Annotated in this window: 37 protein-coding genes; 20 read left to right on the top strand and 17 right to left on the bottom strand. The window is 44.0% G+C overall.

The window, feature by feature from the left end:
- Positions 1–139 precede the first annotated feature (139 nt).
- From rplT to ACED45_RS10040, 5 genes are all read right to left on the bottom strand, one after another.
- Positions 140–493, bottom strand: a complete 354-nt coding sequence (rplT, locus tag ACED45_RS10060; protein ID WP_004733517.1) for a 50S ribosomal protein L20 — start codon at positions 491–493, stop codon at positions 140–142.
- Positions 494–535: 42 nt separating this feature from the next.
- Positions 536–730, bottom strand: coding sequence for a 50S ribosomal protein L35 (rpmI, locus tag ACED45_RS10055; protein WP_004738430.1), 195 nt, complete (start codon positions 728–730; stop codon positions 536–538).
- Positions 731–834: 104 nt separating this feature from the next.
- Positions 835–1,386 carry a translation initiation factor IF-3 gene (infC, locus tag ACED45_RS10050; RefSeq protein ID WP_076654893.1) on the bottom strand — a complete coding sequence of 184 codons (552 nt, stop codon included), beginning with the start codon at positions 1,384–1,386 and terminating at the stop codon, positions 835–837.
- Between the two features lie 2 nt (positions 1,387–1,388).
- A complete protein-coding gene (thrS, locus tag ACED45_RS10045; protein WP_016768282.1) occupies positions 1,389–3,317 on the bottom strand; it encodes a threonine--tRNA ligase in 1,929 nt (642 codons plus the stop codon).
- A 377-nt stretch (positions 3,318–3,694) separates the two neighbouring features.
- Complete coding sequence (locus tag ACED45_RS10040; protein ID WP_371713913.1) at positions 3,695–4,438, bottom strand: sporulation protein; 744 nt, start codon at positions 4,436–4,438, stop codon at positions 3,695–3,697.
- A 181-nt stretch (positions 4,439–4,619) separates the two neighbouring features.
- Here ACED45_RS10040 and hutC point away from each other — a divergent pair, with 181 nt between their 5' ends.
- From hutC to ACED45_RS10010, 6 genes are all read left to right on the top strand, one after another.
- Positions 4,620–5,333: a histidine utilization repressor gene (gene hutC, locus ACED45_RS10035; RefSeq protein ID WP_371713912.1), complete on the top strand. Its 714-nt coding sequence runs from the start codon at positions 4,620–4,622 to the stop codon at positions 5,331–5,333.
- Between the two features lie 113 nt (positions 5,334–5,446).
- Entirely contained in the window at positions 5,447–6,691 is a 1,245-nt protein-coding gene (gene hutI, locus ACED45_RS10030) for an imidazolonepropionase (protein WP_371713911.1), read from the top strand.
- Entirely contained in the window at positions 6,678–7,703 is a 1,026-nt protein-coding gene (hutG, locus tag ACED45_RS10025) for a formimidoylglutamase (RefSeq protein ID WP_371713910.1), read from the top strand. Before hutI ends, hutG begins: the two co-directional genes overlap by 14 nt.
- A 60-nt stretch (positions 7,704–7,763) precedes the next feature.
- On the top strand, positions 7,764–9,458 hold the full coding sequence (gene hutU / locus ACED45_RS10020; RefSeq protein WP_050635100.1) for a urocanate hydratase: 1,695 nt from the start codon (positions 7,764–7,766) through the stop codon (positions 9,456–9,458).
- Between the two features lie 14 nt (positions 9,459–9,472).
- Positions 9,473–11,005, top strand: a complete 1,533-nt coding sequence (gene hutH / locus ACED45_RS10015; protein WP_123283361.1) for a histidine ammonia-lyase — start codon at positions 9,473–9,475, stop codon at positions 11,003–11,005.
- Between the two features lie 226 nt (positions 11,006–11,231).
- A complete protein-coding gene (locus ACED45_RS10010; RefSeq protein WP_371713909.1) occupies positions 11,232–11,957 on the top strand; it encodes a DUF3581 domain-containing protein in 726 nt (241 codons plus the stop codon).
- 92 nt (positions 11,958–12,049) lie between these two features.
- On the opposite strand, the gene ACED45_RS10005 is transcribed toward ACED45_RS10010, so the two are convergent.
- From ACED45_RS10005 to ydiJ, 4 genes are all read right to left on the bottom strand, one after another.
- The gene (locus ACED45_RS10005) at positions 12,050–13,705 is read right to left on the bottom strand and encodes a S1 family peptidase (RefSeq protein WP_371713908.1); all 1,656 of its coding nucleotides are present in this window, start codon (positions 13,703–13,705) and stop codon (positions 12,050–12,052) included.
- Positions 13,706–14,094: 389 nt separating this feature from the next.
- Positions 14,095–15,738, bottom strand: coding sequence for a trypsin-like serine protease (locus ACED45_RS10000; RefSeq protein ID WP_371713907.1), 1,644 nt, complete (start codon positions 15,736–15,738; stop codon positions 14,095–14,097).
- 152 nt (positions 15,739–15,890) lie between these two features.
- On the bottom strand, positions 15,891–16,352 hold the full coding sequence (locus tag ACED45_RS09995; protein ID WP_371713906.1) for a methyltransferase family protein: 462 nt from the start codon (positions 16,350–16,352) through the stop codon (positions 15,891–15,893).
- Positions 16,353–16,419: 67 nt separating this feature from the next.
- Positions 16,420–19,455, bottom strand: a complete 3,036-nt coding sequence (ydiJ, locus tag ACED45_RS09990) for a D-2-hydroxyglutarate dehydrogenase YdiJ (RefSeq protein WP_371713905.1) — start codon at positions 19,453–19,455, stop codon at positions 16,420–16,422.
- Between the two features lie 222 nt (positions 19,456–19,677).
- Between ydiJ and ACED45_RS09985 the strand changes: the two genes are divergently transcribed.
- The 7 genes from ACED45_RS09985 to ACED45_RS09955 all read left to right on the top strand — a co-directional run bounded on the left by ACED45_RS09985 (position 19,678) and on the right by ACED45_RS09955 (position 25,744).
- Positions 19,678–20,361 carry a DUF3334 family protein gene (locus ACED45_RS09985; protein ID WP_017059770.1) on the top strand — a complete coding sequence of 228 codons (684 nt, stop codon included), beginning with the start codon at positions 19,678–19,680 and terminating at the stop codon, positions 20,359–20,361.
- A gap of 209 nt (positions 20,362–20,570) precedes the next feature.
- Positions 20,571–21,260, top strand: a complete 690-nt coding sequence (locus tag ACED45_RS09980; RefSeq protein ID WP_371713904.1) for a DUF2786 domain-containing protein — start codon at positions 20,571–20,573, stop codon at positions 21,258–21,260.
- A 113-nt stretch (positions 21,261–21,373) separates the two neighbouring features.
- Complete coding sequence (locus tag ACED45_RS09975) at positions 21,374–22,039, top strand: OmpA family protein (protein WP_108020596.1); 666 nt, start codon at positions 21,374–21,376, stop codon at positions 22,037–22,039.
- Between the two features lie 157 nt (positions 22,040–22,196).
- Positions 22,197–23,282 carry a tetratricopeptide repeat protein gene (locus ACED45_RS09970; protein WP_371713903.1) on the top strand — a complete coding sequence of 362 codons (1,086 nt, stop codon included), beginning with the start codon at positions 22,197–22,199 and terminating at the stop codon, positions 23,280–23,282.
- 165 nt (positions 23,283–23,447) lie between these two features.
- Entirely contained in the window at positions 23,448–23,636 is a 189-nt protein-coding gene (locus tag ACED45_RS09965; protein ID WP_004733419.1) for a hypothetical protein, read from the top strand.
- 371 nt (positions 23,637–24,007) lie between these two features.
- The gene (locus ACED45_RS09960; protein WP_017055178.1) at positions 24,008–24,415 is read left to right on the top strand and encodes a SulA-like leucine-rich domain-containing protein; all 408 of its coding nucleotides are present in this window, start codon (positions 24,008–24,010) and stop codon (positions 24,413–24,415) included.
- A gap of 225 nt (positions 24,416–24,640) precedes the next feature.
- Positions 24,641–25,744, top strand: a complete 1,104-nt coding sequence (locus ACED45_RS09955) for a phosphoribosylaminoimidazolesuccinocarboxamide synthase (RefSeq protein WP_017055177.1) — start codon at positions 24,641–24,643, stop codon at positions 25,742–25,744.
- A gap of 148 nt (positions 25,745–25,892) precedes the next feature.
- Here ACED45_RS09955 and ACED45_RS09950 read toward each other — a convergent pair whose 3' ends face one another.
- Both ACED45_RS09950 and ACED45_RS09945 read right to left on the bottom strand, forming a co-directional pair.
- Positions 25,893–26,270, bottom strand: a complete 378-nt coding sequence (locus ACED45_RS09950; RefSeq protein WP_371713902.1) for a transporter — start codon at positions 26,268–26,270, stop codon at positions 25,893–25,895.
- Between the two features lie 203 nt (positions 26,271–26,473).
- Positions 26,474–28,852 carry a helicase-related protein gene (locus ACED45_RS09945; protein WP_371713901.1) on the bottom strand — a complete coding sequence of 793 codons (2,379 nt, stop codon included), beginning with the start codon at positions 28,850–28,852 and terminating at the stop codon, positions 26,474–26,476.
- A gap of 183 nt (positions 28,853–29,035) precedes the next feature.
- On the opposite strand from ACED45_RS09945, the gene ACED45_RS09940 reads away from it, so the two are divergent.
- The 3 genes from ACED45_RS09940 to ACED45_RS09930 all read left to right on the top strand — a co-directional run bounded on the left by ACED45_RS09940 (position 29,036) and on the right by ACED45_RS09930 (position 33,264).
- The gene (locus ACED45_RS09940; RefSeq protein WP_371713900.1) at positions 29,036–30,727 is read left to right on the top strand and encodes an NAD-dependent malic enzyme; all 1,692 of its coding nucleotides are present in this window, start codon (positions 29,036–29,038) and stop codon (positions 30,725–30,727) included.
- A gap of 169 nt (positions 30,728–30,896) precedes the next feature.
- Positions 30,897–31,697: a SanA/YdcF family protein gene (locus ACED45_RS09935; protein WP_017063589.1), complete on the top strand. Its 801-nt coding sequence runs from the start codon at positions 30,897–30,899 to the stop codon at positions 31,695–31,697.
- Positions 31,698–31,893: 196 nt separating this feature from the next.
- Entirely contained in the window at positions 31,894–33,264 is a 1,371-nt protein-coding gene (locus ACED45_RS09930) for an SLC13 family permease (protein ID WP_017059762.1), read from the top strand.
- Between the two features lie 222 nt (positions 33,265–33,486).
- On the opposite strand, the gene ACED45_RS09925 is transcribed toward ACED45_RS09930, so the two are convergent.
- Positions 33,487–33,837, bottom strand: a complete 351-nt coding sequence (locus ACED45_RS09925; protein WP_048663603.1) for a GlpM family protein — start codon at positions 33,835–33,837, stop codon at positions 33,487–33,489.
- Positions 33,838–33,960: 123 nt separating this feature from the next.
- Positions 33,961–35,256 carry a GGDEF domain-containing protein gene (locus tag ACED45_RS09920; protein ID WP_371713899.1) on the bottom strand — a complete coding sequence of 432 codons (1,296 nt, stop codon included), beginning with the start codon at positions 35,254–35,256 and terminating at the stop codon, positions 33,961–33,963.
- A gap of 302 nt (positions 35,257–35,558) precedes the next feature.
- On the opposite strand from ACED45_RS09920, the gene ACED45_RS09915 reads away from it, so the two are divergent.
- Entirely contained in the window at positions 35,559–36,383 is an 825-nt protein-coding gene (locus tag ACED45_RS09915) for a DUF2797 domain-containing protein (protein ID WP_017063586.1), read from the top strand.
- 110 nt (positions 36,384–36,493) lie between these two features.
- Here ACED45_RS09915 and ACED45_RS09910 read toward each other — a convergent pair whose 3' ends face one another.
- Positions 36,494–37,744: a sensor domain-containing diguanylate cyclase gene (locus ACED45_RS09910; RefSeq protein ID WP_048659548.1), complete on the bottom strand. Its 1,251-nt coding sequence runs from the start codon at positions 37,742–37,744 to the stop codon at positions 36,494–36,496.
- 351 nt (positions 37,745–38,095) lie between these two features.
- A complete protein-coding gene (locus tag ACED45_RS09905; RefSeq protein ID WP_102433135.1) occupies positions 38,096–38,980 on the bottom strand; it encodes a LysR family transcriptional regulator in 885 nt (294 codons plus the stop codon).
- A 213-nt stretch (positions 38,981–39,193) separates the two neighbouring features.
- On the opposite strand from ACED45_RS09905, the gene ACED45_RS09900 reads away from it, so the two are divergent.
- On the top strand, positions 39,194–39,865 hold the full coding sequence (locus ACED45_RS09900; protein ID WP_371713898.1) for a type 1 glutamine amidotransferase domain-containing protein: 672 nt from the start codon (positions 39,194–39,196) through the stop codon (positions 39,863–39,865).
- A gap of 181 nt (positions 39,866–40,046) precedes the next feature.
- Here ACED45_RS09900 and ACED45_RS09895 read toward each other — a convergent pair whose 3' ends face one another.
- Positions 40,047–41,282, bottom strand: coding sequence for a cysteine desulfurase-like protein (locus ACED45_RS09895; protein ID WP_371713897.1), 1,236 nt, complete (start codon positions 41,280–41,282; stop codon positions 40,047–40,049).
- Positions 41,266–41,922, bottom strand: a complete 657-nt coding sequence (locus tag ACED45_RS09890; protein WP_371713926.1) for a 2OG-Fe dioxygenase family protein — start codon at positions 41,920–41,922, stop codon at positions 41,266–41,268. Before ACED45_RS09890 ends, ACED45_RS09895 begins: the two co-directional genes overlap by 17 nt.
- Positions 41,923–42,919: 997 nt before the next feature.
- Here ACED45_RS09890 and ACED45_RS09885 point away from each other — a divergent pair.
- The gene (locus tag ACED45_RS09885; RefSeq protein WP_371713896.1) at positions 42,920–44,233 is read left to right on the top strand and encodes an ABC-three component system protein; all 1,314 of its coding nucleotides are present in this window, start codon (positions 42,920–42,922) and stop codon (positions 44,231–44,233) included.
- A partial coding sequence (locus ACED45_RS09880; RefSeq protein WP_371713895.1) for an ABC-three component system middle component 1 occupies positions 44,226–44,908 on the top strand: 683 nt, incomplete at its 3' end. The genes ACED45_RS09885 and ACED45_RS09880, both read left to right, overlap by 8 nt.

Below are 44,908 nucleotides of genomic sequence, written 5' to 3'. Positions count from 1 at the left end.
ATGCGATATGCGATATGCGATATGCGATATGCGATATGCGATATGCGATATGCGAGAGAGTATGGCAAAGCCAAATTACAGGCAATAAAAAAGGAGAACCGAAGTTCTCCTTTTCTTAAACCTTTAAGCTAACTCTAAATTATAGAGATGCTTTCGCTTTTTCAACTAGAACAGCAAATGCTGCTTTGTCGAATACTGCGATGTCAGCAAGAATCTTACGGTCGATCTCGATAGATGCTTTCTTTAGGCCATTGATGAAACGGCTGTAAGATAGACCATTTTGACGAGATGCCGCGTTGATACGTGCAATCCAAAGTTGACGGAATTGACGTTTCTTGTTGCGACGGTCACGGTAAGCGTATTGACCAGCTTTGGTAACTGCTTGGAAAGCTACGCGGTAAACACGTGAACGTGCTCCGTAGTAACCTTTAGCTTGTTTTAGAACTTTCTTATGACGTGCACGAGCTTGTACACCACGTTTTACGCGAGGCATTATGCTTCTCCTAAACTAAACGAATTTATAAACTAAAAAGAATTAAGCGTATGGCATCATACGTAGAACTTGAGCAACTTCACATTTAGGAAGGATCGAGTTCGGACGTAGCTGACGCTTGTTCTTAGTAGTACGCTTAGTCAGGATGTGACGTTTACCAGCGTGCTTAAACTTAATACCACCAGCAGTTTTCTGGAAACGCTTAGCAGCACCTTTGTTGGTTTTCATCTTAGGCATGATGAATAACTCCGCATTGTTGAGTTGTTAATAACATAGTAATTAGGGCGAATAAAACCCCGCAACCTGAGGCTGCAGGGTTCAATTACTTGCAAAGCCGTTAATTACTTCTTTTTAGGGGCCAACACCATGATCATCTGGCGACCTTCAATTCTCGTTGGGAAAGATTCGACTACTGCAAATTCTTCAGTATCCGCTTTCAAACGATTAAGAACGTCAACACCGATTTCTTGGTGAGCCATTTCGCGGCCACGGAAGCGAATTGTTACCTTCACTTTGTTGCCGTCTTCTAGGAAACCAGTCAGGTTGCGTAGTTTTACCTGATAGTCTCCAATATCAGTTCCAGGTCGGAATTTAATTTCCTTGATCTGAACCTGCTTTTGCTTCTTCTTCTGCTCTTTCGCAGCTTTGCTCTTCTCGAAGAGGAACTTACCGTAGTCCATCACACGACAAACTGGCGGCTCGGCGTTAGGGCTGATCTCTACAAGATCCATACCAGCTTCATTTGCAGCTTCCATCGCTTCAGCGATTGATACTACACCAACAGCTTCGCCGTCTGCGCCAGTTAGACGCACTTCACGAACGCCACGAATGTCACCGTTTAAACGGTGCTGGTTTTGTTTGGCCGGTTGTTGGCCACGTCTTCCGCCTTTAATAGCTATTCCTCCAGATTGAGCTTACGGCTTGAAACCTCGGCTTGGATGTATGAAATAAAGTCATCCACTTTAAATTTGCCAAGGTCCTTACCTTTACGTGTACGTACTGCAATTTCGCCGGCTTCCATTTCTTGGTCACCACACACAAGCATGAACGGTACACGTTTCAAAGTATGTTCGCGGATTTTAAAGCCAATCTTCTCATTTCTCAAGTCTGCTTTGACTCTAAATCCACTTTTTTGCAGTTTTTTCGTAATTTCTTGTACATATTCAGACTGTTTGTCTGTAATGCCCATTACAACTGCTTGTTCTGGCGCCAACCACGTTGGGAAGAAGCCAGCGTATTCTTCAATAAGAATACCGATGAAGCGTTCTAGTGAACCTAAAATCGCGCGGTGGATCATAACTGGCGTGTGACGCTCGTTATCTTCACCTACGTAAGTCGCACCTAAACGTTCTGGTAATGCAAAATCGAGCTGCACTGTACCACATTGCCAAGCGCGGTCCAAACAATCATGCAAAGTAAATTCAATCTTAGGTCCGTAGAACGCACCCTCGCCTTCTTGAATCTCGTATGCAATGTCCATTGCCTCTAGCGCTTGCTTAAGGTCAGCCTCTGCACGGTCCCACATTTCGTCTGAACCTACACGCTGTTCTGGACGAGTAGATAGCTTAACAACGATGCTTTCGAAGCCGAAAGTTGTGTAAGTATCGTAAACCATTTCAATACAAGCTTTCACTTCTTGTTGAACTTGGTCTTCAGTACAGAATACGTGAGCATCATCTTGAGTGAAGCCACGAACACGCATAATACCGTGAAGTGCGCCAGACGGCTCGTTACGGTGACATGAGCCGAACTCAGCCATACGTAGCGGTAGATCACGGTAAGATTTCAAACCTTGGTTGAAGATTTGAACGTGACCAGGACAGTTCATTGGCTTGATAGCGTATTCACGGTTCTCAGAAGAAGTTGTGAACATTGCTTCAGCGTACTTATCCCAGTGACCAGAGCGTTCCCAAAGAACACGGTCCATCATTAATGGGCCTTTAACTTCTTGGTAATCGTACTCAGTCAGCTTCTGACGAATAAATACTTCTAGCTCACGGAAGATAGTCCAACCGTTATGGTGCCAGAACACCATGCCTGGTGCTTCTTGCTGCATGTGGAATAGGTCAAGCGCTTTACCGATTTTACGGTGGTCACGTTTAGCCGCTTCTTCTAGGCGCACAAGGTGAGCTTTAAGCGCCTTCTTGTCGTGGAATGCAGTGCCGTAGATACGTTGAAGCATCTTGTTGTCACTGTTACCACGCCAGTATGCACCTGCTACGTTAAGTAGAGTGAAGTGCTGGCAGAAGCTCATGTTAGGCACGTGTGGACCACGACACATATCGATGTATTCTTCGTGATGGTACAGGCCTGGACGATCGTCTTTAGAAACGTTCTCGTCCAAGATTTCAATCTTGTAAGTCTCGCCGCGAGCTTCGAATGCGTCGCGCGCTTCCTGCCAGCTAACTTTCTTCTTAACAACCTGGTACTTGGTCTTCGCTAGCTCTTTCATGCGCTTTTCAATCTTTTCTAGATCTTCTTGCGTTAGAGAGTGCTCAAGGTCGATATCGTAGTAGAAGCCGTTATCGATAGTAGGACCGATCGCCATTTTCGCTTCTGGAAAAAGCTGCTTAACCGCGTGGCCTAAAAGGTGAGCACAAGAGTGACGAACGATCTCAAGGCCATCAACTTCATCTTTAGCTGTGATGATTTCTAGGCTTGCATCGTTTTCGATAAGATCACAAGCATCAACACGCTCGCCATCTACACGACCAGCAATGGTTGCTTTCGCAAGACCAGGACCGATTGATAGGGCAACATCTAGAGTTGATACAGGGTTGTCAAATTGACGCTGACTACCGTCAGGAAGAGTAATAATTGGCATTATTTGTCCTTTACAGTGGTGTTGCACACCAAGCAACACATGAAAATGTTTAATATATGTCTTTCAATCAACTAGTACGTTGATTGGGGATATATGCATAATAAATATACCCACATAGAAGCAAATACAGATGCCACATTTGTGAGTAGCCGAACATTGTAACGAAATAATATGAAATGACAATGTTAGTCCCGTAGCACCACAAAAACTATATGACTGAAATGTCTCTTCTATATAGATCCTTCTAACGCCTTACCCATAGCTCAATCATTAATTCGTTGGCTTTATCTACAATACAAAAAAGCCGAACGTTTAAGTTCGGCTTTAGAAATCATATTGAACCTATTAATAGAAAGACACTACTAACAGAGAGGCAACTACGCACTCATGATTCTTGAAACTGCATTGCGAATATCTGAATCAGCAGCATTAGCAGGTAAGCTAAATGAAATATATTGGTCACCGCGGAAGCTCAGTGAGCGGTCAATTTCGGCTAAGCAGTGAACCATAGAACCATCTACTATGAATGACAGTTCAATCTCTTTGTTATTCATAAAGCCGCCGCTGCGAAACTCAATCTCTTGGTAACAGCCTGAGCGAGAAGCAAAGCTATTGCCTTTTAAGAAGCCCTTCTCTACGTCTGCCTTCACCATTGCCATGCCCGATGCTTCCACACCTTGGATGATTTTAGCGACTGTTGGCAGTGGGTGTACGGAGATAAAGTCACGGTCTTTAGGGTCAATCGCGAAGCCAATATCTAGGTTGGTTTCTACCCAAACATGGCACTGGTTCATTTTTGCGTTCAACGCAGTCACTGGCGTTTCATCATTTAGCTTAAGACGGAATGGCACCAACTTAGTTTCGCCGGGTTGAATCACAAACGGCTCTACGGCTTGAATACGACCGAGTGAAAAGGTTTCGTAACTGGTGCTATCTTCTGTTTCCACTTTAACTTCTGTGTTGAGAACCAAGTTAATCATGTCGATTTGCTGCTCAACATCACCACCAATGATGTGAACGTTGCCAGATAACTCGCCACCTTGGAAAACGTCAATATTATCTAAGACGGTATCGACCTTAGCTGCACCTATGCCTAGCGAGGCCTTTAATTTCTTAAACATATTCTTTCCCTTTATAATTATTTGATTTACGAATAGTTATTGCGTGACAATTTGCGACACTTGCCCCACAGAATCAAGACATTTGCGCTATCTATGTTGAACAAGCTCACATCCTCTGAGGAAATGTTGAAATCGTGAAAAAATCCGTTACTCTATTTGTATAGTCAAATAAGGTTTCATTATGTCGAAAGCGCCGCTCTACCTGCAAATAAAACAGTTCATAGACGATAAGATCAGCAATGGTCATTGGCCGGTTGGCTATCAAATCACCACGGAGCTTGAACTCACAGAGCAGTTCAATGTGAGTAGAATGACGGTGAATAAAGCCATTCGAGATCTTGTGTCTGAAGGCAAGCTAATTCGGAAACCAAGACTGGGCACTTTTGTGTGTGAGCCAGAGGAAAAAGCGCAATCTCCCCTACTTGATATCAACAACATCGCACAAGAGATCAAAGACCGTGGCCAAACTTACACAAGCCAAGTGATCAAACACGATAGTATCAAGGCTGATGAAAGCACCGCTACACGGTTAGGTGTGATGATCAATGCGGAAGTCTTCTATAGTGAAATCATCCACTTCGCCGACAACACACCGATACAGCTAGAAGCTCGCTGGGTAAACTCACAAGTGGCTCCCCAATACTTAAAACAAGATTTTTCAACCTCAACACCGAATGAATACCTTTCCAAAAGTTGCCCGTTGAGTGCGATTGAACACACGGTCGAAGCCATCATTCCAGACTCCAACATCCGCCAAGCACTAAAGCTAACGGAATCAGAACCTTGCCTTCTTTTGAATAGAAGAACATGGAGCAAGGAACGCCTTATCAGCTTTGCATTACTCTACCACCCTGGCTCTAAGTACAAATTAAGCTCTAAGATCGTTTTAGATTAAAGAATATCATCCTGATCTCCGATCACATTTTTGCAACATCAACTTGATTCGGGTCAGTATTTAGCCTATTTATTTGTATATACATTTATTGTTTAGCAAAGATCTAGGTGATTATGAATTTGATCCTCAAAAATGCACGAGTGGTCTCGATGAGCTCGGGAGCAGACGGTTATCAACCTTCTTTCCCGCAAGATATCGTTATCGAGAACGGTAAGATCGTATCCCTGTCACACTCAAGCGATGAGTCACTTCACTGTGAAACGGCGAGTGCTAGCCGCTCTGTTGATCACATCATCTACGACTGCAAAAACAAGCTCGTCACACCTGGGCTGATTGATTGCCACACTCATCTGGTGTTTGCAGGTAATCGTGCCAACGAATTTGAACAACGGTTAAATGGTGTCTCCTACACCGACATCGCAAAGCAAGGCGGTGGTATTTTAGCGACGGTAACGGCGACACGAGCCGCACAAGAAGCCGAACTGGTTGAGAAGGCGCTGCCTAGATTAGACGGCCTGCTAAGAAGTGGTGTCACCAGCGTTGAAGTAAAGTCTGGCTATGGTTTAACGCTTGATGACGAGCTTAAGATGTTACGTGCTGCTAAAGCCTTAGAAAACCACCGTCGTATTAAAATCACCACCACACTCCTTGCAGCACATGCTGTACCACCAGAATATAAAGAACAGCCAGATCGTTACGTTGATCTGGTATGCCAAGAGATCATCCCTAAAGCCGCAGAGCAAGGACTAGCTGACGCAGTTGACGTATTCTGCGAATCGATCGGCTTCAACCTAGAACAAACCGAACGCGTATTTGCAGCGGCCAAAGAACATGGCCTCGCGATTAAAGGCCACACTGAACAACTTTCTAATATGGGTGGTAGTGCGCTTGCAGCTAAATACGGTGCTCTCTCTGTTGATCATGTTGAGTACCTAGATGAAACCGGAGTAAAAGCACTGGCTAAATCAGGAACAGTCGCCACATTATTACCAGGTGCTTGCTACTTTTTGAAAGAGACACAGCAGCCGCCCATTGCCCTACTTCGTGAGCACAACATCCCAATGGCAATCGCGACCGACTTAAACCCCGGCACTTCTCCTTTTGCTGATTTAACACTGATGATGAACATGAGCTGCACCCTATTTGGCACAACCCCAGAAGAAGCATTACGTGGGGTAACTTGCCATGCAGCCGCTGCCATTGGCGAGTCGCAAAACAGAGGCAAAATTGAAGTGGGTTACTCTGCTGATTTGGCTATCTGGAATATCGAGCACCCTGCCGACTTAAGCTATCAAGTTGGTGTTCCTCACCTGCATAAGCGCATTGTTAATGGCGAGGTCTGTCATGACTCAATCTAAATCCAGCTGCACTAATACAGTATCCACCACTCACAACTTTGTGTGGACGGGGCGTAATGACCTTGAAGATGGTGAGCTCGGTACTCGTGTTCATCACATTACCACGCAAGTACAAAGTAATGTTTTAAATGAAGGGCTTACTGACAACGCTGTTGCCTTCGTTGGCTTTGCTAGCGATGCCGGAGTGGCAAGAAATAAAGGACGTGTTGGCGCAAAACAAGCACCTAATTTGATTCGCCAAGCGTTAGCTAATATGGCTTGGCACTGTGATACACGCATTGCTGATCTTGGCGATATCGAATGTAACGATGATCAATTAGAAGTGAGCCAGAAGCAGTGCGCTACTGTGATTGCCAATGCGCTATCCACCAGCAAAGTGATTACCCTTGGCGGTGGTCACGAAGTCGCTTGGGCTTCTTTCCAAGGCCTAGCTGAGCATCTTCACAGAACTCAATCAGATCAAAAACCTAAGATAGGCATCATTAACTTTGATGCTCACTTTGACCTTCGTGAATTTGAAAGCGACATCGCTGACGTCAAGCCAAGCTCAGGCACACCCTTTAATCAGATTAGTGAATACTGCCACACACATCAGTGGCCATTTCATTACGCGTGTCTCGGTGTAAGTGCCGCCAGCAATACCAAAGCGCTTTTCAACAAAGCCGACCAACTTGGTGTGTGGTACGAACATGATCGCGATATCACCCAAGTAAACCAAGTTGCCCAACTGGTTAAGTTGCAAAAATTCATCGCTGAGTGTGATTACCTCTATCTCACTATTGATCTCGATGTCTTCCCAGCGGCGACCGCGCCGGGTGTTAGTGCCCCAGCAGCAAGAGGCGTTAGCTATGAAGCGCTTGCGCCTTTCCTAGAACAGATTTTTAAACACAGTGACAAACTCATCATCTCGGACATTGCGGAATATAACCCAGACTACGACGTCGACGGCCAAACGGCTCGATTGGCGGCTCGTTTGTGTTGGGATATTGCCAGTGCAATGGCCAGTGAATAAGCCAGCTATATAGATAAATACAACTACAACGATATAACGTGAAACAGAAGGAATTTCAAAATGACGGAACACCACAACAGTGACCCTCGTCTCGACACGACTCGCGAAATTCGCGCACCTCATGGCACCACTTTGCGCGCAAAATCTTGGTTAACAGAAGCACCCCTTCGTATGCTAATGAACAACCTAGATCCTGATGTGGCAGAACACCCACATGCACTGGTTGTGTATGGCGGTATTGGTCGCGCTGCGCGTGATTGGAAATGTTACGACAAGATTGTTGAAGTATTAGAGCGTTTAGAAGACGACCAAACATTACTTGTTCAGTCTGGTAAACCTGTAGGCGTGTTCCCGACTCATAAAAACGCACCTCGCGTGTTAATCGCTAACTCGAACCTTGTTCCACACTGGGCAAACTGGGAACATTTCAACGAGCTCGATAAAGAAGGCTTGATGATGTACGGCCAAATGACCGCAGGTAGCTGGATCTACATCGGTTCACAAGGCATCGTTCAAGGTACTTACGAAACCTTTGTCGCTATCGCGAAGAAACACTTCCAAGGCGAAGCAAAAGGCAAATGGGTACTCACCGGTGGCCTTGGCGGCATGGGTGGCGCTCAACCTCTTGCAGCTACCATGGCTGGCTTCTCAATGATTGCGGTTGAATGCGATGAATCACGAATTGATTACCGCCTGCGTACTGGTTATGTAGACAAGAAAGCCACCAGCCTAGATGAAGCAATGGCAATGATTAAAGAGTCTGACACACCTATTTCTGTTGGCCTGCTAGGTAACGCTGCGGATGTTTTCCCTGAGTTAGTAGAGCGAAACATCACACCAGATGTCGTTACTGACCAAACCTCTGCCCATGACCCTCTGAACGGCTATTTGCCACAAGGTTGGACGATGGAGAAAGCCGCACAAGAGCGCACTATTGATGAAGCAAAAGTAGTGAAAGCCGCTAAACAATCGATGGCAATTCAAGTTCAAGCGATGCTAGACCTGCAATACCGTGGCGCTGCGACCGTAGATTACGGTAACAACATTCGCCAAATGGCACTGGAAGAAGGCGTAGAAAACGCGTTTGATTTCCCGGGTTTCGTTCCTGCTTATATTCGTCCACTGTTCTGCGAAGGCATCGGTCCATTCCGTTGGGCAGCCCTTTCTGGCGACCCAGAAGACATCTACAAAACAGACCAAAAAGTAAAAGAACTGATTCCAGATAACCCACATCTACATAATTGGCTAGATATGGCGCGTGAACGCATTCAGTTCCAGGGCCTACCAGCTCGTATTTGTTGGGTTGGCTTGAAAGATCGTGAACGTTTGGGCCAAGCATTCAATGAAATGGTTAAGAATGGCGAACTTAAAGCACCCGTTGTTATCGGTCGTGACCACCTAGATTCAGGTTCAGTTGCGAGCCCGAACCGTGAAACAGAAGGCATGATGGATGGATCAGATGCCGTATCAGATTGGCCTCTATTGAACGCCCTTCTAAATACTGCAGGCGGCGCAACATGGGTTTCTCTGCACCATGGCGGTGGCGTTGGCATGGGCTTCTCGCAACACTCAGGTATGGTGATTTGTTGTGACGGTAGTGAAGATGCATCACAGCGAATTGCTCGCGTACTTCACAATGATCCTGCAACTGGCGTAATGCGTCATGCTGATGCGGGTTACGATATTGCCAAGCAATGTGCCAAAGAGCAAAAACTTGATTTACCTATGCTAAACGAAGAACTTCGTCGCCTTTAATGTCTGGAGATAACATGTTGAATTTATTACTTAAGCCAGGACTACTAGGCCTATCTGAACTGCGTAAAATCAGCCGTAGCCCTGTGAACCTGTCACTCGACCCTGCAGCTATCCCTGATATTGAAGCGAGCATGCACGTTGTCGAGCAAGTGATTGCTGAAGATCGCACTGTGTATGGCATCAACACGGGGTTTGGCTTATTGGCGAATACCAAGATCGCCCCTGAAGATTTAGAAGTACTACAGAAAAGTATCGTGCTTTCTCACGCAGCGGGCATCGGCAAGTTCATGTCTGATGAAACCGTGCGCTTGATGATGGTGTTAAAGATTAATAGCTTGTCTCGCGGTTACTCTGGTATCCGACTCAAGGTGATCAATGCCCTTATCGATCTTGTGAACGCACAGGTTTACCCATGCGTTCCACAAAAAGGATCTGTTGGTGCATCTGGAGATCTTGCTCCCCTCGCCCACATGAGTACGGTACTGCTAGGTGAAGGCCAAGCACGTCACAACGGCAAGATCATCACTGGCCTAGAAGCAATGCAGATCGCAGGCCTTGAGCCAATCACACTTGCTCCTAAAGAAGGTTTAGCGCTGTTAAACGGTACTCAAGCATCGACGGCCTTTGCATTAGAAGGTCTATTCGCAGCGGAAGACTTGTTCGCTTCGGCGACTGTGTGTGGAGCAATGTCTGTTGAAGCAGCACTCGGTAGTCGCCGCCCATTTGACCCTCGTATTCACCGCGTTCGTGGTCATCGTGGACAAATGGATGCAGCGCTTGCTTACCGTCATCTGCTCGATCAAAAGAGTGAGATTGGTGAATCACACACTTGTTGTGAAAAGGTTCAAGACCCTTACTCACTGCGTTGTCAGCCTCAAGTGATGGGTGCTTGCTTACAGCAGATTCGTAATTCAGCTGAAATTTTAAATGTTGAAGCGAACTCGGTATCGGACAACCCGTTAGTTTTCGCTGACGATGGCGACATTATTTCAGGGGGTAACTTCCACGCAGAACCCGTCGCAATGGCTGCCGATAACCTTGCATTAGCAATAGCTGAAATCGGTAGCTTGTCAGAACGAAGAATGGCGCTGCTGATTGATAGCGCGCTAAGCAAACTACCGCCTTTCTTGGTCGATAACGGCGGCGTAAACTCAGGCTTTATGATTGCTCAAGTAACATCAGCAGCATTAGCAAGTGAGAACAAAACCTTAGCGCATCCTGCGTCAATAGACAGTCTTCCGACATCAGCAAACCAAGAAGACCACGTATCAATGGCAACCTTCGCAGCACGTAGACTTAGATACATGGCTGAAAATACCCGTGGGATATTGGCTGTAGAATATTTGGCAGCAGCACAAGGGCTAGACTTCCGCGCTCCGAATCTATCTTCTCCTCGTGTGGAAGAAGCGAAACAGATTTTGCGTGAAAAAGTCAGCTTCTACGACAAAGACAGATATTTTGCACCGGATATTGAACAAGCGAACTTATTGCTAAAATTATCCGTTCATAATCACCTAATGCCAGAAGGCACTTTGTGTAGCTTTTAAAGCAAAAACATTCTGAACAACACTCATTAGAGTGTCATATAAACAAGGGCTATCGATTAGCCCTTGTTGCATTGAGCCAGAGGCCATATCTCTCTTAAAATCGTCACATACCATCCAACGTATTTATCTAATTAACTGATATATAAGCAAAGTTAACTGGATAGACCATTAGAACGAAGTTAGTTAGCTATAATCCACCCCAGATTTGATGACTAATAGCGATACTATGTTTCTGACACCTTACTTTTCTACTGAAGACAATCAATTTCAATTCACTCGTGAACAGGCTAGCCACTTTGCTAAAAAAGTAGCCGCTGACTTCAACCCAATTCACGATGAAGACAACAAACGCTTCTGCGTGCCTGGCGATCTTTTGTTTGCAGTTCTTCTGCAGAAAGAAGGCATCAGCCAAAAAATGCGTTTTGATTTTTCAGGTATGGTTGGTAACGGTATTGCGCTTAGCGTTGACAACAAGTGTGAAAAAGAAAGCTCACTGGTTGACGAGAAAGGCAAAGAGTACCTACACATGTCTTGTGAAGGTGAGAAAAGCCACGATCAAGCATTCATCGAACACGTAGTAACAAACTACGTTAAGTTCTCTGGTATGAACTTCCCACACATCATGGTTCCTCTTATGGAAGAGCAACAGATGATGATCAACTGCCAACGCCCTCTTGTTATTTACGAGAGCATGGAAGTTGAATTTATTCGCCTAGACCTATCTCACCCAGAAGTTGAATTCTCTGGTGCGACTTTTGATGTTGAAGGCAAGCGTGGCATCGTGACACTGAACTTCGATTTCAAAGAGGACGGCGAAGTGGTAGGTAAAGGCGTGAAACGCATGGTAGCAAGTGGCCTTAAGCCATACGACCAAGCTTCTGTCGATGACCTAGTAAACCGCTTCAACGAACGTAAAGAGATGTTTCTAGCTCAGTTCGCAGCTGCCGCTTAAGTAAGCCAACACAGAATTAAAAAGCCCAACTTGAGGTATCAAGCTGGGCTTTTTTCATTCTAACAATAGATATTAATATAAGTCACCGGTATTTACTGAGTACCTTTCCTCTTCAATGACGAAAGTGACTTACGTATCATCGTGCCACCTAACAGCATCGCCAGCCAATACCAACCCATTGAACCACCTGTCTTTTTGATGATTGGGTCTTCAACCAAGCTTAACTCTTTAATCTCATTACTATAAGCAAAGTTCTTAATGGTCACTCTGTCATGCCCTGCGGTCCCCACCTCATCTTTGCTGTACGCAATCATGAAGCTATTGTCTTTAGCTCTCGCCATTGGCAGTTCAACAGTCCCAGATAATTGCCCCGCAAACGCGCCGACTTCAAAGCCGTTAATGTAGATCTCCATATAGTCACGATCTTCTTCAGAAAAGACGGTGAGATCCAAAGACACGGTACCAGCTGGGATACCGTCAACAATGAATGCGGTGGACTGGCTATTACCAATATCCGGTGAAGCTATCGTATCCCCTTCAACATCCCAAGCTTCTGTGCTGTAAACTGCATTCTTAGGTATCGTGACGAGTGAATTCACTGCATCAGAAACCACATTCGCGCCAATAGCATATGCCTTTGATGTCACCACACCGGCTAATGAGTCGGTTGACAGCTTGATACCAAAATCATGATTACCCACTGAATCTATGTTGTAGCTTACAACCACATCACAGCCTTCATTCGGCGATAGCGTCGTACAACTATTGCTCTTTATGATCGCAGTACCATTGTAGGTTATGGGATCGTCTGTGGCGACAGCTAAAGATACGTTGGTTACTTTAATCTCTTGATCAGATTTGTTCGTAAATTCAAACTTGTGTTCAATTGGGCCCAAAGATCGAGCACCAAGCATCGCTTTAGTTTGGTAACTAAAACCTGCCATCTTCTTACCTATCCAGTCAGCAAAGTGGCTTATGTTGGTGTAGACACCGTATGCCCTTGGCTGTGCACAACCTTCTCCCCAACTCACAAGACCTAGCTGTTCGTAGTGACCATTGGTGGACAACATGATTGGACCGCCGCTATCCCCGCTACATGAATCGCGTCCGCCTTCTTTGTAACCGGCACAAAAAGCATCAGAGCCAATATCTGAATATCCGTCTCCTTGACCAAGGTTACATTCTCGCTGACTAACTAACGGAACATTCACTTGATGTAACTGACTCGTGGATGAGTATTGCTCTTCTGATGAATTCTGGTTACCCCAACCTATGACAGTTAACATCTGACCTGTATTCAAGTTATCACGAGCATAACCATCGACCAGGTTAACCGCAGACTCCGTGGGCTTATCATTAAGCTCAATAATAGCGATGTCATTACTCGCAGGCTCTTGAGTATAACTTTCATGCGCATAAATTTGCTCAACAGAATAGCGGTGCTGCTCTACGTCGGGCGAAGAAAGATCAGAGACACCAATGACAACCTCAAAATCTTGGTTGCTACTTGCTTCGATACAGTGCGCTGCGGTAAGCACATATCGCTCACCAATGAAACTTGCGCCGCAGAACTGCCCTTCGTAGGCATCCATGTTTTTTGAAACAAGCGCGACCATGAATGGCCAACTACCTTTTGCCGCTTCGTTACCATTGATAATTTGAGGGGAGATATCTGCCAACACCGGCATTGAAGAGAGGCCAACCGCATAAATACTTAATGGCAGCCATTTTGTTTGGATAACTTTCATTACCTAACCTTTCATTTGTTTTAATAATAACTGACAGGTTATTTGATAAAAAATAAATATAAATGGTAAGCACACCAAAATATGGCTTACCTTGAATAGGTTTCAAACATTAGTGAATAGCTAGCTTATTAACTGCATTAACAAATCAAACCTAGCGCCTAACCTTCTGTTTGTAATCAACATATTCAGCACTGAATAATTGCCTAGTACTCGCTCTTCTGGTTTGATTTGGCACTGATTGAAACCAAGTTAGAAACGGAAATCGGAGTTAGCTATAACCGTGAATTCAGATCAATAAAGCCCAGCTGATTTCATCCAGCTGGGCTTTTCGCGTTTAACTAAAGGTGATAGGTTGGCTATCAGTCTTAAGTTAGCGTCAGTGGTATAGCTTACTGATCACCTTTCATCTTCAGTGGTGAAAATGACTTACGTACAGTCGCACCACCTAAAAGCACAAATAACCAATGCCAAGACAGCGAGCCGCCGCTACCGCCCCCTGAGCTTTTTGCGTTTTGCGTTCCTTCAGACTTAGATATCTTTATCTCGTCTGTATACTTGAAGTTGTTGATTGTCACTCTGTCGTTCCCTGCAGAGCCATACCAATCTTTAACATATCTAATCATAAAGCTGTTATCAGCATCTCTAACTAACGGGAGATTGACTGAGCCAGAAAGCTTACCTGATACTCTGTCGATTTTTTTACCATTGATGTAGATCTCAACAAAATCATACTGCTCTTCCGTCGATGCAGTAAGATCAAACGAAACCGTGCCACTAGGGATGCCCTCAACAACAAAGGTTGTTGATTCACCATTACCAATAGATGGTGAAGCTATAATTCGTCCTTCTACATCCCAAGTTTCAGTATTATAAGCGCCACTGTGAGGTACATCCCCTAAAGCCGACATAGCACTCGTTGTAATGCTTGCCCCTATTACAGAAGCCTTTGAAGTAACAGTACCGACTAATGCGTCAGTTTGAACATCAATGCCAAATTCATGCTCACCAACAGAGTTTATATTGTAATTAACAATAACTTCGCAAACTTGCCATTGAGACATAGCTAAACCCTGGCATCCGTCATGAGCAATGACCATATTCGTAGCAGAAGTAGGAGAAACTTGAGTGACTACAACTGTTTGATCAGATTGGTTATGAAATTTGAATACGTGAGAGTTTTCTCCCAATGATCTTACGCCAAGCATTTCGATTGGACGGTAACTGAAACCCATGGTTTGCTCATCAATCCAATCGTCAAAATGACTGATATTTGTATAGACACCGTAAGCGTCAGGCTGCGCACAACCCTCACCCCAACTTACAATACCCAGTTGTTCATATTTTCCATTGCTCGAAATAACAATTGGACCACCACTGTCTCCTTGACATGAATCATAGCCACCATCGCTGTAACCCGCACAAAAAGCATCATCTCCAATGGAGGAATATCCACGGTAAGGAGCATTATTACATTCGATCTGGTTAACCAAAGGAACATTAACTTGATACAGTTCGCTCTTCGACGAGTACGCATCTTTTGAGGCATTCTGATCACCCCAACCCATTACCGTTAGCATTTGGCCAGCGTTTAAGTTGCCACGAGTATAACCATCAACTAGATTAACCACAGATTCCGCTGGCTTTTCTGCGAGCTCAATAATGGCGATATCATTGCCTGTCGCTGCAGAGTTGTAATATTCATGTACATAAATATTATCAACAGCGTATCTATGTTGTGCGGCTTGAGAGGCAGAAAGGTTTGATACGCCAATCACCACATCTAGATCTTCACGACCATTACCTTCCACACAGTGAGCGGCAGTTAATACATATCGCTCACCAATGAAGCTCGCACCACAAAACTGACCGTCATAAGCGTTCACGTTCCTTGAGACTAGCGCAGCCATAAATGGCCAATTGCCTTGTGTTGCTTCTTTACCGTTGATAATTCGAGCTGAAACATCTGCCAACACCGACGTTGAAGACAGACTCACTGCATAGATACCTAGCGACAACCATTTAGCCTGAACCATTTTTATTACCTAGCCTTTTATATCTTTTAATAATGATGTGCAGGCTATTTTATAAAAACACAATATGAAACATTGGTTATATTTTTTTGTGATGAAGCTCAACTAAATGATAATAGTTCTTATCTAATTACTTGATTGTCTTTGAATCCACATCAGATCCAACGCCTAACCTTTTGTTTGTAATCAACATATTCCGCACCGAACAATTGTTCTAGTGCTCGCTCTTCGGGTTTGATTTGGAACTGAGTCATATACATTACAAATACAAAACTGAGCAAAACACTGAGTAGGTTTTGGAAGAAGTAACCAAAGCAAAATAGCAGGATAAACAACCCTAGATACATTGGGTTTCGCGTGTAGCCAAAAATACCGCTGTCCACAACTGCCGAGGCGGTTTCGACTTTGATCGGATTAACGGTGGTGTTCTGTTTTCGAAATTCCAATATGCCTGATATTCCAATCACACCACTCAATACAATCCCGATACCGAGTACAACCATTCCATAAGGCAGTGGCATTGCTCCTAGGATCAATTGCTGCGCACAAAAGTACGAGGCTATAAATACAATAATGAAAAGTGCAACGGGTGGTACTTTTAACTCAAGAAATCTCATAGCTTTCCTTATTAACAATTCCATTGTTAGTTTAGAAAAAAGCCCAGCAATTGCTGGGCTAAATGTATTAAAGAATTTTTGCGAGCGCTTGTAGTGGGTGGGCAAGCTTCTCACCCTCAAAACGCTTCACTTGGCTTCGACAGGAATAACCCGTCACTAAGCAACGCTCTTTCGGTAAGTCTTGCATCCTTGGCTTCCAACTTAGACCGTATATGTCTTTCGACATTTGCAGCTTATCGACTTCGTGACCGAAAGTACCTGCCATACCACAACAGCCGACAGGAACGCTGGTTAAAGCAGCGCCAAAGTGTTTGAAGATAGCGCCCCACTCTTTTTCAGCGTTTGGCATTTTGGTCTTCTCCGTACAGTGAGCAAACAAGTACCACATTTCTTCGCTTGCAGAACGCGCTTCAAAGTCACCGAGCGACGGCATTAACCATTCATGTACGGTGAGCACATCAAAGTCGCCACGCTTGTCACCTAAAATCTCGACGTATTCATCGCGGTAACAAAGCACCAGTGCAGGATCGACACCCACCAAAGGAATACCAATATCAGCCACCATCGATAAGAAATCAGACGTCGATTTCGCCTCACGAGCGAAACGACTTAAGAAGCCTTTTATGTGCAGCGCTTTCCCATTAGGTTTGAACGGCAGTAGTACCGGTGTTTTGCCAAGCTTCTGAGCCAAGGTAACGAAGTCTTCGACTACCTCTGCATCATAAAAGCTAGTAAACGGGTCTTGAACGATCAACACGTGCTGTTTCTTCTGCTCAGAAGAGAGCCCTTCTAGATACTGTAAATCGAAGAGTTGCAGCTCTTTGCTCGCCAGGCGATTTTTAAGTGTAGGCACCGACATCAGTGGTGCATCAACATAACCAACCGTTTTCGCTGTTGCGGTTTGTATCCACTTTTGACCCAAGGCAGCATTAACAACCTTTGGCGCTTTCGCCATTAGCGGCAGCATGGTTTCAATGTTGGCGACTAAATAGTCTTTTGCAGGGCGTTGGTAGCGTGAGTAATAAATGTTTAAGAATCGAGAACGGAAGCTCGGAACATCAACTTTAATCGGACACTGGCTCGCACACGCTTTACACGCAAGACAACCGTTCATCGCTTCGTGAACTTCATGCGAGAAATCGTATTCATGGCGTTTGTTCATTGTATTACGAACACGTTCCACCATGGTTTTAACCGGAGTATTGTCCTTCAGCGCTTCTTGTTCTAAATCGAGAATATCAACGCCTTGCTCTGTTAACTGGCGTAACCATTCTCTGACTAAGCCTGCGCGGCCTTTTGGTGAATGACGACGGTCAGCCGTAACTTTCATTGAAGGACACATTGGCGAGCTCGTGTCGTAGTTGAAACATAAGCCGTTGCCGTTACATTCCATCGCTTGCTTGAAGCTGTCACGAACTTGTACTTCGATCTGACGGTCGTAGAAACCACGCTTAGTATCGGTGACTTTCACCAATTCAGCGTCACTTTCTAAAGGCGTACAGATCTTGCCAGGGTTCATCTTGTTATGCGGGTCGAATGCCGCTTTAACGCGTCTTAATTCGGTAAACAGCTCTTCGCCGAAGAAGTCAGGACCATACTCAGAACGGAAGCCTTTACCATGTTCACCCCACATTAAGCCGCCGTATTTCGCCACTAGCTTAACCACTTCATCAGAGACTTCATGCATCAAGGCTTCTTGCATCGGGTCACACAGATCCAATGCTGGACGAACGTGTAATACGCCCGCATCCACGTGACCAAACATGCCGTAATTCAACTCTTTTGAATCGAGTAACACTCTAAATTCAGAGATAAAGTCCGCGAGGTTTTCTGGTGGTACACAAGTATCTTCAGCAAAAGCGACTGGCTTAGCTCGACCTTTCGCCGCACCTAATAAACCCACCGCTTTCTTACGCATGTTGTAGATTCGGCCAATACTCGCCAAATCGCTACACACTTGGAAACCGATCACACCCGCGTCTTCGGTTTCTACCATGGTTTCAAGTTTTGCGGTCAGCGCTTGAACTTGTTGTTCAACTTCCGCTTCATCTTGGCCTGCAAACTCAACCATGTTGATGCCAAGCATCTCTTTGTTAGGGACATCGGTCAGCAGGTCGCTCACGGTATGCCAGACGATGTCTTGCTTCGCTAAGTTCAATACTCTTGAATCAACCGTTTCAACAGACAGTGCTTTCGCTTCCACCATAAACGGTGCATTACGCAATGCAGAATCAAACGTGTTGTATTTCACGTTAACCAGTGTGCGCGCTTTTGGAATCGGCGTTAGGTTTAGCTTAGCTTCAGTGATGAATGCTAACGAACCTTCAGCGCCACATAGAACGCGAGTCAGGTCAAAGCTATCGTCTTGTTCACTTATAGCGTTCTTTAGGTCATAGCCTGTTAAGAAGCGATTCAGCGGAGGAAATTTATCCAGAATTTGAGCGCGCTTGTCTCGACAAACAGCCTCAGTCACCGCAAGGGCATGGTGAGCGAATTCACCTTCAACGGGTAAGCCGTGTGATAAATCAGATTCTAAACATGAACCGTCTGCGAATACCGCTTGCAGCGATAATACATGGTCAGACGTTTTTCCGTACTTCAATGACCCTTGGCCCGAAGCATCGGTATTGATCATGCCACCCAAGGTTGCTCGGTTACTTGTGGAAAGGTCTGGAGAGAAAAAGTAACCATACGGGCGAACAGCGTCGTTCAATTGATCTTTAACGACACCAGACTGAACTCTTACCCAGCCTTCTTTCTCGTTAATCTCAAGAACCTTATTCATGTATCGCGACAGGTCAACCACGACACCTTTTGTTAAAGATTGTCCGTTGGTTCCGGTACCGCCACCACGAGGGGAAAAGGTCACACGTTCGTAAGCAGATTTAGAAACCACTTTACCGATAAGCACAACATCTTGCGTTGTTTTAGGAAGGATGACCGCCTGCGGCAATTGCTGATAGACACTGTTATCAGTCGCCACAGCCAAACGGCTAGAATATTGAGATTCAATGTCGCCAGTAAAGCCCGCTGTTTTTAGTTCATCTAAAAAGCGTACGACAACTGGATCGACATCAGCATTGAGTTGAAGTCTTGGTAACATTTGCTTCCTGCCCCTACTTCGCTGATCCTATCAGCATTGGGTTATCTGAGATTTTTAATAATTTTCTTTGAATTTCGTCACTTTACTACTATTAAGATCATATAAAAAGGTGATCAAATCAGAATCTCAGTGCAAGAATGGAGAAATAGTCACTTTCGTCTTAATTCAGTAACAGTATACTGAATAACATTTTGTTTAAGACATCTCCACGAGCACATCACAATGAAAAAAAACAAAACAGTCACAACTGAAGATATCCTTCTTAAACTATGCCAATCAGTCTCAAGCGTACTTACTTCAGCGACGGCTTCTCAGGTGTCCTATTCAGCCATGGTGCAAAAGATCAACAAAACAAGCCTAAAGCCAGACTTTGGTTGCTTCGTTCTGTTTGACGGTGGCTTTTCTGGTCTTGTTGTTATCAATTTTACGTCCAAAGCAGCGCTAGAGATCTACACCAATTACATGCGCAATATGGGCATGCCTGAAAACGAGCTCGCTGTGCTGCATACTTCAGACGAAGTGGGTGATGTATTGGGTGAGTTGATGAACCAATTGGTGGGTGACTTCACCAATAAAATCCGCAAAGAGCTGCAAACTAACATCACCCAAAACCAACCAAAAATGCTGGCTCTGAACAAGCAAGTAAACCTTTCTGTTGATACCAATCTCGATCGTCCACAAGCTCGTCGTGTGACCTTCTCTACCGCCAATAACAACATCTTCTACCTTGAGCTTGCGATGGATAAGACCGAATTCATTCAATTGGAAGAATTTGAAATCGCAGAAGACGAATGTCCAGATAGCATTCTTGAGGCGACTCAGAAAAAAATGCAAGAAGCGAACAAGCCAGCTCAAAGCTCTGGCAATGACTCTGCAGCAGATCTACTCGATGAACTGGGTATCTAGTTTGCGAAAGCTCTAGTCAGTCTAAAAAATCGAGTCACCAACGCCATCAATACTCTTGATGGCGTTTTTGTTTGTGTCACCAAGCCGGCTCGTGCAGTCCAATGTTCACCACCTCACTTGTTCATCAAACCAGTTTTGCCTTTCTGTTACCCGCGAAAACATGTAAAATGTTGGACTTTTAAAAATTTGCGGTACTGATTAAATTGTCGATGGATAAGAAAAAAGCCCTAAAGAAAATTGCCAAGTGTCTTGAGCTTGGAAATTCTGCGAACGTCAATGAAGCTGCCAATGCGATAAAAATGGCGCATAACTTGATGATGAAATATGGTCTCGAAAAAGACGATATTGAATTTATCAAGATGGGGAAAACTCAGTCCAGTCACCTGTTACCTGCAAATATCAGTTCTACACTGCTGCGCGTTATTCGCGGTATCAACACCAAGTTTGGCGTAGAAGCCGTGTTACTGAATCACAAAGGCCTCAAGCGCGTTGAATTCATTGGTGAAGCCGACCGCGCGATCTTCGCAGCCTTCGCTTTCGATATCATTTATCGCGAGCTGAATGAACACACCGGCCAATTCAGAAATAGCTTTGCTGGCTCTGGCACAGGATCATTAGAAGTAACACGCCGCGTGAACTCGTTTGTTTCAGGCTGGGTTGAAGGTGCACTTGAAAAGCTGCCAACCATTACTCCAGACGACGAATCAAACAACAAGATCAATAACTACATTGATAAAGAATTCAAAAATATCGACCGTGAAACGTTCAAACAGCAACTGAGAGAAGCGATGAAAAACCTCACCGCCGATTATGAAGTTGGTTTGAAGAAAGGTCGTAAATTGTCTGTTAATCGACCAGTTGGCGGTACCCAGGCAGCTAAAAAGATAACTAAATCATAGAGCCACTTTACATTACTTCGGCGTATTGATAAAAACCATCAATAAGATTTACAGGACTATGTTTGTCACTCGGATTCATTCGTTTGATAGAAGTACATGATGGAGAAAATACGTTGAAAAAAATCACACTAGCCCTAGCGCTTACTATCGCTTTAACGGGTTGTCAGGCAACTCAACGCCAAAACGCGACAACTGGCGAATCTGAGACTAACTCTGCAACTCAAGGCGCTCTAATTGGTGCACTTGCTGGTGCCGTTGCTGGTGCAGCTACCGGTGACTCTAAAGACCGTGGTAAACGTGCACTTATTGGTGCGGCAGGTGGTGCGGCTGTTGGTGGTGGTATTGGTTACTATTTTGACCGACAAGAAGCAGCCCTTCGTGAAGAACTAATGAACTCTGGCGTTCAAGTAGAACGTGTTGGTGAGAATCAACTTCTACTTCGTCTGGAAAACGGCATTGGTTTTGATTCTGGTTCTTACGCTTTAGAATCAAGCATTCACAACACACTTCGCGGCGTTGCGCGCATCCTAGTTGAATACCCAGACACAAGCCTAGTGATCGAAGGTCACACGGACAGCACTGGCAGTGAGTCGACTAACCAAATCCTTTCTGAGCGTCGTGCTGAATCTGTTCGTGCATTCTTGATCTCTCAAGATGTAGCAGCAGGCCGTGCCATTGCTCGTGGTAACGGTGAGCGTTACCCTCTATGTGACAACAATACCTCTCAAGGTCGTGCTTGTAACCGTCGTGTAGAAATTCAAATCTTGCCGATTAAGTAGCACGATTAAAGCCCAGTCCGTCTTTATCTATTGAATTAACCTCTATATAGTTGTTTATCAGTTATGTTACTCAATTAACGTAATACTAATAACCAACAACCATAAAGCGTATTCATACTGACATATCGACTCTGGGCTTTTTTACGAGACTTATCTTTTGCTTATCCAATCCAACTTTTTGTCATCGTCACTTCTTAGAACTCTATTTCTAGCCCTCGTTTTTTCCTCGATACTGTTGCCCACCCCACATTTCGTGCACGCAGCAAGTAGTAATGAGTTTTCACTACAGTCACAACCTCAAGATCCCATTTCTCAATACCAATTAGCGCAAGCGTATGAATTGGGAACGGATGTGCCTGAGAACATCGACGACGCATTCTATTGGTACTCTCAATCTGCAGATAATGGCAATGCAGATGCACAATTTAAACTCGGCGAGTGGTACTTGGCAGGAACAAGTATCGAGCAAGATAACAAAATGGCCTTAGAGTGGTTCATCAAAGCGGCATTGCAAGGTAACAAGAGAGCTCCAGTGGAAGTAGCAAAGATCTATGAGTCCTCACTTGAGAAGGAACTACTCCAACCATTAGATGCCGCGCAGCTATGGTATGAAGCGGCCTTAAAAGACAACCCTAATGCAGAAGATGGCTACACTCGTGTTCTACAAGCGCGATTCAACCAGCAACGCGCAAAGCAGATCTCTTCAATAGAACAGCTCGATGACAGCATCGACTCTGAAATCGACAGCAGTCAGGGGCTATCTAAGCAAGTGCAATCTAGCCAAGCGACACGCTCTAACCTCTCCAGTTCTAACCTAACCAGCTCTGAATATATGCTTGGTGCTGCGTTGGCCGTGTTGATTTCAATCATCAGCATTATTGCGACTCTCGTTATCTCAAGAAAAAGACAAGCTCTAAAGTCGGGTGATTCACGACAGCAACAACAATCACTTGAAGCGCAGCTTAGCTCGAAGGACCTTACGATTAGGCAGCAAAAACGACAACTGCACACTATGTTTCACGAATTGAAGAAGCAGAAAAACAGCAAAGGTCTGAGTAATTTGCAGGTCGCTTGTGCTCTTTTTGGGTACACACCGAGTTCAATACCTGACCAGAAAAGCATCAAAATTCGATACAAACAACTGTCGAAAATCTATCACCCTGATGGTCATGGATGTGACGAAGAAATGAAACGTTTGAACAATGCGCTAAAAACCATTCTACAAAATGTTACAAAACCGTAAACAAACACACATCTTCATTTTCCTATATCTCAAAGATAACGATTTTATTGGTGTTGCAATCGATCCCCCTCTCAAAAACGGGTAACAAACTATTAACTAATGGGTCTTACTTGTGTCATAATTTGCGCCGAAAATACACCTGACTTAAACAGGTGAGGAGAGAATATGTTCACAATAGAAGGCGTTTGTGATTGGTGCAAAAAGCCAAGCCTAGTTAAAAAGCACGACTACCTAGATGGTAAGTGTCATCATGCATGTAAAGAGTGCAATGATATTGCAACCATTGATGTTCGCCAGTTCAATATTGGTGAAATGGAAATGAGAGCAAAACTCTCCCAAGCGACATTGAGATAAGCAACACCGTGAAATATAAGAAAGCGCCTAAGGCGCTTTTTTTGTGCTTGTGGTTTTCTCTCTTCTCTCATCTCTCATCTCTCATCTCTCATCTCTCATCTCTCATCTCTCATCTCTCATCTATACAGGTATATACAGTACTTTTCTGTCAAAACCACTGTATACACCTGTGTAAAGCTCACATTTTTTCAACTTATGAGACAAAACAGCAAATTCATTCAAATTTAATTTATCAAATAATTTCAATAACTTAATTACATTTCACCCATAATTCCAGACGAAATCGTCCAATAATCCCGCAAAAAACGCTTGATCTTATAAGCAACTAAAACTACTGTATACACATACAGCATGTATATAAGGACAGCAAAATGATTCAAGCACACGTTAAAGCCCAACACTCTAGCCCGCTAGTTCACTGCGCATTTACATCAGTTTCTCGTAAAAGCAAAAATTCAAACGAGGAAGCATTGTTTGCAAGAATGGCGTTGCTGTCCAATCAACACCAGTGGCTACTTTTTACGGCTCAAACACCAAGACCATCGGCTAAGCAGCTTAAGCAACATAATGTTTGCTGCGACCGTGTTATTCATATGAAAGCCTCTCATCAAATGACCGAAGTAGAGACCGTCGAGAAAGCAATCCGCTCTAAGAATGCGAGTGCGATTGTTGCAAGTGCATCGATTGATCAGTTCAGCCAACAGTACCTAAGAACATTAGGATTGCGCTTTCAGTGTGAAGTCTTCTTTATGGATGCAAATTCAGAGCGCATTCACTAATCTAACGTCGCTCAAAAACACAGTCCAAACATACTGCCTTCCCCTGCCCTACAATTCGCCAATTATTCAGCGGATAGTTAGGCGGGGGTTTTTATTTGATCAATAGATTTAGCAATCGTTTGCTTTTTCTCTGGAAGCAAACAGTAGATTGGGTATAATGCCCGTCTAATCATGTGCACACCGCACTTCTCTGTATGACGTTTGATAAAAGATAGGAATGTCTAAATGAGCCTTGCTGATCAAGTTCTTGCCGTAAATGATGACCTACCAATCCGTACTGACAAACCTGTCCACAGTGGCAAGGTTCGCTCAGTCTACTGGTTAACTGAAGAAGATAGCCAACGACTAATTAAAGAGAAAGGCTACGATGTAGCACCAGATGCGCCTTTAGCAATCATGGTGATCAGTGACCGTATCTCTGCATTTGATTGTATCTGGCGTGGTGAAGGGAATCTGAAAGGTGTTCCAGGTAAGGGAGCAGCTCTAAATGCTATCTCTAACCACTGGTTCAAATTGTTTAAAGACAACGGCCTTGCTGACAGTCATATCCTTGATATCCCTCACCCATTCGTATGGATTGTACAAAAAGCTCGCCCAGTCATGATCGAAGCGATTTGTCGTCAATACATCACAGGCTCTATGTGGCGTGCATACGCGAACGGCGAACGTGAATTTTGTGGTATCGAGATGCCTGAAGGCCTAGAGAAAGACAAGAAGCTACCAGAGCTGCTTATCACGCCTTCTACTAAAGGGATTTTGAAAGGTATTCCTGGCGTTCCAGAAGCTGATGATGTGAACATCACACGTAACAACATCGAAGACAACTTCGCAGCATTCAACTTCACTCAGGCAAGTGACATCGCGCATTACGAGAAGCTGCTAAAAGAAGGCTTCAACGTGATTAGCCAAGCACTGGCGAAAGTAGACCAAACCTTTGTCGACACTAAGTTTGAATTTGGTTACGTCAACGATGCTCAGGGCAAAGAAAAACTTATCTACATGGACGAAGTTGGTACTCCAGATTCATCTCGCATTTGGGATACTCAGGAATACAACAACGGCAACATCGTTGAGAACTCAAAAGAAGGCTTCCGTCAGTTCTTGCTTAACTACTTCCCTGATGCCGACATTCTATTGAACAAAGAACGTATGCCAGAACGTGAAGCACTAGCTCGTGACAATGAACTACCTCTTGATTCGCTAATGTCTCTCTCTCGTACTTACCTTGATATCGCTGCGAAAATCACAGGTGCTGAGATTGTCTTGAGCGAAAATCCTAAGCAAGAGATCATTGATGTTCTGCGCGCTGACTATGGGCTAATCGACTAGTCGATTAATTGCTTCATCTCAAAGTAAAAAGCTAGAAAGCTAATAAGCTCCCATACACAAGTTTTAGATACTAAAAGGGCCTCAATATTGAGGCCCTTTTTACGTGTGCGTTTTACTATTCCTGAAAGAGGTTATAGGCGAACTGAAGTTACAGCCTAATCGTGAACTCTTCTCCAGAATTACCCGCAATCACTGAATGACTGCGCGATTCAATATACTCGATCTGCTCTTCTTCAAGAGAATATGGCATCACCACTTTGAGCTCATTGATTCCTTCCAGCTTCGCGAGCTTGAGTAAGGTCACAATATTCGACTCATCACTTTTACGCGTCGACATTGATTTCAATGCCATCTGCCATAAACGATCTTCAGGGCTTGCTAGCTCTTTAATGCTATCTCGCCAGACGGTACTGAATACTGGCGCAATTGTGGTGAGTGCTTCCAGAAAAGTCCATTTTTTACTGCATGAGGCGCCAAGAAATGTTGTGTAATCGAACTCTACACGCGTCTCTTCCTGTTTATCCATGATGTCCCCCGACACTTTGGCAACACAATATACTCAATATCTATCAACTCTTTCTTTATAGCAATAGGATATAGAAGAATAGTCTTTTATGACCTTTTGATTGGTTAAAAAGGCATATAAAAATCAAACTTGTAACAAAATAAGCACTGAAAAATCATATATGCACCTATTTGATTAATATTTTAGAGATAAAACTTATCCATCTATTTGATATCAATTATTCGGCTCGCTTTTTTGTACTGAATGCGCCAGCCTGACCATGTCGGCAGCTCCCAACGTTTTGGCGATAACTTTCGACTACCCGATTGATAGTGAACGTAAATCAGCTTTCTCGCGGGCAAGTATTCTACATCGAGTTGCAAGTCGGCAAGGCTCAATGCAAACGGGTATTTTTCCGAAAATTCTGAATAGAGCCAAGTTGGAATGCCATCGAACGGTATGTCTGAGTGGTCAAACATTTCCAATTCGCTGACATCAGTAACCCCTAACACTTCAAGCTGCTCTATAAACCATAGCTCAAAGTTAATGTTCTCAATTTCTGGTGTGTATTGTGTTTGCTCATCGAGACCGAGTTTCACATACAGCTGCCAATGCTTAATCTCTTGAGTGCGAACCTTTGCAAAACCAGGAAGTTGAGCACCACTTACCACGAGATCGACGATAGGCTTTAATGATAGTTGCCCTTCAGCCGCGACAAGCTTGGTTGTAATCGTGCGGCCTGCGTACATCAACGCCATCTCGGTAAAGACGCCATCATCATTCACAACGGTTTCACCTTGCTCCCAATCTCCTAACTCAGCATCAACTATAAGCTCAAGAGGAATAGGTGCAGTGACCGTCGCTAAGGTCAGTGTTTGCTTAACCCCTCTTCCCGGCAAGCTGTGGGTGTCTAGCACCAACATAGCTTGTGCATTGTCCGGGAAACGGTTCTGGCGACCAAGTACCACCTCTAACACTCCATTAGCAAAGGCCTCTTTCCTTTTCAGCCGGCGCACAAACACCAGTTCAGGATGAAGATCCACAATAGTCTTAAGTAGTTCAATGCGTTGAAAACGTGACGCGACTTCTAGCTGAGGAAGTTCAAATACCTCACGCATTTGCTTAGCTAGACCTTGAGCTTCATTCAGTGCCTGTAGGTCTATTTCTAAATGCGGATATTCGCGACCACGCACAATCTGAATTAACAGGCTTAAATCACACCCTTCTTTCTCCTGTTGCGCCAGTGCTTCCAGATGTTCTGCACTGTTCGGTAATTGATACAAGCGAGCAGGCACAGACAACGCCGCTGTGAGATCGACCATCGCTTCTTTGAGTGCTTTGGTTTTGATGCGAGTTACAATGTCTGCATACAAAGCATCAATCGGCAGTGGATACAGCTTTTTGCCGTGCTCGGTAATTTGATGGTCGGCGTTAATCGCTTCCATCATCAGCAAGGTTTGAGTTGCGCTATTTAGCGACTTCTCAGGAATAGGGTCGAGGAAAGATAAACTATCAAGAGTCGCACCACAACATGCCGCCGCCAACATAGGTTCGGTCAGCTCTTCACGCTGCAATTCAGGAGGCGTAACTAACTCTAACGCTGCGTGTTCACCATACAAACGGACACAAACGCCGTCCATTACCCTACCCGCACGACCCGCGCGTTGTTTGGCACTAGCGCGTGATATGGATTTCAACATTAAGGTGGTTCTGCCGTTGCGTTGAACGGTGCGTCTTTCCAATCCTGAATCTATCACCACGCCAATATCAGGAATGGTTAATGAGGTTTCCGCAACGTTTGTAGCAAGGATGACCTTTCTCAGACCATCACCTTCAATATTGGTATTCCGACCCGATAAGGCTAAATCTCGCTCCTTGTCACTGACCGACGCATGCAATTTAACGACTTGGATATCTGGATTTTTCGCTAAAGCTTGTTCACATTGCACGATCTCTTTTTTACCCGGCAGAAAAACCAACATATCGCCATGTGAAGCAATCAGTTGATGATTCACTTCTTCCGCGATGCGCTGTTCTAGATGTCGACTATCAGGCAGTGTTCTGGATTCATTCGCTCGGTGTTCAATCTCGACTTGATAAGTTCGCCCTTCACAGCTAATTCGATTCGCATCCAAATAATGAGCAAGGCGTTCACCCTCAATGGTTGCTGATGTGATCACTAAACGATGACTCGCTTTTTGTTTCAAAATCGCCACCAGCAAGTCGATATCCCAGCGCCTCTCGTGAAACTCATCCACCACAATTACATCAAAGCCAGCGAGTCCATCTTCTGATAACCAACGCAGCGCGATACCGGGCGTAACAAAAACAACGTCCGTTTGCTCGTTGTATTCCGGTTCGAGCTTAATCGCATAGCCCACTTTGCTACCAAGCTTCTCGCCCGATTGTTGTGCGAGATATTTAGCCAGTGAAGTACACGCGATGCGTCGTGGTTCAACCACCAGAACTCGCCCATGTTGGGAAGCCCAAATTGGCAATCGCGTAGATTTACCTGATCCGGTTTCAGCCTCTACTACAAGGTGAGAATTAACGATTTGTTCGTGGAATACATTTTGATAAGCATCGATGGGAAGTAATGACATAAAAGGGAGCGTCGCGAAAAAGTGTGAGCAAAGTATAACGAATTATCGTGTTGAAATTCGATAAGTGTGGGACAGAGGTAAGAATATCATTTTGTTTGCTCAGATCGCGGAGAAACTATTTACAATTGAATAACTAAACCGTTATCATTTTTCAGTTACCCTTTCTCCCATATTAGGCATCCAATGAACAACGATAAACGCCCTCTATATATCCCTTATGCTGGTCCTGCTCTACTAAGTACCCCTCTTCTAAACAAAGGCAGCGCATTCTCTGCTGAAGAGCGCAGTTCTTTCAACCTTGAAGGTTTGTTACCGGAAACAACCGAAACAATCCAAGAGCAAGTAGGACGTGCATACAAACAATATTGTAACTTCGAAAGTGATATGGATAAGCATATCTACCTTCGTAACATCCAAGACACTAATGAAACGCTTTTTTATCGTTTAGTTCAAAACCACATCTCTGAAATGATGCCTATCATTTACACGCCAACGGTTGGCGCAGCATGTGAGAACTTCTCAAATATTTACCGTCGTGGTCGTGGTCTGTTTATTTCATACCCGAACCGCGATCGTATCGATGATCTACTGAATAATGCGACAAACCACAACGTTAAAGTTATCGTGGTTACGGATGGTGAGCGCATTCTTGGTTTGGGAGACCAAGGCATCGGTGGCATGGGTATTCCAATTGGTAAGCTAGCACTTTACACAGCGTGTGGCGGCATTAGCCCAGCTTACATGCTACCAATCGTGCTCGATGTGGGTACCAACAACCCTCAACGTCTTGCTGACCCAATGTACATGGGCTGGCGTCACCCTCGTATCACAGGTGCTGACTACGATGCATTCGTTGAAGAGTTCATCCAAGCGGTTCAACGCCGTTGGCCTGATGCATTAGTTCAGTTCGAGGATTTCGCACAAAAGAACGCAATGCCACTGCTTGAGCGTTACAAAGATCGCATCTGTTGTTTCAACGATGACATCCAAGGCACAGCAGCCGTAACGGTTGGCTCTCTACTTGCAGCATGTAAAGCAGCAAACAGCAAACTGTCAGATCAGCGTATTACCTTCTTAGGTGCGGGTTCTGCAGGTTGTGGTATTGCTGAAGCTATCATTGCTCAAATGGTGTCTGAAGGTATCAGCGATGCACAAGCTCGCTCTCAAGTTTACATGGTTGACCGTTGGGGTCTGCTACAGGAAGGCATGCAAAACCTGCTTGATTTCCAACAGCGTCTTGTTCAAACCAACGAAAACACTAAAGACTGGGAAAGCGACGGCACTGGTTTCTCTCTACTGGACGTTGTTCGCCACGCGAAGCCAACCGTATTGGTTGGTGTATCTGGTGCTCCAGGTCTATTCAGCAAAGAAGTCATCAAAGAGATGAACCTGCACTGTGAACGTCCTATCGTGTTCCCACTGTCTAACCCAACAAGCCGTGTTGAAGCGACACCAAACGACATTATTCGTTGGACTGATGGCCAAGCACTTGTTGCGACAGGTAGCCCATTTGAGCCAGTAGTTCACAATGGCACGACTTACCCAATCGCTCAGTGTAACAACAGCTACATCTTCCCAGGTATTGGCCTTGGTGTATTAGCTGTGAATGCTTCACGCATCACTGACGAAATGCTAATGGAATCAAGCCGTGCACTTGCAACGTGTTCTCCACTAGCAATCAACGGCACAGGCGCTCTACTTCCACCATTAGAAGAAATCCACACGGTATCGAAGAAGATTGCTCTTGCTGTTGGTAAGAAGGCGATTGAACAGGGCGTTGCTCTAGAGATCACTGAAGAAGCACTGCAACAAGCGATTGACCAGCACTTCTGGCAGCCAGTTTACCGTCGTTACAAGCGCACGGCATTCCAATAAAGCGTACTGCGCTTGGAATAAAGAGCGTTAACGACTCTTATATGAGCCTCTGCAATTGCAGGGGCTTTTTTCTTTAAACTGTCTTGTCTTTTTAACTGATTTTTCTCATTTTTATTTGGTATTATCGAGCACTCAAAAATTAATGCTCAGTGAAAGGACCATACCGAGAGTGAAATTTGATTCTCACATTATCCGTAGCTACATAAAAAAAGCTTACAAAAAACTGCAAGGTTTTCTGTTTGGCGCTTTCCTCGTGTTCTTAGTAGGCAGCGCTGCGGTTATTGCGATCGATTATTGGGTTTCATGGCAAGCGGAAGATCGCATCATCTACGATATAGATGAAGTGCCCGAGCTTGAGGTCGCCGTTGTGCTTGGCACGAGCAAATATTTGGGTCGAACACTCAACGACTATTATAAGCACCGAATCGAAGCCGCGATTGAGCTGTTCGACCGTGAAAAAGTCGACCAGTTTCTGTTAAGTGGTGATAACGCTCATCGCTCTTACAATGAGCCGTGGACGATGAAACGCGACTTGCTGAAAGCGGGTGTACCCGATGAACGCATTAACCTCGATTACGCAGGCTTTAGAACCTTAGACTCGATTGTTCGCGCTAAAAAGATCTTCGACACCGACAACTTCCTGATCATTACTCAGAAATTCCACTGTGAAAGAGCACTATTTATCGCTAATTCTTACGATATTCATGCACAATGTTTAGCGGTTTCAGGCCCTACTCATCATTCAGGCACCTCTATCCGTTTGCGTGAAGTTTTTGCGCGTACCAAAGCCTTCTTAGATTTGTATATTATGGGGACAACGCCAAAGTTCCTTGGACCTAAAGAGCCCATTCAATCGAGTCCAAAACCGGAATCATTTCCGATTCCAAACCCTATGACTGACCCCTCTGTAAACCCTGTTGTAGATCCTACAACAAACCCTATTGCAGACCCAGCAGAGACAGATGTGTAGAAAACTACACATTTTGAATTTGTTGCCTCACATTTCCCCACTGTTACACAAAAACACACCAACACGCCTTTATTAACTTAAGTAACATTCTCCCAACAAAGTCTGACCCTACATCAAGCTATATACCTCGAAAATAATAAGCACGACTCAATGAAGTCGTGCACCAATAAAACGAGGATAACAAAAGGAGCGTCTTATGACGGCACTTGTTACTACACTGAAACACTGGTTGTTCACCCGCAACAGCATGATATTAATTGGTAATTTCACGCTATTCGCACTCTTGCTCAACACCCTTCCTTTCGAATCACAAGTCAATACTGGTTTGAGTATTCTCGTGTTCGTTGCGGTTCTATGGTTAACCGAAGCTATTCATGTCAGCATCACCGCTCTGCTCGTTCCACTCTTGGCTGTCTTGTTTGGTGTGTTCAATACGCCCGCTGCATTAGCGAACTTCTCGAACCCAATCATCTTCCTATTCATGGGTGGTTTTGCCCTTGCTGCTGCGCTCAACAAGCAAGAGCTCGATAAGGCGATTGCCGACAAAGTTCTGCTGATTGCAAAAGGCAGAATGTCGGTGGCGGTGTTCATGCTATTCGGTGTGAGTGCAGGCTTGTCGATGTGGATTTCGAACACAGCAACGACTGCAATGATGCTTCCCCTTGTTCTTGGCATCATGAACAAGGTTGACCAAAGTGAAGACCGCAACACCTACGTGTTCGTGCTACTGGGTATTGCTTACTGTGCTTCAATCGGTGGCATCGCAACCTTAGTTGGTAGCCCACCAAACGCAATTGCGGCGGCAGAAGTTGGCTTAAGCTTCACAGAGTGGATGGCACTTGGCCTACCTATCTCAATGATCTTACTGCCAATCGCGATGATTATTCTTTACGTGATGACTAAGCCGAAGCTTGACCACAAATTCGAGCTAGACCATGCCCCAGTTGAGTGGACAAACAGCAAGAAAATCACACTGTCTATCTTCCTTTTAACGGTAACGCTTTGGATATTCGGTAAGCCAATCAATGCAATGATCGGTGGCTTCTCGAAGTTTGATAGCTTGGTTGCGATTGGCGCGATTGTATTGCTTGGCGCTTCTAGAGCAGTCGAATGGAAAGATGTTGAGAAGACAACGGATTGGGGCGTATTAATCCTATTCGGTGGCGGTATCTGTTTAAGTAACATTCTTAAAGCAACCGGAACCAGTGTATTCCTAGCACACTCTCTAAGCGGTTTCTTAGAAACAGCAGGCGTACTGCTAACGATTCTAGCGGTAGTAGCGTTCGTCGTATTCCTAACTGAATTCGCAAGTAACACAGCGAGCGCGGCATTGCTTGTCCCTGTATTTGCGACCATTGCTGAAGCGCTGGGTATGTCGCCGGTTATCTTGTCTGCACTGATTGCGGTTGCTGCATCTTGTGCCTTCATGCTGCCAGTAGCAACACCACCTAACGCAATCGTGTTTGGCTCAGGCCACATCAAGCAAAAAGAGATGATGCGAATCGGTATGGTGTTGAACCTAGTTTGTATCCTAGTTCTGACACTGTTCGCTTGGATTTTCTGGTAAGGATAACGCCTTATAGGCCGTGCTCCCCTAGACTGGTTGCAGTTCCCCCGGCTCAACCAGTACAAAAATGCCCGCTCAGTGTGAAGCTTTCTGTTACTTGAAGCTATCACTGAGCGGGCATCCAAAAAAACAATAAAACGCTTTTCCCTTTTGGTGGCTCTTCGCCACCTTTTTTGTATCAGCTCGCCATCAACCTATCATTACCGCTCTAAGACCTGGTTCTCACGCCACACTTGGCACCAAACGCGTCCAACCTAGCAGCAACATCGAAGCACACAATACCCACACTAAGGTCGCTAACGAGAGTGTCGACACCAAATTGTATCGATAACTAAACACATACACAGCGCCAAGATAAGCCGCGTATGGCACAAGCGAAAATAAGCCAAACAAGGCTGTGGTGCGTAACTCCACCATGGTTTGTTCCGTGCCGACAATGTAGTGAGCAATCAGAGCAAAGGTCGGAAACAGCGGCACTAAACCAGAGATGTAGAAGCTCTTGCTCTTCGACAATAGCGCAATCAACAAAACCGCCGCTGCACCCAGCAAGCATTTAAAGAACAGGGAAATCATTTTTGTACATTTTCCAAACAAACTAACAAAGGCTCTAGAGGGTAAACTCATCTAGCAGCCATAAAAACGCCACACGTCACATATGCACGTGTGGCTTATAAACTAATCAAAACAATTTTCAGATTAGTGACTCAAGATCACCTGATTTCGACCTGAATGCTTAGCTTGATATAAAGCTTCATCAGCGCGAGCAATGGTCTCTGTCACTCGCTCTTGTTTCATCTCAGCGATACCAATACTGCATGTCAGTGGATCGCCATGAACCCAAAGGTGCTGGCTAACTAAGAGTCGGATTTTCTCAGCCTTTCTTTGTGCTTCGCCAAGATCAGTCTCCGGGCAAAAAACAATAAACTCTTCACCACCCCACCTCACCAACTTGTCGGTAGCGCTGATCGAACTGCCGACCACCATGCTAAACTCGCGTAAAATATGGTCACCCATTTGGTGTCCGTATTTGTCATTCACGCTCTTGAAGTAGTCAATATCGAGATACAACATACTTAGCTTTCCATGCCCCTGCTTAACCTGCTGAGACTGCATTTTTAGCCAATCACGAATCGCGTGTCGGTTTAGTATTCCGGTCAACTCATCACGGTGTGCCATTTCAGAGAATTCAAAGTTTTGCTCTCTCAGTGCTCGGTTGACGTTCTTAAGGTGATAGTGTCTTTTTTCGGCAATCAGCATACGCTTTCTTGAACTGTTTAATTCAGAAAGCAAGAACACCGTGCCGGTTCCGACCCAAACAAACAGTAAAATAAGGAACAAGCTCTCGCCTGTGATGTAAGAGCCTTCAAACTCGATGCTACGGATAACGATTCTATGATGACCAAGCTTCGCACCAGATGCGGTAGCAAACTCAACCATATTCACATTCGAATACTCGGGCGCTGAGTGCTCTAACGCAATGTCGTTATCAGCTAACCACCATGTCATTACTTGCAGGTTTTTGATCGGAATCTCAATCACACCACCATCAACGCCCGGAGAAAACTCCATCCCGTTGTACTTATGTGTATACTCGTTATCCGGAACTGAATAAGCAGGGTTATAGTTACGTAGGTAGGTTCTCAAACGGCCGCTTGAGTCAGCCTCTGCATGGTAATCGATGTTCACTCTAAAAGTGTGATACTGGGAAAGGTCAAGACCTGTGGTTATATCTGGATCGATACGAATCGATAAGCCGCAGTAAGGCCAAGGATACTCTGATTCCTTTAGCTCACAGTTAAGAACATATTGGCCATTTTCATAGGATAATTGAGAGGTACTGACACCCCTGTCAACTTGATCGCTGGTCGCGATAAACTCATATTTATCTGGCGTAATTGCCGTTATCACACGATTTCCGCTCACACGGTAATACTGCACAATGGCAAGTGTTGCGATAACTAGAAAGATAACAATCTTATGGATCCACTTCACGTCTAAGCTTCCGGCTTATATCCCTAGAGTTGGGATTTCACGATATAAAATAAGTTACGTGAATTAGTGATCTTAATACCAATAATTCACTAAAAAACGTTATATCACGCCTGAACAAAATGTCATACTATATTTTTATGCTTACATTTCATGCTAATTATTTACGCCGAGAATCAAGTATTATTGCGTATAAAAATAGGCTCCATTTGTTATACTCATCGCATAATCATCGTTAACCGAACAGGCTGCTTACAGAGCATTCGAGTCGACGAAATAATAATCAAAATACAACGAGTAATGTCATGTCTTTATTAGCGAAAGGAACACTCAAGAAGATGAGTGCTTCCCTTGATGGTGCGGTAACCTACCGTTTGCCTGTAGGCGAAGAATTTGTAGAACTAAACCCTCTGATTGGTAAAACCATCAACCTCACTCACACAGGCAATATTTTTTGCTGCTCGTGTGGCAAGAAAACCAAGAAAAGCTACTCTCAAGGCCACTGCTTTGTGTGCATGAAAAAGCTAGCTAGCTGCGATATGTGCATCATGAAACCAGAGACTTGCCACTACGATGAAGGCACATGTCGTGAGCCTCAATGGGGTGAAGAGAACTGCATGGTTGATCACTTCGTTTACCTATCAAATACATCAAGCCTAAAAGTAGGTATCACTCGTCATACACAGATCCCTACCCGTTGGATTGATCAAGGTGCGACTCAAGGCCTACCAATCTTGAAGGTAAAAACGCGTCAGATTTCTGGCCTTATCGAAGTTGAATTAGCAAAACACATCGCCGATAAAACCAACTGGCGCACGCTGCTAAAAGGCGACGGCGACGATATGGAATTGGTAGAGAAAGCAAAAGAGCTGCTACCACTGGTTGAGGATAAAATCCAAGAGATCAGAGCAAAATTTGGTGACGATGCGATCGAAATTCTAAGTGAGAACATCACTTCATTGAGCTACCCCGTTGAACAGCACCCTGTGAAGATTGTATCGCACAACTTTGATAAGAACCCTGAGGTGACCGGTGTACTTCAAGGCATTAAAGGCCAATACCTTATCTTGGATACTGGTGTGATTAACATCCGTAAATTCGGTTCTTACGAAGTTGAGGTTTCTGCTTAATCAGCTGAGCGCCATCACAAGTGAGATACAAAAATGCCCTGACGCTTTAGCTTCAGGGCATCTTTCATTTCAGATGAGACGATCAGCTTTAATAAAGCAACGTACAAATACTAGAGCGCAACCACATCTCCGTCGACACAATTCTTGCCATTGGCTTTCGCGCGATAGAGAGACTGATCGGTTAAATTCACGAGTGCGTCAATAGTGACACCGTCTTCACAAGCTCGACTATCACTGATTCCGATACTGACACTCGAATTAAATCGAACCTGTTCATCAATTTTGAACTCAACGTGATGGAACTGTTGGCGAATCTCTTCTGACACCTCGTATGCTAGTTCAAGAGACGCATTTGGGATAAAGATAATGAACTCTTCACCACCCCAACGGCCTGCGACTCCACCCACTCTATCGGCATTGCGCTTGGCAATATTAGCCAAAGCACAAATGACCTCATCACCGACCATATGACCGTAAGTGTCATTAATCGACTTAAAATCATCGATATCCAACAACATACACACAAGGTAATTTTCAGAGATAATATGCTCTCTTAGCCATTCATAAATAGCCCTACGATTGAGCAAATCCGTCATTTCATCGTAATTAGCTTGGTGAACCAACTGCTTTTCCAACATCACCTTTTGCGTCACATCTTCGAGCACAACCTGAACCGCAGGCTGACCTTTCCACGTAATCGCATTGTCGTAAATATTGAAAAATCGATGCACACCGTCAAACCCAATGTTTTCGACCACAGTGCTCGTTCCAGACAACTCACCAGACATAAGCGCATGATAGTGCTTATTGATGCCATCAGTGTTCTGCTTGGGTACCAACTCAAGGATCGAATCCAGCGCTAATACTTGCTCTATGGACGATCCACCTTGTAATTTGACCCACGATTGATTGACCATCAAAGGTTTAAAATCTCGGTGAACCAAGATTCCCTGCCCTGATTGCATGATCATGTCGTGATACATCTTATCTTGCTCACGCACCGCATTTTGCAGCTGAATCGCAGGGGAAAGATCGATAACCGTGACTTGCAGTGCAGGCCTTCCCTGCCACTCCGTCACATGGTCGATAGAAAACACGGTGAACTCTCTGCCGTTACGATCAACATTGGTATAGGTATGAACCTGAGGGTCGCGTTGACCACTCACCGTTTCAAGGTAATTTTGATAGGCTAGAACATGGTAATCTTCTGAGATTAAATCTAGAAAGCTATCGATATTAGAAAGTAGTTCTTCGGGCGATTGGTATCCATAGATGCGAGCATAGTTAGCGTCAACACTAACTACATTCATATCTTGAATAGTTATCACACCGTACGTGGATTCGAAATTTATTGAAGACATTGCCAACTCCGCACTCTAGCTACACTTCATAAACTGGAGCATAACAACACATCCTGCCAACGCTTCCACAGAATCTTTCACGCGTTAGGGATATTAATATGGTATCTAGTATATCGTACTGTTGCGGGCTTCTCTACAATTCAATCACTAACACGAGTTATCAAAAGTAGACAAGCATCTCAATCCTATTACGCGCGTCAAAAAACAAAAAAAGATAATGTATATCTATGTAAGCATTAACTTTTCTGTTTTCGGCTTTAAAGTGCGTAGCTAGAGTTAATCACGACTCTTTTCAAATCCCGTTCAGTATTAACTTCTGTCTTGTTGGCTGCCAGCTTGACACCTTGTCGCTTATTCATTCCAATCCGAAAAGTAAGCGACTAAGAAGTCGATCGCCAGTCGTGCTCTCTGGGGTAAAAAACGGCGGTTTTGATATACGACCCAACTGCTGGTTCCTGCTCCCCAATATTCTTCAAGCACCGGGACCAGCTTTCCATTAGTCAGACCGCCATTGAAACTGCTTTTAGGAAGATAAACAATCCCAAGTCCCTCTTCACATGCTTTGAGTACTGCGCTCGAATTGTTACTGCGCCAGCGCCCATGTACTCGTACTGCATTTAACGATTTGCCCTCTTTCTCAAATAACCACTGATCACTGTTAGCGATAATACAGCTATGCATTTTCAACTGCTCTGGATGAGTAGGCGAACCAAATTGCTCTATATAGTCTTTACTGGCTGCAGCCGCCATTGGACGATCGACCAACTTTCTTGCCACCAGCCCTGAATCGTCTAATCGACCATAACGAATGGCAAAGTCGATACCATCTTCGATGAAGTTCACCATCTTAGTATTGAAGTTCATTTCTATGGTGAGTTCAGGATGATCTTTGGCAAATTCCATCAGCGCTGTCGCAACATGATTTTCTGCAAATGCACCCGCAGCACTAACACGTAATGTACCGCTAAGCTGAGTTTGTTGAGACGTGACTTGTTCATTCGCTTGTTGCAGCCCAATGACCAAGTCTTTGCACTGCTGATAATAGGTATGACCCGATTCGGTCAGGCTCACCATCCGTGTTGAACGCGCAAGCAACGCCACGCCAACTCTCTCTTCCAACCTTGAAACTTGGCGACTGACATGACTAGTACTGCAACCCAACTGTTTTGCTGCTGCAGAAAAGCCGTGACACTCGGCTACCGCAACAAACTCATTAATACCTTCAAAGCTGTCCATACTTAATCTACCCGTATCTTATCTTTGCTATATAGCAACAATGTTTTGCCTGTTTAGTATATTATCACCTAATTGGTTTGGAACTAGTATTAGATACAACAAGACGGCGATAGCTAAGTAACAACACGATACCTAGCGCTTAACGAAAAGCGTCAGCATCTAATTACAGGCATCGTTTCTAAATAAAAAAACAGCAGCTCAAAGGGATGAATCATGAAAAAAATACTAATTCCAGTAACTAACCACGCAACACTTGGCGATACAGACCAAGCGAACGGTACTTACGCTCCAGAACTAACCCACGCTCTGAAAGAGATCATGGCTGCTGGATTCGAATACGACATCGCTTCTATCAATGGTGGCAAAGCCCCACTCTACGGAACGGATATTGAAGGAGATGTGGTTAACGCTGATATCTTGGCGGATGATGACTTCCAGAACCGCATCAACAATACGATTCCAGTAAGCCAAATCAATACTGAAAGCTACGATGCTATCTTCTACCCAGGTGGATTCGGTTTGCTTTCAGATTTAGCAACCAATGAACAGTTCGCTAGCATCGCAGCAAAGCATTATGAAGATGGTGGTATTGTCGCGGCAGTATGTCACGGCCCTGCGGCGCTGCTTCCGATTGTTCTGAGCAACGGCGAGAAGCTACTAAGCTCTAAATCGGTGACTGGCTTTACACGTGAAGAAGAGATCGACTTTGGTACGATCAACGACATTCCATTCCTACTCGAAGAGTCTCTTGCTCGTAGCGCAGCACGTTTCAACAAGGTTCAACCTTGGCAAGAGCTTGTGATTGTTGATGAGCGAGTCATTACAGGTCAGAACCCAACCAGCGCACACGCAGTGGGTGTAGCTATTGTTAAGCAGCTTTCATAGTCGAATCGCTGTCTTGATTAAATAGCGGTCTTAATCGAATCACTGGTGTTACGTAAATAAGTAATAAGCGCGGTGAAACAAAAAAGAGCATACTTCCACCTCAATATTATTGAGAGAAGTATGCTCTTTTCTAATTTTGTAACCACTAAGGTGTTAGTTACTTCTTGCTAGTCGCTTCTTACTAGTTACTTCGCAAGATCCCTTCAAGCACATTAAACAGCAAGTCGATCTCTTCAATCGAGTTGTAATGCATACAACCAATACGCACCACGCCCTGCTCTTCAATACCCAACTGCTTCACCAACCCTAATGCGTAGAAGTGTCCGTTCCACACACAGATATTATGCTCGCCCAGCTTCTTCGCGATGAACTCTGGGGAGTGGTTATCAAAGGTGATGGCGAATGTTGGCGTTCTTAGGTTCGAATCAAACTCTGTCTTTCCGTAGAGCTTTGCCCCTTCCAGATCACCTAAGCGTTTTAGGAAGTACTCACTAAGCTGGCTTTCATGCTTGTTATAAAGCGCGTAGCTTTGCTCTAAACGAGAACGCAATGAGTCGGTTGGCTCACCGAATTGCGCCAAGTAATCTACTGCTGCAATCACACCGGCAAGGCCTTCAAAGCTTTGCGTTCCGGTTTCAAAACGGCCTGGGCCAATGTTTGTCGCTGGCTCTACCTTGTAAGGCTTTAACGTGTGTAACCATTGAGGCGCAACATAAGCAATGCCCACATGCGGGCCAAAGAACTTATAAGCTGAACACGCTAAGAAATCACAGTTCAGTTGTTGAACATCGATCAAGTGATGAGGAGCGTAGTGAACCGCATCAACATAAACCTGAGCACCGTGCTGATGTGCAAGTTCGATAACTTTCGCCATGTCGACAATCGAGCCCGTGGTGTTCGAAGCAAACGTCACAGCAACAAGCTTGGTCTTCTCATTTAACAGCGACTCAAAGTGCGCCATGTCTAGGCTGCAATCCGACTCGTCGACACGAACTTGGCGAACAATCGCGCCCTTGTCGTCTGCTGCTTGTTGCCAGCTCGATACATTCGAGTAGTGGTCTAGCGCGGTAACAATCACCTCATCGCCAGCTTGCCAATCGCGGCTGATCGCTCGGCTAAGCTGAAAAGTCAGTGAGGTCATGTTGGCACCAAATACAACATTGCCCGAAGACTCGGCATTCAGTAACGCTTGTGCCGCTTCTCTCGCTTGCTGCATTAAACCTGTGGTCTTCTGGCTAGAAAAATAGTGACCGCCCAAGTTGGAATTAAAGTGCCCGAGGTATTCCGTCATAGACGCTAATACATTCTCAGGCACCTGAGAACCACCCGGCCCATCAAAAAAGGTAACGGGCTTGCCGTTATGGTATTGGCCTAACGCGCTGAACTGCTGGCGTACATCATTAAGAGTGAAGGACATTGCGCGCATCCTTAGCCGTTAGAACAAACACATCCATGTAACCCATCTCATCGTGGTCTATGGTGCGAATTGGCTGTGCGTTGTGCCAAAGCTTACTATCAGCAAGCATTGCAACTTCTCCATCTTCTAGCACTTTTCTAAAGAATGGGGCTTCATGGCTATCTTGATAAAGCATCACTTCACCACCGACGATATTGTGGCGAGTAACACCAATGATCGCGATATGGTCAAAACCGTCTTGGTGCACACCTTCTGGCGCAACCTGTGTCTCTTCAAAAATGGCAGCGATACGGATTTGGTGGATTTCGATTTCTTGTCCGTCTTCAAGCCCATTGGTTTCAATAAACAGTTCACACATCTCTTGCATGCCTTCGCTGCTTAGGATTGGTGCTTCAATTGGCTCGAATTGGCGAACAACGTCACCTTGAAAGTGATTAATGTCTTCAGACTGAACGAAGTTATGTTTGTCTAGCTCTACGACTTGTCCATTACTGAATTCAACCACAGAGTACCTTCTCAATCGGTACTGTCCGTCTGCGTGCTCTGTGCTAGGTAGCTTAGAGAAAGAAGGTGACAGCTCCTTAACCGCGTGGTTACTGAGATGGGTAATATGTAGGGTGTTTTCGTGAGCGTGTAACATCATCGACTCCTTAATGATTGTTAATTTACTTTCGACATTTAACGTTTTGTTTACATAAAAGGATACTTGAAGATCTTGCCAAATCAACAATAAACAATCATTTATCCCGTCAGAATTAATAATTCAGATTGTAAAACCAAGTTTAAAATCAAAAGCAGTGTATAACACCAGAATAAAAGATGACCAACTCTTAAAACTAGCACACTTCACTAGCTAGTTATAAACACCTATAAAATCAAATTTAACGATATTATTAACTAGCGCGCTGTGTTTATTATTTTGTCAGCAATTACCCACTAATACGTCAGCCGCAGCATCTAGGCTCATCCCCCTACTTCGGCATACTTTATTTGTATGTTTTTGCACATCGAAATACGACCAACCTATCAGTTGCCAAGCTATTGATTATTTACACAACAAACTGGAATTGGTTAATTTATGAGTACGCCAGAATCCACACGCCTTTGCTTGCGCGTCTGGAACAGGTCGAGTTCGGGGGGAACTCGGCCGCCCTTAACGTTTACGCCCTTTCTCGAACTTCTCATAATCTTCATTTATACCGATAGCATTCATCTCAATTTTTTATATGGAAATTGTTTTGTATAAAAAAATATGACACTCTAATCCTAATAAAAATTTCTTCGTAAACAAACACTTAAATATGTAGTGGTTTTGTTTCGGATGGTATTCACATTTCACGCATCCGTTACATTTTTGTAAATATACGTAATGCAACGACACAACTTGCGGTACAAACATTGGGCTTATATGAACCGCAACAACAACAGGTACTTCGCGGTAAGACGGCTTAGCTACGTACCAGCGGACTCTCTTTTTTATGAAAGCGCTAACCGCCTATGCTTACACCATGAATTGCCACAGATTACACTTACAACCCATTGAAGTATTAAGGTAAATTAAGTAATTGAACTAGTCAGTTACTATAAAAAATACATTAAGTCAGAGGTGTGACCTCCCGGGCTAGGATTAAAGAAGAATGACTACTCAATCGAGCAATCCACATACTGCTGTAACTAGTTATAGTGGGTATATCTATCAAGGGAAAATTGCGGTTTTGCACTGCTTACAATTAATCCAAGATAGTGAAATAAACAGTTATGACCTTAAATTACAGATTGAAAGCATTGACGACTTTGCAATTCTGAATTCAGATAACACTTGCAAATCAATGCATCAAGTAAAAGCAAAAAAAGCACAGAGGTTTAGCATACACCAAAGTGACTTTGACAAGCAGAAAGCAGTTTTTGATGGCGAAAATGATGGTAGAAAAGCTTATTTCCATGTATCAAAAGAACTGACAAACATACCTTCAGATTATTCCACCTCATACCCGTGCATAACTATCTACCAATACACTAACTTGCAAGGAAATAAAGTACCTTGGTGCCAACTAGATGAAGTAGATTCATTCATTGATTACCAAATTATAGAGGCATATAAATTACTATACCCAGGAGAGGTATACCGACAACAGCAAGATTATGTTACTAAAACCCGGCATCATCTTGAAAACATAGTGCTCAGGCATATTATTAACATTCACCATGAAATAATAGAAAATAAAATTAAAAATATAATTGATAGAGATATTGCTGCAAAAGCAAACATTAACTTCTCTACATTTTATCAAGTATTAGATAACAATATAAACGAGTCATCCCTAGGTGAGGAATACTTTCATTTTTGGTTATTAAAACTATCTGGTAATTATTTCCTAGAATACTGCTTAAACTTAAGTGATGAGGAAGACCTTCTAAAGTTAAATGTTTATCAATCTTTAATAAACCAACTTGATGTCCCAAACTTATTGAAGTTTATACGCTCAATTCTCCCTCATAAAAAGTCCGGATTTAGCAACATAAGTCAATTCAAAGATAATTCTTTTGATTCGGATGACTTTAGAAAAGGGATTTTGAGAGTATTTGAAAGCTTGAAAAAAGCAAACCTGTCAGATATTGAATCATCTCCTTCACTATTTCATTGGCAAGCTTGCGGTGAGTTATTTTATCCTACAGCCATACATGAACTAGAAGAAGATGCTCGAGAGTTATGTCGCGAAATAATAGAAACTTCAATAAATGAAGATGTTGATTTCCTATTTGAGAGTGGAGTTCTTATCAATAGAAGCATAACCTCAGACTCAATATTTTCCATTAAATCAGTAGGTTCATATGAAGATGATGACCTACATCAAGATTTTTCAGATAATCTAGATGAGAAAAAAATCAACAACTTTAAGAAAGTATCATTGATGTCATTAAATGATGCTAGGGATCTAATCAATGATTGATATAGTAGAAAGTATATTTGAAGATTTCAATTACAAAAAAATAGAATCAGATAAAATCAAACTTTACAAATCTGATACTATTGAAGACTATTGGGTGATATTTTCTGGTTCTCCTTATCAGATACTAGAAAAGAACACTCAAAGTAAACTAATGTCTTTATGCAAAGAAGCCTGTAACGATAGTGCTCTAGAAAAAAATGCAAATATCATTTGCCTTTGGGAAATAAATGAACTGAATCAAGAGTCTGCTCAACAGCTTCATCAAACTGAAGAAGATGTCTATTTCTTTAAGAAAAACGTACTGTACTATAGCCATGATGAATACATAGACTTCAAAAAGCAATGCAATAGCACGTCTATAAGTGATATTTTAAAGCAGTCTGCCGATGACCCCGCGGTATTCCAATACTATAAAGAAAACTTCGATTCTCAAACTTGGCAAGCACTAGCTTTTCGGATCTTTATCAAGTTGACGTTCATGCCAGTAAGTCATAAATCAGGTGCGGAGATATCCAACCTTTATGCTAATCACCATAAATTAATAACTAACCATAGTAACTCGATAAGGTTAAGTAGGTTAGATTCAATAATACAAGACCTGCCAGATAATAGTGTCAACATCAGGGCGGGATCGCACTTTGTTAACAGATATGATCTAATAGCTCCAAACCCATA

This window comes from Vibrio crassostreae (assembly GCF_041439375.1).
In the GTDB taxonomy this organism is placed as follows: Bacteria; Pseudomonadota; Gammaproteobacteria; order Enterobacterales; family Vibrionaceae; genus Vibrio; species Vibrio crassostreae_D.
Note: the sequence above shows the minus strand (reverse complement) of the source record. Positions and strands in the feature narration are given on the sequence as shown.

Bases quoted from the DNA above. Each gene is read 5' to 3' on its own strand.
- rplT (WP_004733517.1), bottom strand. From the start codon at position 493: ATGCCTCGCGTAAAACGTGGTGTACAAGCTCGTGCACGTCATAAGAAA.
- rpmI (WP_004738430.1), bottom strand. From the start codon at position 730: ATGCCTAAGATGAAAACCAACAAAGGTGCTGCTAAGCGTTTCCAGAAA.
- thrS (WP_016768282.1), bottom strand. From the start codon at position 3,317: ATGCCAATTATTACTCTTCCTGACGGTAGTCAGCGTCAATTTGACAAC.
- ACED45_RS10040 (WP_371713913.1), bottom strand. From the start codon at position 4,438: ATGTTTAAGAAATTAAAGGCCTCGCTAGGCATAGGTGCAGCTAAGGTC.
- hutC (WP_371713912.1), top strand. From the start codon at position 4,620: ATGTCGAAAGCGCCGCTCTACCTGCAAATAAAACAGTTCATAGACGAT.
- hutI (WP_371713911.1), top strand. From the start codon at position 5,447: ATGAATTTGATCCTCAAAAATGCACGAGTGGTCTCGATGAGCTCGGGA.
- hutG (WP_371713910.1), top strand. From the start codon at position 6,678: ATGACTCAATCTAAATCCAGCTGCACTAATACAGTATCCACCACTCAC.
- hutU (WP_050635100.1), top strand. From the start codon at position 7,764: ATGACGGAACACCACAACAGTGACCCTCGTCTCGACACGACTCGCGAA.
- hutH (WP_123283361.1), top strand. From the start codon at position 9,473: ATGTTGAATTTATTACTTAAGCCAGGACTACTAGGCCTATCTGAACTG.
- ACED45_RS10010 (WP_371713909.1), top strand. From the start codon at position 11,232: ATGTTTCTGACACCTTACTTTTCTACTGAAGACAATCAATTTCAATTC.
- ACED45_RS10005 (WP_371713908.1), bottom strand. From the start codon at position 13,705: ATGAAAGTTATCCAAACAAAATGGCTGCCATTAAGTATTTATGCGGTT.
- ACED45_RS10000 (WP_371713907.1), bottom strand. From the start codon at position 15,738: ATGGTTCAGGCTAAATGGTTGTCGCTAGGTATCTATGCAGTGAGTCTG.
- ACED45_RS09995 (WP_371713906.1), bottom strand. From the start codon at position 16,352: ATGAGATTTCTTGAGTTAAAAGTACCACCCGTTGCACTTTTCATTATT.
- ydiJ (WP_371713905.1), bottom strand. From the start codon at position 19,455: ATGTTACCAAGACTTCAACTCAATGCTGATGTCGATCCAGTTGTCGTA.
- ACED45_RS09985 (WP_017059770.1), top strand. From the start codon at position 19,678: ATGAAAAAAAACAAAACAGTCACAACTGAAGATATCCTTCTTAAACTA.
- ACED45_RS09980 (WP_371713904.1), top strand. From the start codon at position 20,571: ATGGATAAGAAAAAAGCCCTAAAGAAAATTGCCAAGTGTCTTGAGCTT.
- ACED45_RS09965 (WP_004733419.1), top strand. From the start codon at position 23,448: ATGTTCACAATAGAAGGCGTTTGTGATTGGTGCAAAAAGCCAAGCCTA.
- ACED45_RS09960 (WP_017055178.1), top strand. From the start codon at position 24,008: ATGATTCAAGCACACGTTAAAGCCCAACACTCTAGCCCGCTAGTTCAC.
- ACED45_RS09955 (WP_017055177.1), top strand. From the start codon at position 24,641: ATGAGCCTTGCTGATCAAGTTCTTGCCGTAAATGATGACCTACCAATC.
- ACED45_RS09950 (WP_371713902.1), bottom strand. From the start codon at position 26,270: ATGGATAAACAGGAAGAGACGCGTGTAGAGTTCGATTACACAACATTT.
- ACED45_RS09945 (WP_371713901.1), bottom strand. From the start codon at position 28,852: ATGTCATTACTTCCCATCGATGCTTATCAAAATGTATTCCACGAACAA.
- ACED45_RS09940 (WP_371713900.1), top strand. From the start codon at position 29,036: ATGAACAACGATAAACGCCCTCTATATATCCCTTATGCTGGTCCTGCT.
- ACED45_RS09930 (WP_017059762.1), top strand. From the start codon at position 31,894: ATGACGGCACTTGTTACTACACTGAAACACTGGTTGTTCACCCGCAAC.
- ACED45_RS09925 (WP_048663603.1), bottom strand. From the start codon at position 33,837: ATGATTTCCCTGTTCTTTAAATGCTTGCTGGGTGCAGCGGCGGTTTTG.
- ACED45_RS09915 (WP_017063586.1), top strand. From the start codon at position 35,559: ATGTCTTTATTAGCGAAAGGAACACTCAAGAAGATGAGTGCTTCCCTT.
- ACED45_RS09910 (WP_048659548.1), bottom strand. From the start codon at position 37,744: ATGTCTTCAATAAATTTCGAATCCACGTACGGTGTGATAACTATTCAA.
- ACED45_RS09905 (WP_102433135.1), bottom strand. From the start codon at position 38,980: ATGGACAGCTTTGAAGGTATTAATGAGTTTGTTGCGGTAGCCGAGTGT.
- ACED45_RS09900 (WP_371713898.1), top strand. From the start codon at position 39,194: ATGAAAAAAATACTAATTCCAGTAACTAACCACGCAACACTTGGCGAT.
- ACED45_RS09895 (WP_371713897.1), bottom strand. From the start codon at position 41,282: ATGTCCTTCACTCTTAATGATGTACGCCAGCAGTTCAGCGCGTTAGGC.
- ACED45_RS09890 (WP_371713926.1), bottom strand. From the start codon at position 41,922: ATGTTACACGCTCACGAAAACACCCTACATATTACCCATCTCAGTAAC.
- ACED45_RS09885 (WP_371713896.1), top strand. From the start codon at position 42,920: ATGACTACTCAATCGAGCAATCCACATACTGCTGTAACTAGTTATAGT.